Below are 55,930 nucleotides of genomic sequence, written 5' to 3' on the forward strand. Positions count from 1 at the left end.
CGCCGGCCGATCCCGCCGGTCGAGGTGGTGGCGTGATCGTTTTCGACCTGCGCTGCGGGCAGGGCCATGTGTTCGAGGCGTGGTTCGCCTCCAGCACCGCCTATGACGAGCAGCGTGTCGCGAAGCTGATCCACTGCCCGATGTGCGACGACGCCGATGTCGCCAAGGCGGTGATGGCCCCGAACATCGCCGCTAAGGGCGGGGGCGAGCGGCCCTCGCCGCAGGCGGTGAAGGCGGCGCTGACGATGCTTGCCGAGGCGCAGCGCAAGGCGCTGTCGGGCAGCGAATGGGTCGGGCGCGGTTTTGCCGACCGCGCGCGGGCGATGCACAGCGGCGCGGCGGACGTGGCCCCGATCCACGGACAGGCGACCCGTGCCGAAGCAAAGGCGCTGGTCGAGGAAGGCGTGCCGATCGCGCCGCTGCCCCTCCCGGTCGTGCCGCCCGAACAGGCGAACTGACGCCGGGCCGTTGCGTCGGCGGATCGGGGGCGATAGAGCGTCGAACGATCGGCCGCGTAGCTCAGCTGGACAGAGCGCCGCTTTCCTAAAGCGGGCGTCGGGGGTTCGAGTCCCTCCGTGGCCACCAGATTTCCAAGGTCAGATCCAGCTACCCTGAAGCAAGCGTCATCCCAGCGAAGGCTGGGGTCCATATACGCCGACGCCGGTGATCGAATTGCACCCGCTGCGTCTATAGGTTCCCGCCTGCGCGGGAACGACGAAAAGCCGTGGCGTTAGCCGCATATCGATCCGATCCAGGACCGATCGACATTCAGCCAGGCGGCGGCTCCTGCATCTCCCCTCCCTGACAAGGGAGGGGCCGGGGGTGGGTCGGCCCGCGAGGAAACGCAAGCGCTCCACAACCGGACTACCCACCCCCAACCCAGTTTCGGGTGAACAGTGCCCCACACTGTTCAGGTCATGCCGGGGGCATGACCGACCCGAAACTCTTGTCAGGGAGGGGAGCAGATTGGGAAGGCATTTCGCTGAATATCGATCCGGCCTAACTGCCACAGTCCCAGCGACCGCCCTGATATACGCTCTCGCCATTGTCGGCGGTGCGCATGGTCAGGCTCGCCGGCCGGCTTTGGGTCGAATCGCTCGTCTGGACCGGATCGCCGGGCTGCGGCGTGAGGATGAACGACACGCCGTCACCCGCCGCGATGCCGCCGAGTGCGATCGCCTCGCGCCCCGGCGTGGCGGCGGCGATGCGGCGCAGGCGGTTGCCGTATTTGACCAGCCCGTCGCCCTCGTCGCGCAGGTGGAGCAGAATCGCGCCCGATCCGGCGTCGCGATAATCGCATCCGCTGCCGAGCAACTGCCTGTCCTGAAAATCGGCGCGCACCATCGGCTGGAGGTCGGGCGCGGGGTGGGGGTCGGGCTCCTCGGGAACGCCGGGCAGCACGCTCGGTAGCGGGCGGGGCGAGGGCGTGACGCCGCCGCCCGACCCCGCCGGCACCGCCGCCGTCACCGCCTCGTTCGCCTCGCGCGGCGGATCGGCCGAACAGGCGGCGAGCAGCAAGGCGGCAAGCAGGGGCATGCGGATCATCATCGTATCGAAACGTCTCGCCGCACGACGACGTTCCGCCCCTATCCGCGCCCGATCAGCGCCAGCACTTCCTTGCGGCTGCGTTCGTCGTCACGGAATACGCCCATCATCCGGCTGGTCGTCATGGTGACGCCGGGCGTGCGCACCCCGCGCGCGGTCATGCAGCCGTGCGTCGCCTCGATCACCACCGCGACGCCGCGTGGTTTCAGCCCGTTCCAGATACAGTCGGCGACCTGCGCCGTCAGCCGCTCCTGCACCTGCAACCGCCGGGCATAGCCGTGCAGCACCCGCGCCAGCTTGGAAATGCCGACGACATGGTCGCGCGGCAGATAGGCGATATGCGCCTTGCCGGTGATCGGCGCCATGTGGTGTTCGCAGTGCGACTGGAACGGAATGTCGCGCAGCAGCACGATCTCGTCATAGCCGCCGACTTCCTCGAACACGCGCGCCAGATGCCGCGCCGGGTCCTCGCCATAGCCCTGGGTATATTCCTTCCATGCCCGCGCCACGCGCTGCGGCGTGTCGAGCAGCCCCTCGCGCGTCGGGTCCTCGCCGGTCCAGCGGATGAGCGTGCGGATCGCTTCAGCCACATCGTCCGGCACGGGAAGCTTCGGCGCGGGCGCGACCGGATCGCCGTCGCGCATGTCGTCTGTCGCGTCACCCATCTTCGATTCCATTCCCGATCTTCTGCCACGCAGGGTTCAGCGCGTCGGCGCTCTGTATACGGGCAAGTGTGGCTTCCATACCCGTTCAAGGAGAGAAAGTGCATGCACCACCGCCTTCCCCGTTGACGGGCGATGGTTGCTACGTCACCAAATACAAATAATTCGACCGGTATCAATCGGCGGTTAGCAGGAGGGGATGCCATGACCAAGTTCGACCTGTTGGGGGCGACCGCGCTGTCGGTGTGCATCGCCGCCGCCCCGGTCCACGCGCAGACGACCGAAACCCCGGTCGCGCCCGCCACGGTTGCCGCCCCGGCGGCGCAGCCGGACTCGGAGGAAGGGTGGGGCAACGACATCATCGTCACCGCCAACCGCCGTGCCGAACCGATCCAGGACGTGCCGATCGCGGTGACGGCGGTGAACGCGCAGTTGCTCGACGACGCCGGGGTGCGCGACATTCGCGGCCTCGAACAGCTCGCCCCCTCGCTCCAGACCACGACCGGCCAGTCGTCGGCGGTGTCGACCTCGCTGTCGATCCGCGGCGTCGGCACGGCGGGCGACAATCCGGGGTTCGAACCGGCGGTCGGCGTGTTCATCGACGGCGTGTTCCGCTCGCGCGCGGGGATCGCCATCGCCGAACTCCCCGAAGTCGAACGGATCGAGGTGCTGCGCGGGCCGCAGGGCACGCTGTTCGGCCGCAACACCTCGGCAGGCGCGCTGTCGGTGTTCACCGCGCAGCCCAAGTTCGATCTGGGCGGCTATGTCGAGGGCGAATACGGCAATTTCAACGCCTATGAGATCAAGGGTGCGCTGACCGGCCCGGTCGCCGAAAGCCTCGCGCTGCGCGTCGACGGCGGCTATCGCAAGCGCGACGGCTATATCGACGATGTCAATTCCGACCGGTCGTTCAACGACATCAACCGCTGGTACGTGCGCGGACAGGCGCTCTACGACACCTCGACCTTCAGCTTCCGGCTGATCGGCGATTATTACAAGACCGACGAACAATGCTGCGGCGTCGTCAGCGGCACGCGCGGCAGCACGGCGGCGGCGATTCAGGCGATCGGGGCGGGGCAGGGGCGCACCGGCATCTACACCGGATCGCCGTCCGAGCGGCGGATGGCGGCATCGCCCGGCCGCGATTATGGCGAGGCGGTGCGCGACTGGGGCGTGTCGGGTGAGATCAACGCCGATGTCGGCGATTTCAAGCTGACGTCGATCAGCGCGTATCGCGACTTCCGCGTGCTGCGCAATCAGGACATCGACTATTCGGGGATCGATCGCGCCTACCGCGAGGGCTATCGCTCGGCGCTGCGCGACATCACGCAGGAAGTCCGGTTTCAGGGCCAGTTGTTCGACGGCAAGGTCGATTTCCTCGTCGGCGCCTTCTACCTCAACGAAAAGCTGCAACTGCGCGACACGGTGCGGCTGGGTAGCGACGCCAACCGCTATGTCGACACGCTGCTGGCCGGCGCGCTCGCGGCACCGCCCGCGTCGGGCGGGATCGGGCGGCAGGCGCAATTCTACGGCAGCTTCAACGTGCCGACCTTTACCCAGCTCGTCACCGCGCTGCGCGGCGGGCCGGCGCTGCCCGCCGGCACCGTGCCGCTGTTCGGCCAGTTGCTCTATGCGCAGAGCGCCGCGCTGCAACAGGCGGCCCCGCCGGGATCGGCGCTGTTCAACTATCTCAACACCCCGCTGACCCCGAACCAGCCGGGGCAAGGCAACAACAACGACGAATTCCAGGTCGATACCAACGCCTTTGCGCTGTTCACCCACAATATCATCAACGTCAGCGACAAATTGTCGGTGACGCTCGGCCTGCGCTACAATTACGAGCGCAAGGAGCTGGCGGCGTCGATCAACAGCAATCCGGCGGCGTGCAACTTCTTCCTCGGCACCGATGCCAACGCCGTCACCTATCGCAACCTGATCCGGCAGGCGAGCCCGGCGCTGTTCCAGAACCTGTTCCTGCTGAGCTGCAACCCGGCGATCAGCAGCGAATTCAACGGCAACTACACCCATGACCGCAGCGAAAGCCGCCTGACCGGCACCGCCAAGCTCGCCTATAAATTCACCGCCGACGTGCTGGGCTATGCCAGCTATGATCGCGGCTTCAAGTCGGGCGGCTATAATCTCGACCAGGCGAGCTTCAATACGCGGGTGCTGGGCGGCGACGGCGCGCAGGCGACCGATCTGGAATTCGGCGCGGAGACGGTCGACAGCTACGAACTGGGGCTGAAAACCAGCCTGTCACGGCAATTCTCGTTCAACGCCGCGCTGTTCTATCAGAAGTTCAAGGGGCTCCAGTCGCTGATCTTCGCGGGCAACAGCTTCGTCGTGCAGAACGTGCCCAAATCGACCGCCAAGGGTATCGAGCTGGAATCGGTGATCCAGCCGATCCGCGCGCTCAATTTCCGGCTGGGCTATACGCTGCTCGACGCCGCCTATGACGCGAGCAACGACTTCACCGGCACCCCGCTCCAGAACCAGAACGGCCGCCAGTTCCTGAACCAGCCGCGCAACGTCTTCACCGTCGCCGCGACATGGACCCCGCGCCTGACCAGCACACTCAACGCGCTGTTCCATGTCGACATGCGCTACAACAGCGACGTGTCGATCGTGCGCGACGGGACGGGGACGACGACGGTCGGCAACGATGCCTATCCGCTGCTCAACGGCAAGATCGGTGTCGCGACCGACGACCGCCGGATCTCGGCGGAATTCTTCGTCGAGAATATTACCAACCAATATTATAACATTTCCGGTTTCGCGATTCCCGAGCAGACCGGAACCTATGGCGTCTATCCGGCGATGCCGCGTTTCTATGGCGTGCGCGCCCGCTTCGGGTTTTAAAACCCGTCGGACGTAGCGTCATTCAGGGTTCGTTTCGACCGGTCGTGGCAATTCCCCCGCGACAACCGCATCGGAACATTGCATAACCGCCAACCTGCCGCGCCCTGACCGGCGCGGCCCTGTAGGGGGATTAGGAGATTATCATGGCCAAGGAACCCAAGACGACCGGTACGACCGGCGCTGCCAAGGGCGGAATTGCAAAGCCGGTGACGCCTTCGGCGGACCTCGCGAAGATCACCGGATCGGACCCGTTGCCCCGCAGCGAAGTCGTGAGCAAGATGTGGGAATACATCAAGAAGCACGATCTGCAGGATCCCAAGGACAAGCGCCAGATCCTCGCCGACGAGACGCTGGAAAAGCTGTTCGGTAAGAAGTCGTGCAGCATGTTCGAAATGAACAAGCTGCTCAGCGCGCATATGAAGTAAGCTGGTCGAGGGCATCCGCTCTCTTTCGGTTTTATCGACGCCGCTTCGGGGACAGGCCCCGGGGCGGCGTCGTTCGTTTCGGTGCATCGCGCCGGACCGATTGCCCGCGCCCCGGTCGTGCCGATCGCCACCGCTTCGGAGAGGATATCCATGAACGAGAATTGCACCGCCGATCGCCCGAGCTTCGTCACCCATCTCGAATGTTCGCTGACCGGCGAGCGCTACCCCGCCGACCAGCTCCACGGCCTGTCGCGCGCCGGGCGGCCGCTGCTCGTACGCTATGATCTGGACGCGGTCGGCCGTGCATTGTCGCGCGACACGCTGGCCGCGCGGCCGACCGATCTGTGGCGCTGGCGCGAACTGCTGCCGGTGCGGGATTCCGGCAATATCGTCACTCTCGGCGAGATCGAGACACCGCTGATCGAACTCGCCGCCGAACCCGGCCGGCCGATCGTCAAGGACGAGGGGCGGCTGCCGACCGGCTCGTTCAAGGCGCGCGGGCTGGTGATGGCGGTGGCGATGGCGAAGGCACTGGGCGTGAAGCGCATCGCCATGCCGACCAACGGCAACGCCGGCGCGGCGCTCGCCGCCTATGCCGCGCGCGCCGGCATCGCCACGACCATCTTCTGCCCGGCCGACACCCCCGAGATCAACGTGCGCGAGATCGCGATGCAGGGCGGTGATGTGTGGCGGGTCGATGGCCTGATCGACGATTGCGGCGCGATCGTCGGGAAGGGCGCGGCCGAGGGGCTGTGGTTCGACTTCTCGACGCTGAAAGAGCCGTACCGGATCGAGGGCAAGAAGACGATGGGCCTCGAACTCGCCGCGCAGCTCGGCTGGACGTTGCCCGATGCGATCTTCTATCCGACCGGCGGCGGCACCGGGTTGATCGGTATGTGGAAGGCGTTCGACGAGCTGGAGGCGCTGGGCTGGATCGGATCGCAGCGGCCGCGGATGTATGCGGTGCAGGCGTCGGGCTGCGCGCCGATCGTCAAGGCGTATGACGACGGCGTCGAACATGCCGATCGCTGGGAGGACGCCCACACCGTCGCCGCCGGCATCCGCGTGCCGCGCGCGGTTGGCGACTTCCTGATCCTGCGCGCGGTCCGCGCGAGCGGCGGCCGCGCGCTGGCGGTCGACGACGACGCGATCCTGCAAGCGGTCGATGATGTCGCGCGGGGCGACGGGCTGCTGCTATGTCCCGAAGGCGGCGCGACGCTGGCGGCGTATCGCGGCGCGCTGGCCGACGGGCTGGTCGGTATCGAGGAACGCGCGGTGCTGTTCAACTGCGCCACCGGCCTCAAATATCCGATGCCGCCCGCCGAGCAGTTCCTGTCGAAAGACGCGCCGATCGATTTCGATCGCTGGCGGTAGAGGGCGTTCAGCAGCGCTGCCCTCTCCCCTGAATAGGGGAGAGGGATACCGCAGCTTGCCAGCTCGCTGGCTAGCGCAGGTTGGGTGAGGGGCGAAGCGAGCCGAAGGCTCGCGCGCTCGCTTGCGCGAGCGCCGACCCCTCTCCCAGCTCCGACTAGGCCTTTGCTTGTGCAAAGACCAAGTCTGCGCATCCCTCTCCCCTTGTCAGGGGGAGAGGGAGCAGTAGCGTTACCGCCCCGCCGCGTTCGCCGCGCTCAACGCCGCGCGGACCGTCGCGGTGGCCACGTCGCCGTCGATGCCGACGCCGAACACCCGCCGCCCGTCGGGCAGGGTGCATTCGAGATAGGCCGCCGCCTGCGCATCCGCGCCATGGCCGATCGCATGTTCGCTGTAATCGACCACGTCCATGTCGACGCCGCCGTCCTCGCGCAGCGCCGCAAGCAGCCCCGAGAGCAACCCGTTGCCCTTGCCAGAGATCGCGCGCTCCTCACCGTCCAGCCGGACGCGGCCGACGAAGGTGCGTGGCGGCCCGCCGCCCGGCGCATGCGTTTCGGCATAGTCGATCAGCGCATAGCGTTCGGACCCGTGCGGCAGATAGGCCCCGGCGAACGCGGTCCAGATGTCGGCGGCGTTCAGTTCGCGACCCAGATCGTCAGCCATCTGCTGGACGTGGCGGCTGAAATCGGCCTGCAACCGCTTGGGCAGTTTTAGCCCCTTGTCCTGTTCGAGCACCCACGCGACGCCGCCCTTGCCCGACTGCGAATTAACGCGGATCACCGCTTCGTAGCTGCGGCCCAGGTCGGCGGGATCGATCGGCAGATAGGGGACTTCCCACAGCCCGTCGTTACGCAGCGCCTGCGTCGCCATGCCCTTCTTGATCGCATCCTGATGGCTGCCCGAAAAGGCTGTGAACACCAGGTCGCCGGCATAGGGTGTGCGCGGATGGACCGGCAGGCTGGTGCAGTAATTGACCGTGTTGACCACCTCGTCGATGTCCGACAGGTCGAGCTTCGGGTCGACGCCCTGCGTGTACAGGTTCAGCGCGACGGTCACGAGGTCGCAGTTGCCGGTCCGCTCGCCATTGCCGAGCAGGCAACCCTCGACCCGGTCGGCCCCGGCCATCAGCCCCAGTTCGGCCGCCGCCACCCCGGTCCCACGATCGTTATGCGTGTGCAGCGAGATCACCACGCTGTCGCGGTTGGGCACGTTGCGGCAGAACCATTCGATCTGGTCGGCATAGATATTGGGCGTCGCCGCCTCGACGGTCGCCGGCAAGTTCAGGATCAGCGGCCGGTCCGGCGTTGGCTGCAACACCTCCATTACCGCCGCGCAGACCTCGACCGAGAAATCGGGTTCGGCGGTCGAGAAGGTTTCCGGGCTGTATTCGAAGCGCCAGTCGGTGTTCGGACGCTTGCCGGCCTCGTCGCGCAGCACCTTCGCGCCGGCGACGGCGATGGCTTTCACCTCGGGGCGTTCCATGCCGAACACGATCCGCCGCCACGCCGGGCTGACCGCATTGTAGAGGTGGACGATCGCCTGCTTGGCACCATCGAGGCTCTCGAAGCTGCGCTCGATCAGGTCGCGGCGCGACTGGGTCAGCACCTGCACCCACACGTCGTCGGGGATGCGATCCTGCTTCACCAGCCCGGAAATAAAATCGAACTCGGTCGCGCCGGCCGACGGGAAACCGACCTCGATCTCCTTCAGCCCGACCTTGAGCAACAGGTCGAAGAAGCGGTTCTTCTTCTCAGCGCCCATCGGATCGATCAGCGCCTGATTGCCGTCGCGCAGGTCGGTCGACAGCCAGCGCGGCGCGCGGGTGATGGTGCGCGACGGCCATTGCCGGTCCGGCAGGGCGATGGTGGGGAAAGGGCGGTATTTGGTCGAAGGATCGCGCAACATGGTGTCTTCAGCCTGTCAGGGGCGCATCGCTCATGGGTGCGCCGGTATCTGCCATTGGGGTTCGATACTCCCTCAGGGAAGGCGCACGCCGGTGCGTTCCTCCCCTAAGGGCGGCTAAGTCGAAGAAGGCGGAGCGTCTGCCCGATCATGGCGGTGATGTGGCGGCTCGGCGCGCGATTGTCCAGCGCGATCGGCGCCAAGGTGCGGAAACCGGCCAAAGGTGCCGCACCCAACGTGCGCGGCACCTTCGACCGGTTGGTCAGGCTGGCGACCTGAGGGGGCCGGGGGAGCGGCAACGCTTCCCCCGGCAATGCTTATGCGCCGACGAACGCGGCGTTGATCGTCAGGTCGACCTTGTCCGACACGGCGGGCACGGCATAGCCCAGACCGAACTGGCTGCGCAGGATGCTGCCGGTCGCGGTGAAGCCGACATTGGCCTTCTTGTTCATCGGGTTCTGGCCCGCGCCCATGAAGCGGACGGTGAGCTGCACCGGCTTGGTCTGGTCCTTGATCGTCAGATTGCCGGTCATCATCCAGTGGTCGCCCATCGGCTGGATGCGGGTCGAGACGAACTTTGCGGTCGGATAGGTCGCCACGTCGAAGAAATCCTTCGACTTCAGATGGCCGGCGAACTGCGGGCTGGTGACGGTGAGCGTGTCGGCGACGTTGAAGTCGATGCTGACCTTGCTGGCCGCCGGGTTCTTCGGATCGATCGTCGCGCTGCCGCCGGTCGCGCCGAACAGCCCGTCGAGCATGGTGAAGCCCATGTGGTTGACCTTCCACGCGACCTGCGTGTGCGCGGTGTCGACGGTGTAGGTGCCGGCGGTGACGCGCGACTTGTCGGGCGCGCCGGGCATCTGTGCGACGGTGGGAGCGGCGACCGCGAACAACGTCGCGGCAAGGATCAGGGGGGTGCGCATGGGAAAAGCTCTCCGGTTCGAAGGCGAAAGGATATGCCGCCCTTGTCGGGGGCAGGGGCCTTCGGGTCAAATACCGGATGCGAAACGATCGGTTTCGGAGTTGGTGCCGTGGTGGAAAGGGTCGGTACGGTGGCAGGCGCAGTAGATGCGCAGACCTCGTCATTCCGGCGGAGGCCGGAATCCATTGTGTCGGGTGGTATCGATCGATCCGCAACCGTGCCGCGTCCATGGGTCCCGGCCTCCGCCGGGACGACGGGTAGACCATCCGTCTTTCCCGCGCAGGCGGGAACCCATATCCGCAGCGTTCGCGCTGGAGCCGCAACGGTAGCGTCTATCGCTTCCCGCCTTCGCGGGAAGGACGGGCGCGCATGTGGCCCGCCCACCCGTCGGTCGCGGCAAAGCCGCGCCCCGAAGGGCGGGCTTTGTCGCGCCGGCCGGTCGAAGAATTTGACGGTGTAGCGTTGCCGCTGCGCCGATCAATTCTTCGACTGATCCACCAGCTTGTTCGCCCCGATCCACGGCATCATCGCGCGCAGTTCGGCACCGGTCTTCTCGATCGGATGCGCCGCCGCCTGCTTGCGCGCCGCCTTCAGCTCGGGCTGGCCGGCGCGGTTGTCGAGCACGAAGTTCTTCACGAAGCGGCCCGACTGGATGTCGGCCAGCACGCGCTTCATTTCCTTCTTCGTCTCGTCGGTGATGATGCGCGGACCGGTCACGATGTCGCCGTACTCGGCGGTGTTCGAGATCGAATAGCGCATGTTGGCGATGCCGCCCTCATACAGCAGGTCGACGATCAGCTTGGTTTCGTGGAGGCACTCGAAATACGCCATCTCGGGGGCATAGCCCGCCTCGACCAGCGTCTCGAACCCGGCCTGGATCAGATGGGTGACGCCGCCGCACAGCACGGCCTGCTCGCCGAACAGGTCGGTTTCGCATTCCTCGCGGAAGTTCGTCTCGATGATGCCCGAGCGACCGCCGCCGACGCCGCTGGCATAGGCGAGCGCGATGTCGTGCGCGTTGCCGCTCGCGTCCTGATGGATCGCGACGAGGCAGGGCACGCCGCCGCCCTTCACATATTCGCTGCGCACGGTGTGGCCCGGGCCCTTGGGCGCGATCATGATGACGTCGACGTCGCTACGCGGCTCGATCAGCCCGAAATGGACGTTCAGGCCATGCGCGAAGGCGAGCGCCGCGCCGGGCTTCAGGTTCGCGTGAATATCGTCGGCATAGATCGCCGCCTGATGCTCGTCGGGCGCGAGGATCATCAGGATGTCGGCCCAGCCGGCGGCTTCGGCATTCGGCATCACCGTGAAGCCGGCGCCTTCGGCCTTGGCGGCGCTGGCCGAACCGGGGCGCAGCGCAATGGCGACGTTCTTCACGCCCGAATCGCGCAAATTCTGCGCATGGGCATGGCCCTGCGAGCCATAGCCGAGGATCGCGATCTTCTTGTCCGAGATCAGGTTCAGATCGGCGTCGCGATCGTAATAGACACGCATGATGATTTCCCTTTGCAGATGATGGCGTCGTCCGGTTCGGCGACGCGAATAGACTTCAGGCGGCCTCTCGTCCGCGGGCGATGGCGGCGATGCCGGTGCGGGCGACCTCGACCAGCCCGACCTGCGCCATCAATTCGGTGAACTTGTCGATCTTTTCGATCGATCCCGTCACCTCGAACACGAAGCTCGATACCGTCGCGTCGACCACGCGCGCGCGGTAGACTTCGGCGAGGCGCAGCGCCTCGATCCGGTGCTCGCCGGTGCCGACGACCTTGACCAGCGCCAGCTCGCGCTCGACATGCGCGCCCTGCACCGTCAGGTCGATGACTTTGTGGACCGGCACCAGCCGGTCGAGCTGGGCGATGATCTGTTCCATCACCGGCGGCGATGCGCTGGTGACGATGGTGATCCGGCTGACCGCCTTGTCGGCGGTGATCTCCGACACGGTCAGGCTCTCGATATTATAGCCACGGCCGGAGAACAGCCCGGCGATGCGCGCGAGGATGCCGGGTTCGTTGTCGACGAGCACGGCCAGCGTGTGCCGTTCGGTCTGTTCGGTCTTGATGTGCATGTTCGTCCCTGTTCCTCGGGCCTGGCCCGAGCGCAGCGTTCCGCCGGTGAGCGGCAAATCCCCCGGGTCGTCGGCCAAGCGGCGGCTGGCTTACACCAGCGCCTTGGCCTCGTCGTCCATCTCGCCCGACACTTCGTTGGCCTGCAGGATCATGTCGGTATGCGCCGCGCCCGACGGGATCATCGGGAAGCAGTTGGCGAGTTTCGCGACCATGCAGTCGACCATCACCGGACCGTCATGGTCGAGCATCGCCTGAATCCCCGCGTCCAACTGGTCCGGCCGCTCGATGCGGATGCCCTTCCAGCCATACGCTTCGGCCAGCTTCACGAAATCGGGCAGCGAGTCCGAATAGCTGTTCGAATAGCGCGACGAATAGGTCAGCTCCTGCCACTGGCGGACCATGCCCATATATTCGTTGTTCAGGATGAACACCTTCACCGGCAGGCGGTACTGCGTCGCCGTCGCCAGTTCCTGAATGTTCATCTGGATCGACGCCTCGCCCGCGATGTCGATGCACAGCGCCCCCGGATTGCCGAGTTGCGCGCCGATCGCGGCGGGCAGGCCATAGCCCATCGTGCCGAGACCACCGCTGGTCAGCCACTTGTTCGGCGCCTCGAACCCGAAATGCTGCGCGGCCCACATCTGGTGCTGGCCCACCTCGGTCGACACGATCGGCGCGCGGTGCTTGGTCGCCTCGTACAGCGCACGGACGGCGCGCTGCGGCATGATTTCCTTGGCATTTTCGGGGAAGTCGAGGCAGCGCTTGGCGCGCCAGCCGTCGATCTTGCTCCACCACGACGACAGGTCGGGCTTGGGATGCTGGCGTGCCTTCCACACCCGCACCATGTCCTCCATCGCATGGCCGGCATCGGCGATGATGCCCAGATCGGCGCGGACGATCTTGTTCACGCTCGACCGGTCGATGTCGATATGGACCTTGCGGCTGCGCGGGGAAAAGGCATCGAGCCGCCCCGTCACCCGGTCGTCGAAGCGCGCGCCGATGGCGACGACCAGATCGGCCTCGTTCATCACCATATTGGCTTCATAGGTGCCGTGCATGCCGAGCATGCCGAGCCACTGCGGGCTGGAGGCGGGCAGCGCGCCCAGCCCCATCAGCGTCGACGTGACCGGCGCACCGGTGATCCGCGCCAGTTCGCGCAGCAGTTGCGACGCCGCCGGCCCCGAATTGATGATGCCGCCGCCGGTGTAGAACACCGGACGCTCGGCCGCCGCCAGCATGTCGACGACCTGCTCGATCTGCGCACGATCGGCCTTCACCTTGGGGCGATAGGTCTTGTGCTGGATCGGGCCGGGCTTGGTATAGCGCGCGGTCGCGACCTGCACGTCCTTCGGAATGTCGACCACGACCGGGCCGGGGCGGCCGGCGGTGGCGATATGGAACGCCTCGTGGATGATATGGCCGAGCTTGCCCGGGTCCTTCACCAGATAATTATGCTTGCAGCAATGGCGCGTGATGCCGACGGTGTCGGCTTCCTGAAACGCATCGGTGCCGATCAGCGCGGTCGGCACCTGTCCGGTGATGACCACCATCGGGATCGAATCGAGCAGCGCGTCGGTGATGCCGGTGATCGCGTTGGTCGCACCGGGGCCGGAGGTGACGAGCACCACGCCGGGCTTGCCGGTCGAGCGGGCATAGCCTTCCGCCGCATGCGTCGCCGCCTGTTCGTGACGCACGAGGATATGCTTGATCCGGCTATGTTCGAACAGCGCGTCATAGATCGGCAGCACCGCGCCGCCGGGATAGCCAAAGACGACCTCTACGCCGAGGTCGACCAGCGCTTCGACCAATATGTCGGCTCCGCTTTTCTCGGGCATGGGACGGCTCCTTCACTCAACACGATTTCGCAGGCGCGATAACAGATTTGGAGTGGCGTCGCTAGTCGCATGAAACGTGCGTGTCAACCATCAATTGCGTAATATAATGTCGAACTTTGCAGACAATGCGCATGTTTCGGTTTCGCCGATGCGAAGCCAGTCGCCCGGCGGCTGATTGCGGAACCAGGTGTATTGCCGCTTGGCATATTGCCGCGTCGCTGCCTGCGCCCGCTCCAGCGCCGCGTCGCGGGTCAGCTCGCCGCTCAGCCAGCCCGCCACCTCGGCCACGCCGATCGCCCGGCGGACGGGCGCATCCGCGCCGATGTCGTCGCGGGCGAGCAGCGTCGCCACTTCGTCGCGCGCGCCATGGTCGAACATCTGCGCCAGTCGCCGGTCGCACCGCTGCGCCAGCCACGTGCGGTCGGGCAGCAGCAGCATCGCCCGCACGTCGACGTCCGAGCCGATCCCGCCGCTCCGGTCGCGCTGCCACTCGGCAAGGCTCCGCCCGGTCGAGCGCACCACCTCCAGCGCGCGCGCCACCCGCGTCGTATCGCTGGCCAGCAGCCGCGCGGCGGCGGCCGGATCGGCCTGGGCCAGCGCGGCATGCGCCTCGGCGACCGGCAGCGCACGCACCGCCGCGCGTACCGCCGGGTCGATCTCGGGCACCGGCGCGATCCCGTCGAGCAGTGTGCGCAGATACAATCCGGTCCCGCCGACCAGCACCGGCAACCTGCCCGCCGCCAGTACCTCGCGCACCACCGCCGCCGCGTCGCGCGCCCATGCCGCGGCGGAATAGGCGTCGGCCCCGTCGACATGGCCGAACAGCCGATGCGGCGCGCTCGCCGCTTCCTCAGGGGAGGGGCGGGCCGACAGCACGCGCAGGTCGCGGTACACCTGCGCGCTGTCGGCGTTGACGACCACGCCGTCATGGGCCTGCGCCACCGCGATCGCCAGCGCGGACTTGCCGCTGGCGGTCGGGCCTGCGATGAGCGCCACCCTCGGACGGTCAGGAGAATTCGCCATGTTCATCGCCACGCTGATAGCAGCCGAATCGATCGCCGAGCGCGATATTTCCGATGCGGTGGCCCGCATGGACGACCTCTGTGGAGTCTCCGAGTGGCGCTGGGTCGAAGAAGGCCGCGTTGCCGACATTTATTTCAAGGAGGACCCGGCCTGGGCCGATGGCGTTCTGTCGCCGTGGTTCGACCGGACCGACGTCGCGATCCAGCCTGCCGCCAATCGCGAAAAGAAACTCCTCATCGCCGACATGGATTCGACGATGATTACCGTCGAGTGCATCGACGAATTGGCCGATTACGCCGGGATCAAGCCGCAGATCGCCGACGTCACCGAACGCGCGATGCGCGGCGAACTCGATTTCGCCTCGGCGCTCGACGCCCGCGTCGCGTTATTGGAGGGGCTGGAGGAAGCCGCGATCCAGCGCTGCCTCGACGAACGGGTCAAGCTGATGCCCGGCGCGAAGACGCTCATCCAGACGATGCGTGCGCGCGGGGCCACGACGATCCTCGTCTCGGGTGGCTTCACCCGCTTTGCCGAGCCGGTCGGCCATGCGCTGGGCTTTCACCGCATGATCGCCAACCGCCTGCTGATCGAGGACGGCCGCCTGACCGGCAAGGTGCGCAAACCGATCGTCGATGCGACCACCAAGGAAGTGACGCTGCTTGCCGCGATCGACGAACTGGGCATCGATCCGGCCGCCACGCTGGCCGTCGGCGACGGCGCCAACGACCTGCCGATGATCCGCCGCGCGGGATTGGGCGTGGCCTATCACGCCAAGCCGATCGTCGCCGCCGAAGCGGCGGTGCGCATCGACCACAACGACCTCACCGCGCTGCTCCACATCCAGGGCATCCCGCGCGGCGAGTGGGTCGAGGGCTAAGGCAGCCGAACTCCCCTCCCTGACAAGAGTTTCGGGTCGGTCATGCCCCCGGCATGACCTGAACAGTGCGGGGCACTGTTCACCCGAAACTGGGCTGGGGGTGGGTAGGCTCGTGGCAGGCGCTGTCGTACCCTCGCAGGCCGACCCACCCCCGACCCCTCCCTTGTTAGGGAGGGGAGGAGCTAAACCCGCCCGTTCCGACCCCAATCGCCCGACACCAGCCCCATGAAGATCAGCGCTTCACCGCCACACACGTCGTCGGCCGGATCGCGCCACACGCCCGCGTCGCTTCCGCGCTCGAAGCAAACGGGCCGATCTGCAATTTGGTAATCCCGCCCGCCGCCTCGAAATAGGGCTGGCGACCGGCGAACTTGCCCGACACCTGCGACCACAGCCCGCGCGCGTTGCCGGCATCGCGGAACGCGCCGAGCTGCACCCGCCAGCCACCGTCGCGCACCGCTGCGGCCGGGGCAGGGGCGGCGGGCTTCGGGCGCGGCGCGGGAGTCGCTTCCGCCACCCGCGTCGGGGCGGGGCGGGGCGTGACCACGCGCGGCGGGACCGGACGCGCCGTCGCCGTGCGCACCGGCTGCGTCGGCAGGCGCCCGGCGCCCGCTTCCAGATCGCGCGCCATCGTCAGCGCCGCCTGCCGGTCGGGCAGCGGCACGTACCGGTCCATCTCGGCCAGCGTCGATGCCGCCTGCGGCAGCCCGGCCGACGACGCGCGCGTCATCAGTGCATAGGCGCGCCGCCAGTCCTTGGGCACCGAATCGCCGTTGAACAACATCGTGCCCAGCACGAACTGGCTGCGCGGCTCGCCGCGCGTCGCCGATTTCTCCAGCCACTGTACCGCATCGGCGCGCTTGCCGTTCTGGAACAGGATCAGGCCGTAATTGTCCTGCGCCTGCGGATGGCCCTGCTGCGCCGCCTTGGCATACCATTGTTCGGCCTGCGCCAGATCGAGCGGTACGCCGCGGCCCAGCTTGTACGCCTGCGCCAGATTGAACTGCGCATCGGCATCGCCGCCGATCGCCGGCTGGCGCCATTCGCGCACCGCCGTGGCCCAGTCGCCGCGCGACCATGCGTCGACCCCGGCCTTCACATCGGCGATCGCCGGTGCCGCCAGCACCGCCGCACCCATCGCCAGCCACCCGTGTACGCGCATCGAAATCCCCCTTGCGATCGGGGCGACCGTACCAGCGGTTCACCATGTTCCGCAAAGCCTTTCCGGTGGATGGCCCGCCCGCGTTAACGCCTTTTTATCCCGCCGCTGCGACAACGGCGCTGAACGGACACAGGGATACGACAGCGGCATGCGCGTTCTGGCGGTGGCATCGCAAAAAGGCGGATCGGGCAAGACGACCTTGTCCGGCCACCTTGCCGTGCAGGCCGAACGGGCCGGCTGCGGGCCGGTCGTGATGATCGACATCGATCCGCAGGGGTCGCTGGCCGACTGGTGGAACGAACGCACCACCGATCTGCCCGCCTTCGCCCAGACATTGGTCGCGCGCCTCGCCGCCGATCTCGAAACCTTGCGCGCGCACGGCTTCAAGCTGGCGGTGATCGACACCCCGCCGGCGATCACCATGGCGATCCAGAGCGTGATCGCCGTCGCCGAACTGATCGTCGTGCCGACCCGCCCCAGCCCGCACGACCTGCGCGCGGTGGGGGCTACCGTCGACCTGTGCGGTCGCGCCGGCAAGCCGCTGGTATTCGTCGTCAACGCCGCGACGCCGGGCACCCGCGTCACCACCGAAGCGACGATGGCCTTGTCGCAGCACGGCACGGTCGCCCCGGTCATCGTCCATCACCGCGTCGATTTCGCCTCGTCGATGATCGACGGCCGCACCGTCATGGAACTCGACCCCGATTCGAAATCGAGCGCCGAGATCGCGCAACTGTGGACCTATCTCCACGACCGGCTGGAAAAGAATTTCCGCCGCACGGTGTTCGCCGTGCCGGCCGCGCCCGCCGGTGCGCTCGGCTTCGGCCGGCGGGGCATGGGGCAGGGCTGATGGCACCGATCGATCGCCCCGCACCGCTCGTGCCCGGCCTGCTCGCCCGCAGGGGCGAGGCGCGCCCGGCGATGCGCCCTGCCGGCATCGCCGGCATGCTGGTGGAGGACGACGACCTCGGCTGGAACGATTTCGGCCAGAGTCCCGACCCGCGCGCCGAATTGCCCGCCGTGCTGCAACAGCGCGCGCAACTCCAGCAATTGACGCTCGGCAGCGATGCCGTGCCGGTCGCCCCGCCCGAAGGGGAAGTGGCGGCGCTCACCCTGACGCTCGACCCTGACCGGCTGTGGCGTCTCCGCCTCGCCGCCGCCGCGCGCGGCCTGTCGGTCGAGGCGTGGCTGGTCGATGCGATCGACCGGCTCCTGCCGCCGCCCTCCGACCTCTCGTCCACTCCCGTTTCCGATGCTCCGAAGGTGCAGCCATGACCAACCGCCTGTTCGTCTCGATCGGCCTTGCCACCGCCATGCTCGGCGGCTCGCTCGGCATCGTCGCCATGGGCACCGGTGCGGTCGCCGCCGGCGGGGATGCCGCCGCGCCGCGCCTCGCTGCCAAGGCTGCCGCGATGCTGGGCAAGGACAAGGGGGTGCAAGCGGTCGGCTTCGCCGAACAGGCGGTGGCGCTCGCCCCGCGCGACGCGAGCTACCGCGCGCTGCTCGGCCGCGCCTATCTCCAGGCCGGGCGCTTCGCCTCGGCGACGCAGGCGTTCAGCGACGTGCTGGCGCTCGACCCCGCCGACGGCCGCGCCGCGCTGAACCTCGCGCTGGCGCAGACCGCGACCGGCGACTGGGTCGGCGCGCGCGGCACGCTCACCGCCCATGCCGAACGGATCGGGCCCGCCGACCGGGGCCTTGCCCTCGCGCTCGCCGGCGATCCGGCCGGCGGCATCGCGCTGCTGGCCCAGGCCGCGCGCGATCCCGCCGCCACCGCCACCGTCCGCCAGAATCTCGCGCTCGCGCTCGCGCTCGACGGCCGCTGGATCGAGGCGCGCTCGGTCGCCTCGGTCGACATGGCCCCGGCGCTGGTCGACCAGCGGCTGGTCGAATGGGCCGCCTTCGCCCGCCCCGGCAACGCCGCGCAGCAGGTCGCGGCGCTGCTGAAAGTCACCCCCGTCGAGGATCGCGGCCAGCCGGTGCAACTGGCGCTCGTCGCACCCGCCGATCCGGTGGCGGTCGCCGCCGCCGACGCACCGCTCGTCGCGGTCGCGGCGGTCGATCCGGCACCGGTCGAATCTGTCCAGACCATTCCCCCTGCGCCGGTTCAGGTCGCGACGGTCGAGGTCCCCCGCCCGGCGATCAGCTTCGCCCCGCGCCGCGAGATCGTGCAGGCACTCCCCACCGCCTACGCCAAGCTCGCCCCCGCCGCCCCGGCCCGGGTGCAGACCGCCGCCGCCCCGGCCCGTATCCAGACGGCTTCCGCCCCTGCGAGGGGTAATTATTACGTCCAGCTCGGCGCCTATGAGAACGCCGCCGTCGCCCGCGACGCATGGGCGCGGATCAGCCGCCATGTGCCCCGCCTCGCCGGCCACGCGCCGCAGGGGATGCGCGCGACGATCCGGGGCAATGCCTATTACCGGCTATCGGTCGGCGGCCTCGCCCGCGCCGATGCCACCGGCTTGTGCGGCACGCTGCGTGCATCTGGCAGTCGCTGCTTCGTCCGCACCCATGCCGGCGAGCAACTCGCCGTCTGGGCGCGCGGCGGCAACCAAGTCGCCGCGCGCTAAATCCCTTTCCCGAGCCTCTCCCAGGAGGAGGCGGCGCGTTCCCTCACAGGAACGCGCCGCCCTTTATCACCCGCAGTACGCGGCCCTGCACCGGCAGCCCGTCGAACGGGGTATTGCCCGCCTTGCCGGCGAAGCCATCGGCGCGGACCTGCCACGGCGCATCGGCATCGATGACGATCAGATCGGCCGGCGCCCCTTGCGCCAGCGTACCCGACTCCAGCCCGAGCAACTTCGCCGGGTTCTGGGCAAGCAAGGCGAACAGCCGCTCGATCGTCACCACCCCGTCGCGCACCAGCCCCAGCCCCAGCGCCAGCAGCGTCTCCGCACCCGCCATGCCCGGCTCGCTGTCGGCGAACGGCAGGCGCTTGGCCTCCGGGCCGCGCGGATCGTGCCCCGAACACAGCACGTCGATCGTCCCGTCGGACAGCGCGGCGCGCGCCGCCTGCCGGTCGCTCTCGTCGCGTAGCGGCGGCGAGAGATGCGCGAAGGTACGGAAATCGCTCATCGAAATATCGGAGAGATAGAGGTGCGCCGGGGTGATCCCGCACGTCACCGCCACCCCCCGGCGCTTGGCGGTGCGGATCAGATCGAACCCGGCCGCCGTCGTCACCTGCCGGAAATGCAGCCTTGCGCCGGTTTCCTCGGCGAGCGCCACGTCGCGCGCGATCGCCAGCGCTTCGGCAAGGGCAGGGGCGGCGGGCAGCCCCAGCCGCGTCGCCGTCTCGCCCGCCGTCGCCACCGCGTCACCCGTCAGGCCACCGTCCTCGGCATGGGCGATCACGGTGAGGCCACAGTCGCGGGCATAGGCCAGCACCTTGCGCATCACCCCGCTGTCGGCGATCCAGCGCCGGCCGGTTGCCACCGCGCTCGCCCCCGCCTCGGCATTGATCGCCATTTCGGCAAGGTCGCTGCCGCGTAACCCTTGTGTCGCCGCCGCGATCGGATGGATCCACAGATCGGGCTTGCCCATATGCGCCGACCTCGCGACCACGCCCGGTTCGTCGAGGACCGGCGTCTGGTCGGGCATCAGCCCGACGCGCGCGATCCCGCCCGCGCGGCACGCCGCCGGGTCGCTGGCGAACACGCCCAGATCGACGATCGCCGGCGCGATCATCTTGCCGCCCAGATCGATCGTCTCGCCAGCAGCGACGGTGTCCGGGCCGCCGATCACCTCGCCCGCGACATGCAGCGGCGCGTCGCTCACCCCGCCCGCCGGACAGACGCGGATGCCGTTCACGAAGCTGACGTTCATGCCCAGCCCTCCACGCCACGGCTGCGCCGGGTCAGCACGTCGAGACACGCCATCCGCACCGCGACTCCCATCTCGACCTGTTCGGTGATCGCCGATACCTGCGGGTCGTCGGCGACGTCGCTGGTGATCTCGATTCCCCGGTTCATCGGCCCGGGGTGCATCACCAGCGCGCCCGGCTCGGCACGTTTCAGCCGCTCGCGGGTCAGGCCATAGCGCAGATGATATTCGCGGGTGGACGGGATGAAGCCGCCGTTCATCCGCTCGTTCTGCAACCGCAGCATCATCACCACGTCCGCCCCCTCCAGCGCCGCGTCGAAATCGGTGAACGGCGTCACGCCCATCCGCTCGATCGCGGCGGGCAGCAGCGTGGCCGGAGCGACGACGCGCACCTCGGCCGCCAGCGTGGTGAGCGCGAGGATGTTCGATCGCGCGACCCGGCTGTGCAGGATGTCGCCGCAGATCACGACCCGCTTGTGCGCGATCCCGCCCAGCCGCCGCCGGATGGTCAGCGCGTCGAGCAGCGCCTGCGTCGGGTGCTCATGCCATCCGTCACCCGCGTTCAGCACCGGACAGTCGACCTTGTCGGCGATCAACTGCACCGCGCCCGACGAAGAATGGCGGATGACGATGACGTCGGCGCGCATCGCGTTGAGCGTCACCGCCGTATCGATCAGCGTCTCGCCCTTCTTCACGCTCGACTGGCCGGCGTGCATGTTGACCACGTCGGCGCCCAGCCGCTTGCCGGCGATCTCGAACGACAGCAACGTGCGCGTGCTGTTCTCGAAGAACGCATTGATCTGGGTGATGCCGCCCAGCCGCCGGTCGCCGGAGGCGCGGCTGCGGTTCGCGTCGATCCATTGTTCCGCCTCGTCGAGCAGGAACAGGATTTCGTGCGGTTGCAGCCCCTCGATCCCGGTCAGGTGGCGATGCGGAAAGACGGCGCCGCCATCGATCATGGCGGCGGGGCGGTGGTCGGATGCGCGCATGACCGGGGCGGTTAGGCCGCTTGGGTTCCCCGCGCAAGCCGAACCCAGCCGCGCCCCTCATGCCCGAAGCAAAAAGCGTCCGGGTGCAGAATCTCGGCGAGGATCTCCGCCGATTCGACCAGCCGGGGGCCGGGGCGGTTGAAGAAATGATGCCCGTCGGCGACGAACACCCGATCCTCGCGCACCGCCTTCAGGTCCTGCCAGCCCGGCCGCTGCGTCAGCGGCGACAGGTCGCCCAGCGTCTGCGGAATCTGGAACCCGCACGGCATCATCACGATGACATCGGGGTCGGCGGCGACCAGCGCGTCCCATTCCGCCCAGGGCGAATGCTGCCCGGCCTTGGCGAACAGACTGATACCGCCCGCCGCCTCGATCAGTTCGGGCACCCAGTTGCCCGCCACCATCAGCGGGTCGATCCACTCGACCGCCGCCACCGTGGGCCGGGTCGGCTGCGCGGCGGCGGTCGCGGTGATCGCCGCCAGTCGCGCCTTCAGTCCGGCGACGACCGGCCCGGCGCGCTCGGGGACGCCCAGCGCCTGCGCCACCCGCCCGAAATCGCCCCACACATCGCTCAGATCGTCGGGGGCGAGCGACACCAGCACCGGATCATTGCCCTGCCAGTCGGTCAGCGCGCCGATCAGGTCGTCGGGCGTCACCGCGCAGACCGCGCATTGCGACTGGGTCAGCACCACCTGCGGTTGCAGCGCGCGCAACGCCGCCGCATCGACCTCGTAGCACGACAGCCCGGCGGTCACGATCGCCTGCACCCGGTCGTCGATCAACCGCGAGGGCAGCCCCTTCTCTATCTTCGTCGCCGTCAGCCGGGGCAGGGCGGTCATCTCGGGCGGGAAGTCGCACTCATGGCTCCGCCCGACCAGATCGGGACCGAACCCCAGCGCGACCGCGATCTCGGTGGCGCTGGGCAGGAGCGAGACGATACGGGCCATGGGGTTTCCTGATACGCTGCGAAGAAATCGAAACGACGATTAGGCGGCGGCAGGGCGAACCGCAAACTCTCCCCTCCCTGGAAGGGAGGGGCCGGGGGTGGGTAGGTTCGGGGCGGGTGCTGCCGTTCCCTCGCAACCCGATCCACCCCCAACCCCTCCCTTGTCAGGGAGGGGAGCCACATCACCCCAACCACCACCACCCGATCGCCCCGAACAGCACCAGCGCCGCCCAGCCGCCCTTGGCGGTCAGCAGATAGAACATGCCGACCAGCCCGACCCCGGCAAGGATGCCGCGCAACGCCTCGTCATCGGCGATCCACGGCAGGATCAGCGCCCCGCCGATCAGGTTGCCCGCCGCATTGGCCGCGATCCACAGATAGGACAGCCCCGCGCCGATCGATCCGAGCAATGGCAGCTTGATCGTCGCATAGCCGCGCATCTTGCCCGGAAACAGGTCGGCCGCCAGATGCAGCCCGATGCCGAAGCCCAGCCCGGCCGCCACGCCCCATGTCCGCGGATCGAGCAGCGCGACCAGCATCGGGATCACCCCGTGCAGCAAGGCGCTGCGATGGTTGAGGTTGAGCGGCGTATCGAGATCGGGCAGCCGCGTGCCCGACGCCGCCGCCGTCACCACGGTCGCCACCACCACCCATGGCGCATGGCCACCGGTGAACGCCAATATTACGCTGAGCAAAAGAAACAGGGAAGGCGCCACCGCCGCCCCCTAACCGCATGTACTCGTTATGTCCACCGTCCCGAGGAAATTTCCTTTACGCCAGCGGCACGCTGACCAGCGCGTCGATCGCGCCTTGCAGGATGTAGGCGGCGGCCAGCTTGTCGACCCGCTCGGCACGCTTGGCGCGGCTCAGGTCCTCGGCGATCATCTGCCGCTCGACCGCGACCGTCGACCAGCGTTCGTCCCACAGAAAGATGGGGAGGGCCAGATCATCCAGATTGCGCGCGAACGCCCGCACCGATTGCGTGCGGGGGCTGTCGCTGCCGTCCATGTTGAGCGGCAGGCCGATCACGATGCCAAGCACCGATTGCTGGCGGATCAGCGTCTGCAACTGCGCCTTGTCCGCGCTGAACTTGGTCCGGTTGACCAGCACGGCCGGGCTGGCGAAGCTCCACCCGGCATCGCACAGCGCGGTCCCGATCGTCTTGGTGCCCACATCCAGCCCGATCAGCCGCCCGCCTTCGGGCAGCGCCTCGCGATATATCGTCCGGTCCTCGGTAATCATCGCGCCGCCTCCCACGTCGCCAGCCGCCGCAGCGCATCGGCGCGGACGTTCGCCCAGAACAGGCTGTAGTCATATACATGCCAGTTGTTGCCCGGCAGCACATAGGGGCCAAGGTCGGGCAACTCGCTCCCGATCGACAATATGCCGCGCCCCTCGCACCGGGCCGGCACCAGCCCCGGCGTCAGCACCGCGCTCGTCAGCGCCGCGTCTGGCACCAGCGTGCCGAGATTGGCGCTGGCCGGGGCGGCGGCATCGGGCGTGCCGGTCAGCGGATTGGTACACACCATCGGCGTCGCCGCGCGCGACCGGCCGTCGAACCCGGTCGTCGCGTCATAGGTGTCGAAGATCAGCGACGGATCGGCCGGATCGGCGAAGCTCTGCCACGACAACAGGCACCCGGCCTGCTCCGCTCCCTGACATTCGGGCAGCCCCAGCGCCGCCAGATCGGTGACGCGCGACACCGGCCACCCGACGACATAGGCCGCGACGATGCGCCGGGCGATCGGCGTCCCCGCCACCTTCTCGCGCAGCAGCCGCGTCAGGTGCAGCGCCCCCTGGCTATGCCCGGCGAGGATGATCGGCCGTTTCGGATCGGCCTCGGCCACGAACCGGTCGAACGCCGCCGCCACGTCGCGATAGGCGAGGTCGAGCGCCTGCGTCGCCGCACCCTCGCTGGTCAGGAACGCGCCGAACGTCGCCTGACGATAGCGCGGCGCCCACACCCGCCCGGCGGCGGCGAATGCGCTGGCCTGTCCACGCAGGAACACCTGTGCCCGCCCGTTGGTCTCGCCATCGTCGAGCGCGGCGTTCCACCGGTCGGTCCCGACGAACGAGGTCGGATGGATGAAGAAGATCTCGGCATTGCCCGGCGCAGTCCGCGCGACCCCCGGCGGCAGCCAGTCGACCGGCGTGTTGGTCAACCCCGGCCGCGCGAACCACATCCCGCGTTTGGCATAGGCATCGCCCGCCACCGCCGGCGCGCCCTGAAACGCGACGCCGGGCACCATCGCCCGTCGCAACAGCGCCACCCCGAACAGGCGATAGGCAAACGCCGCCACGATCGCCAGCACGATCAGCGTCGCCACGACATACAGGAACTTGCGCGCCAACCGGCTCTCCTCGGGATTCCGCGCCCTAGGTGCGCGAAAGGGTGGATCAGTGCAACGCCCCCCGCCGTCATTCCGGCGAAGGCCGGAATCCACGGACACGCAACGCTCGCGCTTCCATCGATACGGTCCGTATCCATGGATTCCGGACTTCGCCGGAATGACGAGCGGCGTGCAACCCTTGTCCCCACCGCCCACATTCTCTAGGCGGGTAGGCGCAAGCGCCCGTCGGGCGCCCCCGGGAACCCCAATGCTGCTCGCGATCGACGCCGGCAATACGAACGTGGTCTGCGCGCTGGTCGACGGCGACACCATCGTCGCGCGCTGGCGCATCGCCACCGATCCAAGGCGCACCGCCGATGAATATGCCGTCTGGCTCAGCCAGTTGCTGGCGCTCGACGGGCGCGACCGGTCGTGCATCGACGGCGTCATCATCGGCACCGTCGTGCCCCGCGCGCTCCACAATCTCGAAGTGCTGGCGTCCAAATATTTCGGCGTGACCGCGCTGGTCGCCGGACGCGGCACCGCCGATTACGGCATCGCGCTCGACGTCGACGAACCCCATGCGGTGGGTGCCGACCGCGCGCTCAACGCCATCGCCGCGCATGCGGCGCACCCCGGCGACCTGATCGTCGTTGATTTCGGCACGGCGGCCACCTTCGACGTCGTCGATTATACCGGCGCGTACAAGGGCGGGATCATCGCGCCGGGCATCAACCTGTCGCTCGACGCGCTGGTGACGGCCGCCGCGAAGCTGCCGCGCATCGCCATCGAGGCCCCGGCGACCACCTCGGTCATCGGACGCAATACGGTGGACCAGATGCACATCGGTATCTATTGGGGCTATATCGCGATGATCGAGGGGCTGGTCGCGCGCATGAAGGCCGAGATCGGCCGACCCGTGCGCGTGATCGCTACCGGCGGCCTCGCCATCCTGTTCGAAAAACACACGCAGGTCTTCGATGCGATCGAACAGGACCTGACCATCACGGGACTGGCGATGCTGTGGCGCCGAACCCATATGTCCCCAGCAAACAGCGACTGAAACCAAGACCCTCGCGAATAGGCGCGAGTTTAGAAAGAGACTTAGTGACCCCAAAGAAAGAACTGCTCTTCGTCGCGCTCGGCGGATCGGGCGAGATCGGCATGAACGTCAACCTGTACGGCACTGCCGGCAAATGGCTGATGGTCGATTGCGGCGTGACCTTCGCCGACCCGGCCTACCCCGGCATCGACGTGATGCTCCCCGATCTTCAATTCATCGAAGAACGCGGCGACCAGCTCACCGGCATCGTCATCACCCACGGGCATGAGGACCATATCGGCGCGCTGCCGTATCTCGCCGCCGATCTCGGCGTGCCGATCTACGCCACGCCGTTCACCGCCGGCCTCATCCGCGGCAAGCTGGACGAGGAAGGCATTTCCGACCGCGTGAAACTGAAGATCGTGCAACTGGGCGGCGACGTGAAGGTCGGTCCGTTCGGCGTGCGCTTCGTGCCGATGGCGCATTCGATCCCCGAGGCGACCGCGCTCGTCATCGATACCCCGCATGGCAAGATCTTCCATTCGGGCGACTGGAAGCTCGACCGCGAACCGATGGTTGCCACCCCGGCGACCCCGGAGGAACTGACCGCGATCGGCGACGAGGGCATTCTTGCGCTGGTGTGCGATTCGACCAACGTCTTCAACAACGAAGCCTCGGGCTCCGAAGCCGATGTCCGCCAGGGCCTGTTCGAGCAGGTATCCTCGGCCAAGGGCCGCCGGGTGATGGTGACGAGCTTCGCCTCTAACGCCGCGCGGCTCCACACGCTGGGGCAGGTCGCGCGCGACACCAACCGCAAGATCTGCGTCGCGGGCCGTTCGCTCGACCGCATCCTGAAGGTCGCCAAGGCCACCGGCTATCTCAAGGACTTCCCGCAGCCGGTCGACTACGACACCGCGATGCGCCTGCCGCGCGATCAGGTCCTCATCATCGCCACCGGCGGGCAGGGCGAACAGCGCGCGGCACTCGCCCGCGTCGCCAACCGCGAACACCAGTTGTCGCTCGAAGCGGGCGACCGGGTGATCTTCTCGTCCAAGCAGATTCCGGGCAACGAAGTCGCGATCGGCCGCATCCAGAATCAGCTCGCCGCCGCCGGCATCGAGATGATTACCGATCGTCAGGCGCACGTCCACGTCTCGGGCCATCCGGGCCGCCCCGAACTGGCCAAGCTCTATAAATGGATCCGGCCGAAGGTGCTGGTGCCGGTGCATGGCGAGATGCGCCACCTGATGGAACATGCCCGCTACGGTCTGTCGCAGGGGGTCGGCCAGACGCTGGTCCAGACCAACGGCGACATCGTACGGCTTGCGCCGGGCAATGCGACCAAGATCGGCAAGGCCGTGGTCGGTCGCCTCGCGCTCGACGGCGACGTGATCCTGCCGGCCGAGGGCAGCACGATCAACGAACGGCGCAAGCTCGCCGCGTTCGGCCATATGTCGGTCGCGGTCGCGGTCGACCGGCGCGGGCAACTGGTCGGCGATCCGCAAATCCGCGTGCAGGGCGTGCCGGTCGAGGAAGACCGCGAACCCTTCCTCGAGGAAGCAGTCGATGCGGCGGCCGAGGCGGTGAACGCCAAGAGCCGTGAACGCGGCAAGCTTCCGGAAGCGATCCGGCTGGCCGTCCGCCGCGTGGCGACGCGCTGGACCGGCAAGAAGCCGGTGGTCGACGTCCTCATCATCAACGCCTGAGGACGGGGAGGGGCGGGCGCATGGCATGGCAGTCGGCGCTCGCCATCTGGATGCTGTTCTGGGTGCTGGCGATGTTCCTCGTCCTGCCCTTCGGCATCCGCACCACCCACGAAGCCGGCGAGCCCCCCGTCGCGGGCCAGGCCGACAGCGCCCCCGCCGGCTTCCGCCTCCGCCCGATCCTGTGGCGCACGACCATCGTGTCGCTGGTGCTGTTCGGCGCGTTCTACCTGAACTACGTCTACGGCTGGGTCACGTCCGACATGCTGGACTATTATAACGGGTGAGGGGGGCGGCGGTGCATTCGACCGTCAGCAAATATTGGCGTATAGCCGTCGCGCTTGCGCCCAGCATCGTGCTCGGCGCGGTAATGCGGTCGTGGTTACAGGCATTCGGATACAGCCGGCTGGAATCGCTCGTTATCCGGTGCGCTGCTGGCGTGGCCATAGCGATAGTCCTCTTGTGGTTGATGGACCGCCTACTGCCCGGGTCGAGGAATAATCTGGAATAATATCCGCTCGACCGAACTGGATCACCTTCACCGAACCACATACGCCTTCTGTACGATGCCCACCGGCTCCCGATACGTCCGGAACCCCATCGCCTCGTAATAGCGCAGACCGGACGCATTATCCGCCGCGATACAGGCGTCGATTGTCTCCAGCCCCGCCTGTTCCGCCGCCTCGCGGCTGGAACGGAACAGCGCGCTGCCGACGCCCTGCCGGTGCGCACGCGGGCTGATGTGCGTACCGATGATGCCCCATCCTGCGGGCACGTCGTACCGGTTGCCGCCTTCTGCGCGGAGCAGCGACTGGAAGCCGACGACCTCGCCGGCAGTGTCGATCGCCACCGTGCAACGGATGCTGGCGGGGTTTGCCAGATACTGCCGGATCACGAATGCCTCGTCGCTGGGGCGTTCGCGGCCGGTATGCTCGATGATCTCGCGCAGCACCCGGCACAGGGCGGCGGCATCGCTGGTTGATGCCAGGCGCGTATCCATGGTCTTCCTCCCGATCGACCATCGCAGTCCGATGGTTCGACTGTCCTACACGCCCCGCAGGTGACAGAATATTATGATCCCGCTCTTTCCGATCGTACACCCCGCCCGAACTGCAGGCTGCGCCGGCCGGTGTAAGAAACCTGCGACAAGTCATTGATTCTGGGTAAACGCAGTACCGCCGAAACGACGCTATTGTGTAAACTTTGTAAACTTTGCCGCCTATCCGGCCACCCACCGCGCCGCCAGCATCGCCAGCAACAGATCGGCGTACTCCCAACCATCTGCCCGCGCCGCGATCGCCGACAGGCAATCCTGATCGTCGCGCCCCGGTCGCCCCGGACCGGTCATGTTGGGCTTCATGTTGAGGTCGAACAGGTGAAAGTTTCCACCGGCATCTGCCCGGCAATCGATGCGGATCGCGCTGCGCGACCCGACCATCGCCGCCGCCGCCTCGCACGCCGCGACCATCGCCACCACCGCCGGCTCGTCCATCCGCGCTGCAGCAATCGCCGCGCTGTTCGCGCTCACCGGCACGTCGCCATTATACGGCGCGACGCCACCGCGCTGATCGAACCGCAGCACCGGGCGCAGCGCATGCTGCCCCCCGGCGACCCGCCCGTCGGGCTGGGGGGCCTCCGCCGGCAGGACGGTGATCGTCATCTCCTCGCCCGGCAGATAGGCCTCGACCATCAGCATGTCGCCGAACGTCGCCGCCGCGAGCAACGCCCCGGCCGCCGCCACCAGTCCGGGCAGATCCACAACCAGCGTCACTCCCTGGCTGCCGCGCCCGCGCACCGGCTTGACGATCAATGGAAACGCCATCCCCCGCGTCACGATCGCCCCGGCAACGCCATCCAGCGCGACCACCCCCGGCCGGGCGCTGCCGCTCAACAGGAACGATCCCGCCACCGGCAGCCCGGCGTCGCTCAGCATGCGGTTGGTGGCGAACTTGTCGTCGAACCGCTGCATCGCCGCCGGTTCCTGCCCGACGATGCCGACCGGCGCCCGCACCCACTCCAGCGGATGCCCGGCGAACAACACAGTGTTCGCCCAGATCGTGTCCGCGCCTGCCGCAATCGCCGCCGCGATACCCGCAGCGGTATCGGGAAACACCCAGTCGAGCGCCACCGCCGGATCGGGAGCCGCGACCGGCGTCGCCACCGCCACGCCGCGCCCCCGCAGCGCGACGGCGATGTCGGCCCCGCCGTCCGAATAGCCGCCGGGCTTGGCATCCTTGCGCAACCCGTCGATCACCGGCGGCGGCAGCGCTTGGTACAGGATCGCGACGCAACGCTGGGTCACAAGGGGCACCTCCGCTTCGGAACGGTGCCCGCCTACCCCTCGGGCGTTATCTGTCAATCAGTTACGCAACCGCTCGATCGCCTGCGCCAGCACGACGTACAGCTTGCCCATGTCCGACGACAGCAACGTCACCCCCATCGACGATCCGTCGCGCAAACTCAGCACCTGCCGCAGCATCGCCTCGAAATCATGGATGTAGCGGTTCACCTGATCGCTGAACCCCTCGTCGCCGTCGTACAGCAGCGCGATGTCACGCGCCTCCGCCCCCTCGACCAGCCGCACCGCCCGCCGCGTGAACACGCCCCGGTCGCCCTTCAGATACGCGGCCCATGCCGTGTCCGACACATCGGTGGACAGCGACTTGGCGATGTCGATCGACGCCGAATTCATCGCCTCGATCAACGTCGTTACCCGGCGCGAGAATTGCTCGCTGTCGGCCACTTCACGCTCGGCGCGCGCGGCGGCCATCCGGGTTTCCAGCTCCTCGCCGGTTTCGGTGATCTTGACCATCTGTCGCGACAATCGCTCGCCCGCCTCGATCGCCGAGGCGACCGCCTGATTGGCGATCGACGACAGTTCCGCCACCTGATTGGTGACGGCGCGGTCGACCGCATTGGCCAGCGCGCGCGTCCCCTGCGCCTCCAGATCGCGGGCGACGTCGGGCAGCACCTTGGCCAGCGTCTGCCGCGCCTTGGCGCTGGCACTCTCGGCGGTATCGCGGATGCGCAGCATCGCTTCGGACAGCCGGGGTGCGGCATCCTCGGCGAAGCGCACGGTGGTCGCGATCGTTTCGTCGGCGATCTCGCGAACCTCGGAAATCCGGTCCTTGCCCAGATCGAGCGTGTCGAGCAGCTTCTGCTGCACGCTCGTCAGTGTCTCGCGCTGCATGTCGACCACGCCGGCGATCGCCTCGATCGCCTCGTGCGTGCTCTCGGCTGCCGTGACCAGTGCCAGCAGCTCGGGCTTGGCCCGCGCCACGATGTCGCGGCTGGCCGTGACCCGCGTGTCGAGCCGGTCGAGCGCGCCGGGCAGCGTCTCGTCCATCTCGCGCGCGGCGGCATCCAGCGCGGTCAGCACTTCCTCGGCGGTCCTGACCACGCGGCGCGCGGTTTCGTCGTTGCCGTCCAGTGCCTCGGTCAGCGCATCGGCGACCTGGCTCAGCACCTCGATCGATCCCGCGACCGCCTGCACCCGCTCGACGCCGCTGACGCGCAGCGCATCGAACTTTTCATCGAACCCGGTCAGCCCGTCGTCGAGCATCGCCAGCAGCGCCTCGCCATCGCGGCGTCGTTCGGCCAGCCGCGCCTCGATCGTGCCGGCGATCGACTGGATCCGCTCGATCCCGTCATGGCGCATCGTCTCGAACCGGCCGTCGAACGCATCCAGCCCTTCGCCCAGCGTCGCCAGCATCGACTCGCTGTCGCGTCGCCGTTCGGCCAGTCGTTCGTCGATCGCGTTGGACAATGCCTGTACCCGTGCGATGCCCTGCGCCTCGATCGCCGCGAACTGCGCGTCGAAGCTTTCCAGTCCTTGTCCCAGCGTCGCGAACATCGCCTCGCCATCGCGCTGGCGCTCGGCCAGCCGTTCGGCAATCGCGTCGGAAGCCGCCTGCGCGCGGGCGATACCGTGCGACTGGACCGCCGCGAACTGCGCGTCGAAGCTTTCGAGTCCCTGACCCAGCGCCGCGAACATCGCGTCGCCATCACGCTGCCGTTCGGCCAGCCGCTCGCCGATCGCGTCGGATGCCGCCTGCGCGCGGGCGATCCCGTGCGACTGGACCGCCGCGAACTGCGCGTCGAACGTCTCTAGCCCCTGACCCAGCGTCTCGAACATCGCCTCGCCGTCCCGCCGTCGTTCGGCCAGCCGCTCGCCGATCGCGTCGGACACTGCCTGCGCGCGGGCAATGCCATGCGACTGGACCGCCGCGAACTGCGCGTCGAACGCCTCCAGCCCCTGACCCAGCGTCTCGAACATCGCCTCGCCGTCACGTCGCCGTTCGGCCAGCCGCTCGCCGATCGCGTCGGACACTGCCTGTGCGCGGGCGATGCCCTGCGTTTCGACGGCGGCGAACCGCTCGTCGAACGCGCCGAGGCCGGTCTGCAACGTCGCCAGCAGCGCCTCGCTGTCGCGTCGCCGCTCGTCGATATGCCCGGCCAGCGTGCGGATCGCCCCGTCGATCTGGCCCATGCGCTCGGCGAGCTGGTCGGCCCCCTCGCGCCCGGCGCGCTCGATCGCCGCGCCATTGGCCTCGATCATCGCGATCGTCGCATCGCCCTGCGCGGTGATCGCCTTGCGCGATTCGTCGATCGCATTGGCCGCACGGTCGAGCACCTCGTCAATCGCGCCCGACATGGTGCCGATGACCGATTCGAGCCGCGTACCGGCACTCTCGCTGGTGGCTTCCATCCGCGCGATATGCGCCGCCAGCCGCTGCGCTGCGCCGCCCGCGACCTCGTCGGCGTCGCGGCCGCGTTGCGCCACCGCCGCCAGCGCGGCGTCGAGCGCGGCGATCCGTTCGCTGGCGGCAAGGCCGGTCGCCTCCAGCCGCTGCGAGATCGATTCGGTTTCGGCATGCGCGCGCGGCAGCGTGTCGAGCAACGTGCCCAGCCGATGTTCGGCATGCGTCGCCGCGAGGGTCAGCGCCTCGGTCGTCATGTCGATCGCCGCGACCTGCTCGGCGATGCCGGCACGGACGCCGCGCAGCCGGTCGGTCGCGCCTTCGCCCAGCATCATCAACTGCCCGGTATGCTCGGCCAGTTCGCCGCGTGATTCGGCGATGCTGCGCCGGACGGTCGCCACGACCTGTTCCAGCGCCAGCGCCTCGCTCCGCATCGCCTGCGCGGTGGCGGTGAAGCGGCGCGCCTCCGATCGGCTGCCCTGGCGCAGCAACAGCCACACGATCCCGATCAGCAGCGGCGGCACGCACAGCGCGGCGACGAACGACGAGAGTTCGACCGGCTGCAACCGCCCGAGCGTCGCCCCGGCCCACACCAGCATGCCGCCGACCCATGCGATGACCGCGACCATCGCCAGCGTCGGCGCGATCCATTCGCGCGGCATGGGTTCAGGCTCCAGCGGCGCTTCGGCCAGCCAGTGCGGTGCTTCGTCCTGCTCGACGAACCTGTCGTCGTCGGCGTCGTGGTGCGAGTGTTCCCGCAGCCCGCTAATCGTGCCCCCGTTCATATGCAGGCGCTTATCATGATCGATCGGGGCAGGACAGATGCCGTAACGTTCGCTTAACCTTCGGCGCTTACGCTTTTCGCATGGTCTATGATCCCGGGGCGATCGACGCGACACTGGCGGCAGCGGTGGGGGACGAACCCTCGCTGATCGCCGAATTGCGCGGTGCGTTTCTGGACAGCACCCACCGCGCGCTCGCCGCGCTGGAGGCGGCCGGCGCCGACGAATGGGCCAATGCCGCCTTTCGTTTGAAGGGCTTGGCCGCCAGTTTCGGGGCGGTGCAGTTGATGACGCTCGCCGGGGAAGCCGCCGGCCATCCGCCGGGGGACGCCGCGATGCTGCGCCGCCTCAACCGCGCCGTCGCCCAGCTCTGAGCTTCGCTACCGCGTGTACAGCCGCCAGTGCGACCCCGACACCGCCGTCGGGTCGCCCCGCGCGATCTCGCGATAACGTCGGCCACACAGGATGACCGCATCGGGAAAGGCGGCATCGCCATCGCGCTCGACGAATCGATATGGCGCGGCGGGGCAGGGGGCGTTGACGATCTCCAGGGGATAGCGCCGCTGCCGCGCCGCGACGGACAGGATCGCCGAGGATCGCGGATACTCGATCGACACCATCGTGCCCGTGGGGCTTCGCGCCGCCAACGCATCGAGCGCGCGTCCCGGATCGCCACGCAGATTGCCCGCCAGTTGCCGGTCGCGCACCGCCGCGCCGACGACGAAGCTCACCCCGATCGCGATCGTGACCGCCCGCCACTCCCGCCCGGCGGCCCAGCCCCGCGGCAAGGCGATCGCCGCCCACAGCAGCAACGGCGGCAACGCCACGACATAATAGCGCGCCGTGCCGCTGTTCGGCAGTCCGAGCAGCGCGACCGCCAGTGGCAGCAGCCCGGCAGCGATTACCGCCAGCAGGCCGATCCGGTCCGCCACGATCCGCCCGAACCCGGCGAGCAGCAGGACTATGGCGGACAGCCCCAGCGTCCAGCCGAAAAGCTGGTCCAGCCCGCTTGCCCAGCGCGCCCAGTCATGCGCCTCGCGACTGCCGAACCGGAACCCCGCCGGGTCCGCCCGCGCCGCCGACCACGCCAGCGCCGCGAACAGCCCCACGGCGACCACCGCCGGCGCGAACAGGCGAACCAGCTCGCCGGCCGTCGTCCGCAGGCCGGCGGACCGCAGCCGAACGATCGCCACCCACAACCCCAGCGATGCGAGCGCGAACACCATCGTCGCCTGCGCCATGCACCCGAGCAGGGCAGCGAGGGCGAGCGCCGTCGCCGGCAACGGTGCGCTGGGCTTCGCCAGCCAGCGATCGACGACATGGATCGCGCATCCCCATGCGAACAGCATCGGCGCATAGCCCCGCGCTTCCGAACCATAGGCGACGAGGAAGGGGGCGAAGGCGAAACCGATCGCCGCGAGAATCGCACTCGCGCCGCCACGCCGCCCGGCAATCACCGCCGCCAATGGGATCAGCGCGGTTCCCGCCGCGATCGACAGCGCGCGCTGCACCAACGGCGCTGCGCCGGGACCGACCCATTGCAGCCACAAGCTGTTCAGATGATGGTTGTTGTCGTGGTTGATCGACAGGAACACGCCCGCCGGGGTCGCGACCTCGTGCGCGAACACCGCCGACCATGCCTCGTCGAGCCACAATGCCCCGTGCGCCGCGACACAGCGCAGCACCAGTCCGCCCAGCGTGATCGCAACGACGGCAAGGACCGTCGGGTCGTGCCATCGTCTGGCCATTTCGTCTGCCCCCGCACGCCCGCCTGTTCCCACTGGCTCCTAGCCGGTGGGCGGAACAGGGGGAAGCGGCGCGTCAGCGGGCATAGGCGTCGATCAGCGACCCGACATAATCGGGATGGGCGCTGCTCAACCCGGCGGCGGGGCTGGGGCCATAGATGAAGCCATGGGTCGGATATTCCGAACTGCCCAGCCCCTGCGTATCGCGATACCACACCTTCACCCGCGTCCAGTCGCCATTGCGTGATACGTCGAACACGGTGACGTCCTGCTCCACGCCGCCGCGCACGCCGTTGATCCGCGACCAGTTGGCATGGGTGACCATCGCGACGCGCGGATCGACCACCCGGCTGATGACGAGAACATGGCCCAGCGGCAGGCGCGACGTCTTGGCGAAGGCGAGCACCGCGCCGACCTTCGGCTGCTGACCGCGCGGATAGCGGCCCGCCGCCTGATCCCACCATGTCCACGCATCGCCGTAAATCTGCACCCCCGACGCGGCACGGGCGAAGGGCACGCATTGCCCGACGTAGTTGAGCAGCGACCTGGCTTCCAGCGGGATGCTGGCGGCACCGGCGAAGGCAAGGAGCAGGGCGCCCCGGATAAGCGAACCAACCATGGCCGTAATGCTGCGCCAGGGAAGATGGCTATCGGGTGTGCGATTTTGGTTAAGAACCGCTTGCCGAACGATGCCGCGCCGAACCGCCCGGGATGAGCGATGAAACGTGGGTCAGCCGCGCAGCGCGCGGCGCGCATCGGCGCGCGCGTCGAGCAGCGCCCACAGACCCCGGTGCTGGGCGAGCAGTTGCTGCATGCCAAAGGTCATCGCGCGGACCATCGGCGCTTCGCCGTCGATCGCCTCGATCATCCGTACGGTCTCGAAGCAGGTCGGCAGGTCGAGCGGGGCGGGGGCGATGTCGAGCCGCGCCGCCGCCATGTCGAGCGGTCGACGGATCGCCGGCCAGTCGAGCACCAGCGCGATTGCCGCGCCCAGCGCGCAGCCGGGCCGGACCGATGCCCCGAGCAGGTCGATCGCATGACGCTGCGCGGTCATCGCCGCTTCGGCGGCGGCCTGCCCCGGCGTGCCCGGCGGCGGCCCGGCGGCGGCGGCGAGCCGGATTAGATAGGCACGTTCACCGGCAAAGGCGGCGGCGGCGGTTCGCAGCCATGGGCGGATATGCGGATCGTCGATGCCGTTCATCGCCTGGTCGACGAGCCCAGGATGTCGGGCATGGAGCGCGCCCAGTTGATGCAGCGCATCGGCCAGATCGTGGAGCGGGCGATCGTTCAGCGCGAGCCGGGCAAGGTAGGCATGGGCGGCGCTACCGTCGTGTTCGACGATGCGGGCAAGGCCAATCCCCGGACCGGGCGCCACCCTATCGCTTGCCGCCCCCGTCACTGCCGCGTCCCCCGTGCTGCCACGGGTGTTCCCCGCAGCCACGGTAATGACGGCGAAGCATGACGCAAACGTCCAGAGACACGGTTAGCGAGTCGTTAACCGTCGCCCCGGCAAGTCCTTGCCGGGGCGAAACGGCCTTATTGGTCGAGAAACGACCGCATCTTGCGGCTGCGGCTCGGGTGCTTGAGCTTGCGCAGCGCCTTCGCCTCGATCTGGCGGATGCGTTCGCGGGTCACGCTGAACTGCTGGCCCACTTCCTCCAGCGTATGATCGGTGTTCATGCCGATGCCGAAGCGCATGCGCAGCACCCGCTCCTCGCGCGGCGTGAGCGAGGCCAGCACCCGCGTCACGGTTTCCTTCAGGTTGGCCTGAATCGCCGCATCAACGGGGATGATCGCGTTCTTGTCCTCGATGAAGTCACCGAGGTGCGAATCTTCCTCGTCGCCGATCGGCGTTTCGAGGCTGATCGGCTCCTTGGCGATCTTCATCACCTTGCGCACCTTCTCCAGCGGCATCGAGAGGCGCTCGGCCATCTCTTCCGGGGTCGGTTCGCGGCCCTGTTCGTGCAGGAACTGGCGGCTGGTGCGCACCAGCTTGTTGATCGTCTCGATCATATGCACCGGGATACGGATGGTGCGCGCCTGATCAGCGATCGAGCGGGTGATCGCCTGCCGGATCCACCACGTCGCATAGGTGCTGAACTTGTAGCCGCGACGGTATTCGAACTTGTCGACCGCCTTCATCAGCCCGATGTTGCCTTCCTGGATCAGATCAAGGAACTGCAACCCGCGATTGGTGTATTTCTTGGCGATCGAGATGACGAGGCGTAGATTGGCCTCGACCATTTCCTTCTTGGCGATCCGCGCCTCGCGCTCGCCCTTCTGCACCATGTTGACGATGCGGCGGAACTCGCCCAGCGCCATGCCGGTCTGCTGCGCGATCTCGGCGATCTCGGTGCGGATGCGATCGGCGGCGGCGGATTCATTCTCGACGAACGCCTTCCACTTCTTGTCGAGCTTCGCGACCGAAGCCAGCCACTGCTCGTCCAGCTCATGATCGACATAGCTGTCGAGGAACGCCTTGCGCGGCACCTTGTGACGCTCGGCGAGGCGCAGCATCTGCCCGCCCAGCGCGGTCAGGCGACGGTTATAGGCATAGAGCTGGTCGACGAGATATTCGATCTTCGCCTGATGGAACTGCACGCTCTCGACCTCGGCGGTCAGTTCCTCGCGCAGCTTCTGATACTTCCGCTCCTCGGCGGTGGTGAGGCCATCGCCGGTCGCCATCGCGTCGAGACGCTGCGACTGCATCTTCGAGAATTTCTTGAAGATCGCGGTGATGTTGGCGAACTTCTCCAGCGCCTGGGGCTTGAGCTGTTCTTCCATCTGCGCGAGGCTGAGGGTGTTGTCCTCGTCATCGTCGTCGCTCGGACGCGGGGTGCGGCGCTCGCCGTCCTCGTCCTCGTCGGCCGATGCCTCCTCGGGCTCTTCCTCTTCCTTGAAGGTGGGCCCCGCGTTCTTCGACGAAATCTCGCCGTTGTCGTCGGCATCCTCGTCGTCCGACAGCGATTCTGGCGCCGGGTCCTTCGAGAGCATCGCGTCGAGATCGAGAATCTCGCGGAGCTGCATCGTGCCTTCGTTGAGCGCGGTCGACCAGCCGATGATCGCGTTGAAGGTGATCGGCGATTCGCACAGGCCGAAGATCATCGTGTCGCGACCGGCCTCGATCCGCTTGGCGATGGCAATCTCGCCCTCGCGGCTGAGCAGTTCGACCGCGCCCATCTCGCGCAGGTACATTCGCACCGGATCATCGGTGCGGTCGACGGTTTCCTTCTTCTTAACCGGCTCGTACGCGGCGGCGGCATCGTCCTGATCGGTCGTTGCCTCTTCGTCGCTCTCTTCGTCCTGCTTGGCGCGTTCGTCGGTTTCGCCGTCCTCGCCCGCGTCCTCGTTCTCGACGACGTTGACGCCCATGTCGTTCAGCGCCGACATGATGTCCTCGATCTGCTCCGAGGTCATCTGATCCTGCGGCAGCATTTCGTTGAGCTGGTCGACGGTGATGTAGCCGCGCTTCTTGGCGCGGGCGACCAGCTTCTTGATCGACCCTTCGTTCAGGTCGATCAGCGGCGCGTCGCCCGTTTCGATCGTGTCGTCGCCGCCACCATTCGCCTTGGCCATCAATAACCCTCAAAGAAAATCAAGCGGCACCGGAAACCCGCACCGTATTTTACCCGTCGTCTTCGTCCGCCGCCGCGCGATTTGCAAGTCGCGAGCACGCCTTCGGCGGCGTTCGTCGGATCGTCGGGCTTCGCTAAGCCGGCGATATGGGAGTAGCGCCGCCCCGGATCAAGCGGCCTCGTCCAGCTCGTCCATCCAGTCGCGAATCCGCGCCTGCACTGCCGCATGGTCGGACCGCGCCTGCTGATAATCGGCGAAGGTCCGCTCGGTCGTGTCATGACGGCAACGTTCGCGCGCAGCATTTTCTGCGCGGTGCGAGGCGTGTTCCTCGACCAATATGTGGATCACGCGCAGCAGATCGGTCTGCGCCACCGCCGGATCGATCCCGCGCTGCCAGAAGCTGAACGCGAGATCGGTTTCCTTGTTGCGGCGCGCGATGTCGACCAGTTGGCGGTCGATGGCGACAGTATCGGCGAGCAGGCTCTCGCACAGATCGTCGCGATAGATCGCGAGGTCGATCAGGTGATCGCGCCAGCGCCGGAGCGTCCCGTTGACGATCGGCAGTTGCGCGATCAGCTCGCAATGCTGGGTCAGCACCGCGACATGCTGCATCAACCCCATCAGGACCGCGCGCTGGAACGCGAAGACCAGATCGACCCGCTGCACCTCGGCCGCAGCCGCCATGTCGGTGGCGACAATCCGCAGCCGCCGGTCCTTGGCCCCGAACAGCGCAAAGAACTGGTCCTTGAACGTGCGGAAATATTCGCGGCGGATGCCTTCGTGGCCGATCGTCCCGGCAAGTCGCGCCAGTTCATGCTCGAACGCGGCGCGCTCGTCGGGGCCGGCGTTCGCCGGCAGGCTGGCCAACTCCATCCGCCACAGGAAGTCCGAGAGCGATTCGCGGGTGGCAATCAGGTCCTCGAACGCCTGGGCACCTTCGGCCCGTACCAGATCGTCGGGGTCCATGCCGTTCGGGATGGTGACGATCGCAATGCTCTTGCCCGGCGTCAGCAGCGGCAGCGCGCGCTCGGCGGCGCGGCGCGCGGCCTTGATCCCCGCCGCGTCGCCGTCGAAGCACAGGATCGGGCAGTCGGCCATCCGCCACAGCCGTTCGAGCTGATGCTCGGTCAGCGCGGTGCCGAGCGGGGCGACGACCTCGTCGAACCCGGCCTGCGCCAGCGCGATGACGTCCATATAACCCTCGACCGCGATCACGCGCTTCGCCCGCCTCGCGGCCGCCTGCGCCCGGTCGATGTTGTAGAGCGTGCGCCCCTTGTCGAAGAGCGGCGTCTCGGGCGAGTTCAGATATTTGGGTTCGCCATCGCCCAGGATACGCCCGCCGAACGCGACCGTGCGACCCCGCGCATCGCGAATCGGGATCATGAGGCGACCCCGGAACCGGTCGTACGGCTCTTTCCCCTCGACCGAGATCAGCATGCCCGATTCGACCAGCATCGGATCGCCGTAGGAAGCCAGCGCGGCCTTGAGCTTGCCCCGCGAATCCGGCGCATAGCCGATCCCGAACGTCCGCGCCGTCTCGGGCCGGATGTCGCGTTTGGCGAGCGCATCGCGGGCGATGCCGCCTTCGTCGGTCAGGCGGTCGGCGAACCATGTCTGCGCGTCGGCCATCAGCTCGTGCAGGCCCTTGGCCCGCTCGGCTGCCCTAGCCGACTGCGCGTCCTGCGCGGGCATCTCCATGCCGGCGGCGGCGACCAGTTCCTTCACCGCATCGATGAAGGGCAGGCCGCGCTGGTCGGTCATCCAGCGGATCGCATCGCCATGCGCCCCGCAGCCGAAACAATGATAGAAGCCCTTGTCGTCGTTGACCCAGAAGCTCGGCGTCTTCTCGGTATGGAACGGGCAGCACGCCTTGTGCTCGTTGCCCGAGCGCTGGAGCTTGACCGACTTCGCCACCAGCGCCGACAGCGTGGTGCGTGCCCGAAGTTCGTCGAGAAATTGGGGCGAAAGAGTCATGTGCTACCTATGCCGCATGCGTGCGGCATGCGGCAACCATCCTGTTTCACTTTGTGGTTCTGACTTTACGCCAGCGCCGACTTCACCGCCGCGCTGGCCTTGCTCATGTCGAGCTGCGATCCGTGACGCGCCTTCAACTCGGCCATTACCCGGCCCATGTCCTTCATGCCGGTGGCGCCCAGATCGGCCTTGATGACCTCGATCGCCGCCGCCGTCGCTGCCGCGTCCATCTGCGCGGGCAGGAAGCGTTCGATCACCGCGACTTCGCGCCCCTCGGCGGCGGCGAGTTCGGGGCGGTTGCCCTGTTCGTACATCTCGATCGATTCCCGGCGCTGCTTGACCATCTTTTGCAGCACCTCGACGACCAGCGTGTCGTCGTCGGCGGGGGCGCCGCCAGTGCGCGCCTCGATGTCGCGGTTCTTGATCGCCGACTGGATCAGGCGGATCGTGCCGGTCGTCTCCTTGTCGCCGCCCTTCATGGCGGTGACGAGCGCGTCCTTGATGGTATCGCGAATCATGGGGTGTCCGATATGGTTCGTTGCGGTCAAGCGGACGCCCTTAGCCGCAATCGATCCGCGATCACAGGATTGACGGCGGGCCGCCATGCCACTAGCCGCCACGGCTTAGCGACATCATCAGACAAACCCAGGAGTGCCCGCCTATCATGGCCGACGCCAAGCCATTCGCCATGCCCGAAGGAGCGACCGGAGTATTGGTCCTCGCGACCGGCGATGTCCTGTGGGGACGTGGGTTCGGGGCCGAAGGCGCGGCGGTCGGCGAGGTGTGCTTCCACACCGCGATGACCGGCTATCAGGAGATCATGACCGATCCGTCGTTCGCCGGACAGGTCATCACCTTCACCTTTCCGCACATCGGCAACACCGGCACCAACGTCGACGATGTCGAGGCGAACGATCCCCACGCGCTGGGCATGATCGTGCGCGAGGACGTGACCGCGCCGTCGAACTTCCGCGCGACCGAGCATCTGGCGGCGTGGATGGCGCGGCACAACCGCATCGGCCTGTCGGGCATCGACACGCGGGCGCTGACCCGTCGCATCCGTCAGGCCGGCGCGCCGAACGGCGTCATCGCCCATTCGGCCACCGGTGACTTCGACATCCCGGCGCTGCTGGAACAGGCACGCGGCTGGCCGGGGCTGGAAGGGATGGACCTTGCCAAGACCGTGTCGTGCGAGACGCATTACGGCTGGCAGGGCGGTGCTTGGCATCTCGGCAAGGGCTATGACGACAGCACCATGCCGGCGAACGCCGAACCGGTGGCGGATACCCGCCGCCCGCATGTCGTGGCGATCGATTACGGCAGCAAGCGCAACATCTTCCGCAACCTCGTTCATGCCGGTGCCGAAGTCACCGTGCTGCCTGCCACCGCGACCTATGACGAGGTGATGGCGGCGAATCCCGACGGCATCTTCCTGTCGAACGGTCCAGGCGATCCCGCCGCGACCGGCACCTATGCCGTGCCGGTGATCCGCCAGTTGCTTGACACCGGCAAGCCGCTGTTCGGCATCTGCCTCGGCCACCAGTTGCTCGGGCTGGCATTGGGCGCGACGACGACCAAGATGCACCAGGGCCATCGCGGCGCGAACCATCCGGTCAAGCGCCTGTCCGACGGCGCGGTCGAGATCACCAGCATGAACCACGGCTTCGCGGTCGAGCGCGACAGTCTACCCGAAGGCGTGCGCGAGACGCATGTGTCGCTGTTCGACGGGTCGAACGCCGGGCTGGAACTGGCCGATGGTCGCGCGTTCTCGGTCCAGTACCACCCCGAGGCATCGCCGGGGCCGCAGGACAGCTTCTATCTGTTCGAGCGGTTCGTGGGGATGATGGGCGAGCGGACGGTCGGGAACGGTTGATGGCAACAGTCCGTAATTTCGAGGTTGACCCGCTTCGTGTGGTTAAGCCGCAAGAAGAAGTTAGCGCTGTAGTTCGCCTCGTCGAATGCGACGGCAAAAAAATGATTCAGATCGATACTTTCGGTCGTGCTTCGCGCGAGTTTCCAGGCAAGCTGTCGCAAACGATACGCCTTGATGAAGCCGCTTTCCGTAAACTAGTCGCTCTTGGGGACGGCCACTTCTAATGCCCAAACGCACCGACATTTCGTCCATCCTCGTCATCGGCGCGGGGCCGATCGTCATCGGCCAGGCTTGCGAGTTCGATTATTCGGGCGTGCAGGCGATCAAGGCGTTGAAGGAGGAGGGCTATCGCATCGTCCTCGTCAACTCCAACCCCGCGACGATCATGACCGATCCCGATCTGGCCGACGCGACCTATGTCGAGCCGATCACGCCGGCGGTGGTCGCCAAGATCATCGATAAGGAGCGCCCCGATGCGGTGCTGCCGACGATGGGTGGGCAGACTGCGCTCAACACTGCGCTGGCGCTGGCCAACGATGGCACGCTTGAAAAATTCGGCGTGACGATGATCGGTGCCGATGCCGAGGCGATCGACAAGGCCGAGGATCGCCAGAAGTTCAAGGTGGCGATGGAGAAGATCGGGCTGGAATCGGCCCGCAGCCACATCGCCCATACCGAGGCGGAGGCGCTCGCCGGCCTCGACCATGTCGGCCTACCCGCGATCATCCGCCCGTCGTTCACGCTGGGCGGCACCGGCGGCGGCGTGGCGTACAACCGCGACGAGTTCCTCAAGATCGTGCGCGAAGGCCTCGATGCCTCGCCGACCACCGAGGTGCTGATCGAGGAATCGCTGCTCGGCTGGAAGGAATATGAGATGGAAGTCGTGCGCGACCGCGCCGACAACGCCATCATCGTCTGCTCGATCGAGAATATCGATCCGATGGGCGTCCACACCGGCGATTCGATCACCGTCGCGCCCGCGCTGACGCTGACCGACAAGGAATATCAGATCATGCGCAACGCATCGATCGCGGTGTTGCGCGAAATCGGCGTGGAAACCGGCGGTTCCAACGTGCAGTTCGCGGTCAATCCGAAGGACGGCCGCCTGATCGTCATCGAGATGAACCCGCGCGTGTCGCGCTCGTCGGCGCTGGCGTCGAAGGCGACCGGCTTCCCGATCGCCAAGGTCGCGGCCAAGCTGGCGGTCGGCTATACGCTCGACGAGATCACCAACGACATCACCGGCGCGACCCCGGCGTCGTTCGAGCCGACGATCGATTATGTCGTCACCAAGATTCCGCGCTTCGCCTTTGAAAAGTTCAAGGGGTCGCAGGCGGTGCTGTCGACCGCGATGAAGTCGGTCGGCGAAGTGATGGCGATCGGCCGCAACATCCATGAATCGCTGCAAAAGGCGCTGCGTGGCCTCGAAACCGGACTGTCGGGCTTCAACGGCGTCGAACGGCTGATCGGTGCGCCCAAGGCGGAGATCGAGGCGGCGCTGGCGATCGCTTCGCCCGACCGGCTGCTGGTGGCGGCGCAGGCGCTGCGCGAAGGATTCACGGTCGCCGAAATCCACGCCATCGCCAAGTACGATCCGTGGTTCCTCGAACGCATCGCCGAGATCGTCGCCGCCGAAACTGAAGTCTGCACCAATGGCTTGCCGCAGGATGCCGCAGGCATGCGCCGGCTGAAGTCGATGGGGTTCAGCGACAAGCGTCTTGCGTGGCTGGCGCTGCAATCGGCCAATCTGCGCGGCATGGAACGCGGTATCGCCCGTGGGTCGGGCCTGATCCACGAGGTCGTCAAGATGATGACCGGCGGCGTGACCGAGGAAGAGGTGCGCCAGCATCGCCACAAGCTGGGCGTGCGGCCGGTGTTCAAGCGGATCGACACCTGCGCCGCCGAGTTCGAGGCGAAGACGCCGTACATGTATTCGACCTATGAGGCACCGACGTTCGGCGAGCCCGAGGACGAAAGCCAGCCGTCGGACCGCCGCAAGATCGTGATCCTGGGTGGCGGGCCGAACCGGATCGGGCAGGGGATCGAGTTCGATTACTGCTGCTGCCACGCCTGTTTCGCGCTCAGCGATGCGGGCTATGAGACCATCATGGTCAACTGCAACCCGGAGACGGTGTCGACCGATTACGACACGTCGGACCGGCTGTATTTCGAGCCGCTGACCGCCGAGGACGTGCTGGAGATCCTGCATGTCGAGGCATCGAAAGGCGAACTGGTCGGGGTGATCGTGCAGTTCGGCGGGCAGACGCCGCTGAACCTCGCCCGCGCGCTGGAGGCCGCCGGCATCCCGATTCTGGGCACCACCCCCGATTCGATCGATCTGGCCGAGGACCGCGAGCGGTTCGCCGGTCTGGTCACGCGGCTGGGGCTCCTCCAGCCGGCCAACGGCCTCGCGCGCAGCCGGGACGAGGCGGCGACGATCGCCGAGCGGATCGGCTATCCGGTGCTGATGCGCCCCAGCTATGTGCTGGGCGGCCGGGCGATGGAGATTGTCGATTCGCTCCAGCAGCTCGACGATTACATCCAGACCGCGGTGCAGGTGTCGGGCGACTCACCCGTCCTGATCGACCAGTATCTGCGCGACGCGATCGAGGTCGATGTCGATGCGGTGGCGGACGGCGACGACGTGGTCGTGGCCGGTGTGCTCCAGCATATCGAGGAAGCCGGCGTCCATTCGGGCGACAGCGCATGCTCGATGCCGCCCTATTCGCTGTCGGCTGAGATCATCGCCGAGATCGAGCGGCAGACGGTGGCGCTGGCCAAGGCGTTGAACGTCAAGGGCCTGATGAACATCCAGTTCGCGGTGAAGGACGGCAACGTCTATCTGATCGAGGTCAATCCGCGCGCCAGCCGCACGGTGCCGTTCGTCGCCAAGGCGATCGGCACCCCGGTCGCCAAGATCGCCGCGCGGGTGATGGCGGGCGAGAAGCTGTCCGCATTGCCGGTGATCGACCGCCACATCGATCATGTCGCGGTCAAGGAAGCGGTGTTCCCATGGGGCCGCTTCCCCGGGGTCGATCCGGTGCTGAGCCCGGAGATGAAGTCGACTGGCGAAGTGATGGGCATCGACCTGGATTTCGCCACTGCCTTCGCCAAGGCGCAGATGGGCGCTAGCATCGTGCTGCCCCGCACCGGCACGGTATTCGTATCGGTCAAGGACGGCGACAAGCCGGTGATCCTGCCCGGCGTCGAGTTGCTGGTACGGATGGGGTTCGCGATCGTCGCGACCGGCGGCACCGCCGATTATCTGGAAGCGCAAGGCGTGCCGGTCGAGCGGGTCAACAAGGTGGCGCAGGGTCGGCCGCATATCGTCGACCGCATCTTCGACGGCGACATCGCGATGATCTTCAACACCACCGAGGGGTGGCAGTCGTTGAAGGATTCCGAATCGATCCGTGCATCGGCCCAGTCGCAGAAGGTGCCGTATTTCACCACGGCCCCGGCAAGCGTCGCGGTGGCACGCGCGATCGAGGCATTGGCGAGCCGGTCCCTTGAAGTGCGCCCGCTCCAGTCCTATTATTCGCAATCGCACAACTGATCCCCGGCAAGCGACGAGAGATTGCGTGCGGGCGGGCCGGCAACGGCCCGTTCGTGCGAACGGGGTACATGACGGAAAAGGGACGCGCGCGCGATGGCGACGGTCGATAAGATGCCGATGTTGCAGGAGGGCTATGACCGCCTGACGGTTCACCTGAAGCAGTTGAAGGTGGAGCGACCGCAGATCATCGACGCGATCGAGGAAGCGCGCGCCCATGGCGATCTGTCCGAAAACGCCGAATATCACGCCGCCAAGGAACGGCAGGGCCAGATCGAGGCGTCGATCGCCGACATCGAGGACAAGCTGACCCGGGCGCAGGTGATCGACCCGCGCGACCTGTCGGGCGACAAGGTGGTGTTCGGCGCGACCGTGACGATGACCGACGAGGACGACAAGCCGGTCCGCTACCAGATCGTCGGCCAGACCGAGGCGGATGCCAAGTCGGGCCGCATCTCGTACAACTCGCCGCTCGGCCGCGCGCTCATCGGGCGCAAGGTCGATGACGAGGTGGAGGTGACGGTGCCGTCGGGCGATCGTTATTATCTGATCTCGAAAATCGAGTTCATCTAACCTCGGTGTTCGAGCGGCGCCCGACCCGCACGGTCTGGACGATCGTCGCGATCGTCGCGCTGGCGGGTGCACTGTTGATCGTGACCGGCCGGATCGACTGGGCGGCGGTGATCGGCGGTTTCATTCCGGCGCGGATCGGGATCGATCCGGCGCTGGTCGCCGGGCTGCCGCTGGCGCCGGTGTGGATTACGCCGCTGAGCGCGACGCTGATCCACGATGGCTGGGCGCATCTCGGCTTCAATCTGTTTTCGGTGTTGGTCGTGGCAACGCCGACGCAGCGTGCCGTCGGTACGCGCGGGTTGGTGGTGTTGTGGCTGGTCGGTGCCTATGCCGCCGCTGCGGCGCAATGGGCGGTCGACCCGGGATCGACGGTGCCGGCGATCGGGGCGAGCGGGGCGATCTCGGCGCTCATCGGCGCCTATGCGCTGTTGTTCGGGCAGGGCAAGGCAAAGGCGATCGGGCCGGTGCCCGCGCACGTCGTCCACGCGCTGTGGCTGGGGGCCGGCTGGACGATGCTGAACCTGCTGATCGGCTGGGCCAGTGCGCAGGGCGGCGCGCCGATCGGCTGGGCCGCGCATATCGGCGGGTTCGTCGCCGGCATGGTCTTGCTCCGCCCGCTGCTGAAATGGCGCTGGCGGGCGAGAGACGTGGTCGGCGGCTGATCCCCGGCGGCGTCGCCGGGGACCGTACCAGTCAGGCCGAGGGCAGTTCGGGTTCGAGCAGGCGGTGGAGATGGACCACCACATATTTCATCTCGGCATCGTCGACCGTGCGCTGCGCGGCGGCGCGCCATGCCTTTTCGGCACTGGCATAGTCGCCGAACACGCCGACGACGTCGATCGCCTTGAGATCGGCGAAGTCGAGCGTGCGCGGATCGCTGACACGACCGCCGAAGACGAGGTGGAGTTTGCTCATGGTCATCTCGCAACTGCAAAAAGGAAACGCCCCATCCGCATAGCGGACGGGGCGTAGCCTTCAACCCATAAGTTGGGACGGGATCAGCCCTTGACGGCTGCCTTGCCGCTCTCGGTCGCGGCCTGGACGACATTGCCGAACGCCGAGCGGAGCTGTTCCTTCGCGCCGTCCTTGCTGGGCAGCGCAGCGGCAAGCTGTTCCTTGCCGACGTCGCGCGCGGTGGCGGCAGCGGCGGTCGCGGCGGCGGACAGGCGCTTGCCGAGCGGGCCGAGCACCTTGGCTTCCTGCGCCGACTTCGGGATCAGCGCACCGGCGAGCGCGCCGAGTGCGAGGCCGCCGGCCAGCACGGCCAGCGGGTTGGCGTCGATACCGTCCGACGCGCGCTGCGCGGCATCATGCGCGGCGTCGCTCGTGACGTGCGCGGCGTGCGACGCCTTGTCCTTGACCGTGTCGGCGGTCGTGGCGGCCTTTTCCTTCAGCGTGTCGATGGTCGATTGGGTCGAATGATCGGTCATGGTGCGGTTCCTTGTACGGGAGCAGGCAGGACGGGGGGACGGGGCTTCGGCTTGCGGAACAGCCGCCGCAGCCGCTTGCGGGCGAGGAAGGCGACGAGCGTCGTGGCGATACCGGCGGCGACCGCCGGACGTTCGCGGACGATCGCCACGCCTTCCTCCGCCCGGTCGCGCAGATCGTCGGCAACGCCGCCGGCGATCGTCGCCGGGGCCAGCCGGTGTTTCGCTTCGGCAAAACTGGCTTTCAGCCTGGCACGCTTGACGAGAACGTCGGCGCGGGCGGCGGCCAGCGAAGGCGTGGTCATAGCTCGTCTCCCAGTGGCGCGGTGACGCGGCGAACCCGGCCCATCGCCATCCGCGCCATCAGCGCCGCGACCAGCAGCGCGACGACGACGACGATCAGCGTCGCCCAGCCCGGCCCGACGAGCGTCGCCAGCGTCAGGATCAGCCCGACCAGCAACGCGGTGAGCGCCGCCAGCGCAACCAGCGCCGCGCCGACTCCCAGGCCGGCGGCGATGCCGGCCTGCGCACCGCGCGTCGTCGCCACGCTTTTCCACAGCGTGAACTCCGCCTGAGCATAGGCCTTGCCGTCGCTGACGACCCGGCTGATGACGGTGCCGAGACCCTCGTCCCCCATCTTCGGATCAGACCTTGCTGATCGGGTCGATGGGGGTGGCCGGCGTGTCGACGCCCGCCTTCACGATGCGGGCAAGCACGAAGCCGAGCGCGGCGGCGGTGCCGATCGCGATGGCGGGGCTCTTGCGCACGAAGTCGCGCGCGTCCTCCAGCAGTTCGTCGACTTCCTTGCCGCGCAGATTGTCGGAAAAGCCCGAGATCGCCTGTGCCGCCGAACGGGCATATTGGCCGTACTGCTCGCCCAGCTTCTCGTCGACGGTGCCGGCGGCATCGTCCATCATCTTCGAGAATTCGTCGAGCGCGCTGGTCGCGCGCAGCTTGCCCTCATCGGCGAGGCCGCGTGCCTTTTCGGTGGCCTTGGCCGACAACTTGCCGGCTTCGTCCTTCAACGTCGTCTTGGTGCCGCTGGCAGTCGCGCCGATGTCCGACGACAGCGGTTCGACCGAGGCCGGCGTGAAGGTCGTCGGCGTGACGGCAGGTGCCGCCAGATCGGCGTTGAATTCGACAGCGGTGTCGTTGGTCGTCGGCGTGTCCGTGGTGCCCGGAGTCCGATTAAAGTCGGTCATAACGAATCCTTTCATCGTTTCGCCACCAAAACCATGCGGATAGCCCTAGGGTTCCACGCAGCCTCGCAGGATTTGCCGAGCGGCGGTGCAGCCGATAGAGAGCGCCGCGACAGAGCCCGAACCCGACCATAAAAGGAGTCGTTACGTGACCGCAATCATTCAGGTCCATGGCCGCCAGATCCTCGACAGCCGCGGCAACCCGACCGTCGAGGTCGATGTGCTGCTGGAGGATGGCAGCTTCGGCCGCGCGGCGGTCCCTTCGGGCGCGTCGACCGGGGCGCACGAAGCGGTCGAGAAGCGCGACGGCGACAAGTCGGTCTATCTGGGCAAGGGCGTGCTGGCGGCGATCGAGGCGGTCAACGGCGACATCGCCGAAGCGGTGCTGGGCATGGATGCCGAGGACCAGAGCGACATCGACACCGCGATGATTCAGCTCGACGGCACCGAGAACAAGGGCCGGCTGGGCGCAAACGCGATCCTCGGCGTCAGCCTTGCGGTCGCCAAGGCGGCGGCGGATGCCCGCGGATTGCCGCTGTATCGCTATGTCGGCGGCGTCTCGGCGCATCTGCTGCCCGTGCCGATGATGAACATCATCAACGGCGGCGAGCATGCCGACAACCCGATCGATTTCCAGGAATTCATGGTGATGCCGGTCGGTGCCGACAGCATCGCTGAGGCGGTGCGCTGCGGGTCGGAAATCTTCCACACGCTCAAGAAGGGTCTGTCGGAAAAGGGCCTGTCGACCTCGGTCGGTGACGAGGGCGGCTTCGCGCCGGCGCTCAACAGCACGATCGATGCGCTCGACTTCATCATGGCAAGCATCGAGCGTGCCGGCTACAAGCCGGGCGAGGACGTGATGCTGGCGCTCGACTGCGCGGCGACCGAGTTCTTCAAGAACGGCCGCTACGAGATGGTCGGCGAGGGCAAGTCGCTGTCGCCGCACGAAATGGCCGATTATCTGGCGGACCTCGCCGCGCGCTATCCGATCCTGTCGATCGAGGACGGCATGGGCGAGGATGATTTCGAGGGCTGGAAGGCGCTGACCGACAAGATCGGCGACAAGGTCCAGTTGGTCGGCGATGACCTGTTCGTGACCAACCCGAAGCGCCTCGCGATGGGCCTGGAGCAGGGCCTCGCCAACTCGCTGCTGGTGAAGGTCAACCAGATCGGTACGCTTAGCGAAACGCTGGAGGCGGTGAACCTCGCCCACCGCAACCGCTACACCGCCGTCATGTCGCACCGTTCGGGCGAAACCGAGGATTCGACGATCGCCGACCTCGCGGTCGCGACCAACTGCGGCCAGATCAAGACCGGCTCGCTCGCCCGCTCGGACCGGCTCGCCAAGTACAACCAGCTCATCCGTATCGAGGAAGAACTGGCCGGCGCGGCGCGCTATGCGGGGCGTTCGATCCTGCGCTGAGCGACGTTCGATTTGTGGCAGGAAGGGGGCACCGGTTTCGACCGGTGCCCTTTTTCATGGGCGACGGCCCGACATCGCTTTGTATCCGATTCGGGATTGCGGCGGTAGTATCGGGCAGTAGGCATGATGCCATGCGCATGCTTCCCTTCGCCGTCGCCGCAACATTGGCTGGTCTGCTGGCCGCCGTCCCGCCAGCGGCACGCGCGGCGGAGCGATGCAGCTTGCCCGACGGCTGGGCCGACGTGGTGCGGCGCGATCCGCGCTATGTCGTGTTCGGAGAGATACACGGGACCCGGCAGTCACCGGCGTTCATCGGCAATCTCGCCTGTGCCCTTGCAGCGCGCGGTGAGCGGGTTCTGGTCGCGGTGGAACTGGGATCACCCTATGACGCCGCGTTCCAGGCCGCTTGGCGGTTGCCGCCGACACGGTTTCCCGCAGCCTTGCTGAAGGATGGCTGGGCCGGCCGGAACGACGGGATTGGCAGTGTTGCGATGCGCGACATGCTGGTCCGGCTCCACGCGCTCAAAAGCGCTGGCAGGCCGATCGCCCTGGTCGCGTTCAACGGTGCGCGCAATGCGGCGCAACAGGCGAAGTTCGCCGACCAGCCGGGGCAGGGGCCCCATGAGGCGGCGCAGGCCGAGAACATCCGCAACGCCGCCGTCGCCGGACGCTACGACCGCGTGCTGGTGCTGGCCGGGAACCTGCATGCGCGCAAGCAACCGATCGAGCGCGGGGCGGTGATCTTTCGGCCGATGGCGATGCAGCTCGCACCTGCAAGCGAGGTCGTCTCGCTGAACATGGCGAGTGCCGGCGGATCGACATGGACTTGCGAATTGCGAGCCGGTGTCAAGTTCGAACCCGGCAAGCCGATACCGAAAGACGCGATCGAATGTGCTGGCCACCCGGTCCGGAGCGATGCGGTGATCGAACGCACGCCTTTCGTGACGCTCCAATCATTGCCGGGGACGCAGCGCGATCCGGCCTATGACGGCAGCTTCTGGCTGGGCGCGGTCAGCGCGTCGCCGCCCGCACTTCCCGAACGCTGACCACGTCGGTCGAGGTCGCTCGGTCCCCGGAACAGCGCGAGCCGCGTTCGGGGCACTGCACCGGTCAGAACAACCGTCCGCCGTCGGGTACGCGGCGGTCCGGCGCAAACAGGACGACCGCGCCGTTCTCATCCGGGAAACCCAGCGTCAGCACTTCGGAGACGAACTTGCCGATCTGACGCGGCGGGAAGTTGACGACCGCCGCGACCTGCCGTCCGACCAACCCCTCGCAGTCGTAATGCTCGGTGATCTGCGCGCTTGACCGCTTCACCCCGATCACCGGACCGAAATCGATCGACAGCTTGATCGCGGGCTTGCGCGCTTGCGGATAGGGTTCGGCGGCGACGATCGTGCCGACGCGGATGTCGATTTTCAGGAACGTGTCGAAATCGGTCGGATCGGTCAGCGTCGCGGGATCGTGCAGCAGGTGCATGGCGTGTCTTTCAGGCAGCCGGCGCCGCTTGCGCGCGCCGGTGGGATGGCCGAAACAGGCCCCATGCCGCGTTCCTCGCCCCTTCGCCAGATGCTTGCCCGTGCGGGATGGCCCGCGCTCGTCATCCTCGTCATCGGCTTCTTCGCCTATCATGCCATCCTCGGGCCGAACGGCGTCCTTGCCTACCGCGACTATCAGCGCAAACTGGCGCAGCGATCGCTGCAATATGCCTGTCTGGACAAGGTGCGCGCGGAAATGCGCAACCGGGTGGAACTGCTCGACCCGCGCCACGCCGATCCCGACATGGTCGACGAACTGGTACGGCGGAAGCTGAACGTCGCCCACCCCGACGAATTCATCGTACCCATCGGCAAGGAACAGGCGGCGCGCACCCGTTGCGGAATCCGTATCGATGAATGAATCCGGTACGGATTGCCGGCGGTTCGGTTGCGCATGGTCGCAAATCGGGCCATAGGCGCGGCTCCAACCCATCCTTTCAGGAACGAGGCATCCGAACCGTGGCAAAAGCACCGGCGCAAGGCCGCACCAGCGAACCCGTCAGTCCCAATCGCGAACGGCCGGGGGAGCCAAAGCGGTACGAAGCGTCGAAGGAAGAACTGCTCGCCTTCTACAAGGAAATGCTGCTGATCCGGCGTTTCGAGGAGAAGGCCGGCCAGTTGTACGGCCTTGGCCTGATCGGTGGCTTCTGCCACCTCTACATCGGGCAGGAAGCCGTTGCCGTCGGCCTGCAGTCGGCGCTTGAAGTCGGCAAGGATTCGGTCATCACCGGCTACCGCGATCATGGTCACATGCTCGCCTATGGCATCGATCCCAAGGTCATCATGGCCGAGCTGACCGGGCGCGAAGCCGGCATCAGCCGCGGCAAGGGCGGGTCGATGCACATGTTCTCGACCGAGCATAAATTCTACGGCGGCCACGGCATCGTCGGCGCGCAGGTGTCGCTCGGCGCGGGGCTCGCGTTCGGGCACAAGTACGCCGACGATGGTGGCGTCTGCATGGCCTATTTCGGCGATGGCGCGGCGAACCAGGGCCAGGTGTACGAATCGTTCAACATGGCCGAGCTGTGGAAGCTTCCGATCATCTTCGTGATCGAGAACAACCAGTATGCCATGGGCACCAGCGTCAATCGCGCGTCGGCCGAGGACCAGCTCTACAAGCGTGGCGAAAGCTTCCGCATTCCGGGCATCCAGGTCGATGGCATGGACGTGCTGGCGTGCCGCGGCGCGGCCGAAACCGCACTGGAATGGGTGCGCGCGGGCAAGGGTCCGGTCATCCTCGAGATGAAGACCTATCGCTATCGCGGCCATTCGATGTCCGATCCGGCCAAATATCGCAGCCGCGACGAAGTGCAGGCAATGCGCGACAATTCGGACCCGATCGAGGGGCTGAAGCGCGAGCTGGCCGCCGCCGGCGTCGAGGAAGCCGAACTGAAGACGATCGAGGCCGACATCCGCAAGCGGGTGGCGGAAGCCGCCGACTTCGCCGAAAGCGCGCCGGAACCGAACCCGGAAGAACTGTACACCGACGTCCTGGTGGAGAGCTACTGAGATGCCGATCGAACTGAAGATGCCAGCATTGTCGCCGACGATGGAAGAGGGCACGCTGGCCAAGTGGCTGGTCAAGGAAGGCGATACCGTCAAGTCCGGCGACATCATGGCCGAGATCGAAACCGACAAGGCGACGATGGAATTCGAGGCGGTCGACGAAGGCACGATCGCGCAGATCCTGATCGCCGAGGGCACCGATAACGTGAAGGTCGGCGCGGTCATCGCGATCCTCGCCGCCGAGGGCGAGGACGTCGACGCGGCGAAGTCGTCAGGCGGTGGCGAGGCGCGCTCGGGCGAGGCGGTCGCCGCCGAACCCAAGGCCGAAACGAAGAACGACGACAAGGCCCCGCCCGCGCCCGAAGGCACGACGGAGCAGCACGCCGAGACCGGCGCGCGCCAGTTGTTCGACGCCGCCGATCAGGAAGGCGAAATCGCGCCCGAGATCCCGGAAGGGACCGAGATGGTCAAGACCACGGTCCGCGACGCGCTGCGCGACGCGATGGCCGAGGAAATGCGGGCCGACGACCGCGTGTTCGTGATGGGCGAGGAAGTCGCCGAATATCAGGGCGCGTACAAGGTCACGCAGGGGCTGCTCGCCGAATTCGGCCCGCGCCGCGTCATCGACACGCCGATCACCGAATACGGCTTCGCCGGCATCGGCACCGGCGCGGCGATGGGTGGTCTGCGTCCGGTCATCGAGTTCATGACCTTTAACTTCGCCATGCAGGCGATCGATCACATCATCAATTCGGCGGCCAAGACCAACTATATGTCGGGCGGGCAGATGCGTTGCCCGATCGTGTTCCGCGGTCCCAACGGCGCGGCCAGCCGCGTCGGTGCGCAGCACAGCCAGAATTATGCGCCGTGGTACGCATCGGTTCCCGGACTGATCGTGATCGCGCCCTATGACGCGGCCGATGCGAAGGGGCTGCTCAAGGCCGCGATCCGCTCGACCGATCCGGTCGTGTTCCTCGAGAACGAGCTGATGTACGGCCGCTCGTTCGACGTGCCCAAGCTCGACGATTTCGTGCTGCCGATCGGCAAGGCGCGGATCATGAAGCCCGGCAAGGACGTGACGATCGTCAGCTATTCGATCGGCGTCGGCCTTGCGCTCGAAGCCGCCGAGAAGCTGGCGGGCGAGGGCATCGACGCGGAGGTCATCGATCTGCGCACGCTGCGTCCGCTCGATACCAAGACGGTGCTGAAGTCGCTCAAGAAGACCAATCGCATCGTCGTGGTCGAGGAAGGCTGGCCGACCTGTTCGATCGCGGCGGAAATCGCCGCCGTCGTGATGGAAGAGGGCTTCGACGACCTCGACGCCCCGGTGCTGCGCGTCGCCAACGAGGACGTGCCGCTGCCCTATGCCGCCAATCTCGAAAAGCTGGCGCTCATCACCAGCGACAAGGTGGTCGCGGCGGTGAAGAAGGTGACGTACCGCTAAGGCGGTCGATCCCGCCGATCCGAAAGGCCCCCCGGTCACGACGACCGGGGGGCCTTTTTCATGTCGCGGAATAGAGGTCGCAGAAATATTGCCGCGCGGGCGGCGATGGATTGTAGATCTGCGAGAAGTCGCGCCGGTCGCGCACGACATAGGACGCGGTGTAGCGGATTCGCGCCGCCTTGGCCCCGCCCGGCAGCCATGCGGCGACGACGACGGGTTTATAGTCATAGACGATTTCGATGACCATCACGCCCGATCCGACCGGCGAGTTCACCTTCGACCCCGTCTCACCCATGCCGGTCGGCTGGCTCACCCCCCCGTTCCACCAGTTGGTGCCGGTGCCGTCGTCACGATCCATCGTGCCGAGGGTGCGGTCGTAGGTCGAATCATAGCCGGCACCGCCCTTCATCCCCAAGCAGCGTTGCCAGTGAAGATATTGCACCCCGGCCACCGCCTGTTCCAGACTGGAGATGGTGATCCGCCCGCGCTGGGTGAGTTCCAGCCGCTTGCCCTGTTCGGCGGCGGCGATCAGCACGTCGTTGATGTCGATCTCGCGCAACTGCTTGGTATTGTCGTTGTTGAGCGAGCCGACGCGCGAGGCGTTGTCGGCGAGGTTCAGCGCGATCTGGCTGACGCGCAGGTTGGTGATCGCCAGATTCGCCGTTTCGGTGGCATAGAGGCCGATGCCAAGGACCAGCGGCAGCCCGAAGGCGAATTCGAGCAGCGCGACACCACGCGAGTCGCGTCGCAGCCGCATACCCCGTTCGTGCCAGCGCGAAAGCGAAACGGCGAGCGTCATGGCAGGCAGACCTTAGGGATCGTGAACGTCGTCTGGTTCTTGTATGGCTGGTTCTTGAGCAGCGTGGTCGCGCTGACTTCCATCGTCTGCGAGAAGCCGAGCAGCCTCGCTACCGGGAACGGCCGGGTATAGACGACGCGCATCGTATAGCGGGCGATGTCGTCCGCGCCGCCCTGACCGGTGCGCGACGGATCGGTGTCGCGCACGCCATTGCCGTTGACGTCGTCGAAACATTCCTTTGAATCGAGCGTGCCGTTGCCGTTCTTGTCATAGATCGGCTCGGGCTTGATAAGCGCGTAGGACGCGAAATAATCGCGCTTCGGATAGAATTTGGCGT

The 55,930-nt window shown here is 67.3% G+C and carries 56 protein-coding genes and 1 tRNA gene (2 of these 57 only partly in view); 25 read left to right on the forward strand and 32 right to left on the reverse strand.

Features of this window, described 5'->3' with window-relative positions:
* From LRA89_RS10635 to LRA89_RS10645, 3 genes are all read left to right on the forward strand, one after another.
* Positions 1–36: the 3' portion of a carbon-nitrogen hydrolase family protein gene (locus tag LRA89_RS10635; protein WP_056497721.1), read on the forward strand. Its footprint begins 789 nt before the window's first position; only the last 36 of its 825 coding nucleotides appear in the window; its start codon lies off the left edge, out of view; its stop codon occupies positions 34–36.
* On the forward strand, positions 33–458 hold the full coding sequence (locus LRA89_RS10640) for a DUF1178 family protein (protein ID WP_055760039.1): 426 nt from the start codon (positions 33–35) through the stop codon (positions 456–458). The genes LRA89_RS10635 and LRA89_RS10640 overlap by 4 nt, the downstream gene beginning before the upstream one ends.
* Positions 459–508: 50 nt before the next feature.
* Positions 509–585, forward strand: a tRNA-Arg gene (locus tag LRA89_RS10645).
* A gap of 414 nt (positions 586–999) precedes the next feature.
* On the opposite strand, the gene LRA89_RS10650 is transcribed toward LRA89_RS10645, so the two are convergent.
* Together LRA89_RS10650 and folE are read right to left on the reverse strand one after the other, a co-directional pair.
* Entirely contained in the window at positions 1,000–1,545 is a 546-nt protein-coding gene (locus tag LRA89_RS10650; RefSeq protein ID WP_230770125.1) for a hypothetical protein, read from the reverse strand.
* Between the two features lie 41 nt (positions 1,546–1,586).
* Positions 1,587–2,210 (reverse strand): GTP cyclohydrolase I FolE, encoded by a 624-nt coding sequence (folE, locus tag LRA89_RS10655; RefSeq protein ID WP_230770126.1) that lies wholly within the window; start codon positions 2,208–2,210, stop codon positions 1,587–1,589.
* 201 nt (positions 2,211–2,411) lie between these two features.
* Between folE and LRA89_RS10660 the strand changes: the two genes are divergently transcribed.
* The 3 genes from LRA89_RS10660 (at position 2,412) to LRA89_RS10670 (ending at position 6,865) form a co-directional block, all read left to right on the forward strand.
* Entirely contained in the window at positions 2,412–5,066 is a 2,655-nt protein-coding gene (locus tag LRA89_RS10660) for a TonB-dependent receptor (RefSeq protein ID WP_230770127.1), read from the forward strand.
* A 143-nt stretch (positions 5,067–5,209) separates the two neighbouring features.
* A complete protein-coding gene (locus LRA89_RS10665) occupies positions 5,210–5,491 on the forward strand; it encodes an SWIB/MDM2 domain-containing protein (RefSeq protein ID WP_055760049.1) in 282 nt (93 codons plus the stop codon).
* Between the two features lie 150 nt (positions 5,492–5,641).
* A complete protein-coding gene (locus LRA89_RS10670; protein ID WP_230770129.1) occupies positions 5,642–6,865 on the forward strand; it encodes a threonine synthase in 1,224 nt (407 codons plus the stop codon).
* 228 nt (positions 6,866–7,093) lie between these two features.
* Here LRA89_RS10670 and leuA read toward each other — a convergent pair whose 3' ends face one another.
* Positions 7,094–8,767 (reverse strand): 2-isopropylmalate synthase, encoded by a 1,674-nt coding sequence (gene leuA, locus LRA89_RS10675; RefSeq protein WP_230770131.1) that lies wholly within the window; start codon positions 8,765–8,767, stop codon positions 7,094–7,096.
* 147 nt (positions 8,768–8,914) lie between these two features.
* Between leuA and LRA89_RS20500 the strand changes: the two genes are divergently transcribed.
* Positions 8,915–9,043: a hypothetical protein gene (locus tag LRA89_RS20500; protein ID WP_268795714.1), complete on the forward strand. Its 129-nt coding sequence runs from the start codon at positions 8,915–8,917 to the stop codon at positions 9,041–9,043.
* A 38-nt stretch (positions 9,044–9,081) separates the two neighbouring features.
* Here the strand turns inward: LRA89_RS20500 and LRA89_RS10680 are convergent, their stop codons facing one another.
* From LRA89_RS10680 to miaA, 5 genes are all read right to left on the reverse strand, one after another.
* On the reverse strand, positions 9,082–9,687 hold the full coding sequence (locus LRA89_RS10680) for a YceI family protein (RefSeq protein ID WP_230770132.1): 606 nt from the start codon (positions 9,685–9,687) through the stop codon (positions 9,082–9,084).
* 476 nt (positions 9,688–10,163) lie between these two features.
* Complete coding sequence (gene ilvC, locus LRA89_RS10685; protein WP_055760059.1) at positions 10,164–11,183, reverse strand: ketol-acid reductoisomerase; 1,020 nt, start codon at positions 11,181–11,183, stop codon at positions 10,164–10,166.
* Positions 11,184–11,238: 55 nt separating this feature from the next.
* Complete coding sequence (gene ilvN / locus LRA89_RS10690) at positions 11,239–11,754, reverse strand: acetolactate synthase small subunit (RefSeq protein ID WP_055760063.1); 516 nt, start codon at positions 11,752–11,754, stop codon at positions 11,239–11,241.
* A gap of 90 nt (positions 11,755–11,844) precedes the next feature.
* Positions 11,845–13,590, reverse strand: a complete 1,746-nt coding sequence (locus LRA89_RS10695) for an acetolactate synthase 3 large subunit (protein ID WP_230770133.1) — start codon at positions 13,588–13,590, stop codon at positions 11,845–11,847.
* Between the two features lie 90 nt (positions 13,591–13,680).
* On the reverse strand, positions 13,681–14,613 hold the full coding sequence (miaA, locus tag LRA89_RS10700) for a tRNA (adenosine(37)-N6)-dimethylallyltransferase MiaA (RefSeq protein WP_230770134.1): 933 nt from the start codon (positions 14,611–14,613) through the stop codon (positions 13,681–13,683).
* On the opposite strand from miaA, the gene serB reads away from it, so the two are divergent.
* The gene (gene serB, locus LRA89_RS10705; RefSeq protein ID WP_230770135.1) at positions 14,612–15,490 is read left to right on the forward strand and encodes a phosphoserine phosphatase SerB; all 879 of its coding nucleotides are present in this window, start codon (positions 14,612–14,614) and stop codon (positions 15,488–15,490) included. The two genes, miaA and serB, sit on opposite strands and share 2 nt — an antisense overlap.
* A 232-nt stretch (positions 15,491–15,722) precedes the next feature.
* Here serB and LRA89_RS10710 read toward each other — a convergent pair whose 3' ends face one another.
* Positions 15,723–16,652, reverse strand: coding sequence for an SPOR domain-containing protein (locus LRA89_RS10710; protein WP_230770137.1), 930 nt, complete (start codon positions 16,650–16,652; stop codon positions 15,723–15,725).
* A gap of 148 nt (positions 16,653–16,800) precedes the next feature.
* On the opposite strand from LRA89_RS10710, the gene LRA89_RS10715 reads away from it, so the two are divergent.
* The 3 genes from LRA89_RS10715 to LRA89_RS10725 are packed head-to-tail and all read left to right on the forward strand — an operon-like array spanning position 16,801 to position 19,222.
* Positions 16,801–17,502, forward strand: a complete 702-nt coding sequence (locus tag LRA89_RS10715; protein ID WP_055760084.1) for an AAA family ATPase — start codon at positions 16,801–16,803, stop codon at positions 17,500–17,502.
* Entirely contained in the window at positions 17,502–17,927 is a 426-nt protein-coding gene (locus LRA89_RS10720) for a hypothetical protein (RefSeq protein WP_230770138.1), read from the forward strand. Before LRA89_RS10715 ends, LRA89_RS10720 begins: the two co-directional genes overlap by 1 nt.
* Positions 17,924–19,222, forward strand: a complete 1,299-nt coding sequence (locus LRA89_RS10725; RefSeq protein ID WP_230770139.1) for an SPOR domain-containing protein — start codon at positions 17,924–17,926, stop codon at positions 19,220–19,222. The genes LRA89_RS10720 and LRA89_RS10725 overlap by 4 nt, the downstream gene beginning before the upstream one ends.
* 43 nt (positions 19,223–19,265) lie before the next feature.
* Here LRA89_RS10725 and LRA89_RS10730 read toward each other — a convergent pair whose 3' ends face one another.
* From LRA89_RS10730 to LRA89_RS10755, 6 genes are all read right to left on the reverse strand, one after another.
* The gene (locus tag LRA89_RS10730; protein ID WP_230770140.1) at positions 19,266–20,474 is read right to left on the reverse strand and encodes a dihydroorotase; all 1,209 of its coding nucleotides are present in this window, start codon (positions 20,472–20,474) and stop codon (positions 19,266–19,268) included.
* Positions 20,471–21,460 carry an aspartate carbamoyltransferase catalytic subunit gene (locus LRA89_RS10735; protein ID WP_230770141.1) on the reverse strand — a complete coding sequence of 330 codons (990 nt, stop codon included), beginning with the start codon at positions 21,458–21,460 and terminating at the stop codon, positions 20,471–20,473. Before LRA89_RS10735 ends, LRA89_RS10730 begins: the two co-directional genes overlap by 4 nt.
* Positions 21,461–21,471: 11 nt before the next feature.
* Positions 21,472–22,407 (reverse strand): cobalamin-binding protein, encoded by a 936-nt coding sequence (locus LRA89_RS10740; RefSeq protein WP_230770143.1) that lies wholly within the window; start codon positions 22,405–22,407, stop codon positions 21,472–21,474.
* A gap of 181 nt (positions 22,408–22,588) precedes the next feature.
* Positions 22,589–23,122, reverse strand: a complete 534-nt coding sequence (locus LRA89_RS10745; protein ID WP_230770144.1) for a hypothetical protein — start codon at positions 23,120–23,122, stop codon at positions 22,589–22,591.
* A 55-nt stretch (positions 23,123–23,177) separates the two neighbouring features.
* Complete coding sequence (ruvX, locus tag LRA89_RS10750; RefSeq protein ID WP_230770145.1) at positions 23,178–23,648, reverse strand: Holliday junction resolvase RuvX; 471 nt, start codon at positions 23,646–23,648, stop codon at positions 23,178–23,180.
* Positions 23,645–24,757: a DUF3089 domain-containing protein gene (locus LRA89_RS10755; RefSeq protein ID WP_230770146.1), complete on the reverse strand. Its 1,113-nt coding sequence runs from the start codon at positions 24,755–24,757 to the stop codon at positions 23,645–23,647. The genes ruvX and LRA89_RS10755 overlap by 4 nt, the downstream gene beginning before the upstream one ends.
* A gap of 247 nt (positions 24,758–25,004) precedes the next feature.
* Here LRA89_RS10755 and LRA89_RS10760 point away from each other — a divergent pair, with 247 nt between their 5' ends.
* The 3 genes from LRA89_RS10760 to LRA89_RS10770 are packed head-to-tail and all read left to right on the forward strand — an operon-like array spanning position 25,005 to position 27,768.
* A complete protein-coding gene (locus tag LRA89_RS10760) occupies positions 25,005–25,799 on the forward strand; it encodes a type III pantothenate kinase (protein ID WP_056497675.1) in 795 nt (264 codons plus the stop codon).
* 44 nt (positions 25,800–25,843) lie between these two features.
* Positions 25,844–27,484 carry a ribonuclease J gene (locus tag LRA89_RS10765; RefSeq protein ID WP_055760111.1) on the forward strand — a complete coding sequence of 547 codons (1,641 nt, stop codon included), beginning with the start codon at positions 25,844–25,846 and terminating at the stop codon, positions 27,482–27,484.
* A 20-nt stretch (positions 27,485–27,504) separates the two neighbouring features.
* Complete coding sequence (locus LRA89_RS10770; protein WP_055760114.1) at positions 27,505–27,768, forward strand: DUF1467 family protein; 264 nt, start codon at positions 27,505–27,507, stop codon at positions 27,766–27,768.
* Positions 27,769–28,019: 251 nt separating this feature from the next.
* Here LRA89_RS10770 and LRA89_RS10775 read toward each other — a convergent pair whose 3' ends face one another.
* The 3 genes from LRA89_RS10775 to LRA89_RS10785 all read right to left on the reverse strand — a co-directional run bounded on the left by LRA89_RS10775 (position 28,020) and on the right by LRA89_RS10785 (position 32,966).
* A complete protein-coding gene (locus LRA89_RS10775) occupies positions 28,020–28,481 on the reverse strand; it encodes a GNAT family N-acetyltransferase (RefSeq protein WP_230770147.1) in 462 nt (153 codons plus the stop codon).
* A gap of 219 nt (positions 28,482–28,700) precedes the next feature.
* Positions 28,701–29,792, reverse strand: coding sequence for a biotin carboxylase (locus tag LRA89_RS10780; protein ID WP_230770148.1), 1,092 nt, complete (start codon positions 29,790–29,792; stop codon positions 28,701–28,703).
* A gap of 48 nt (positions 29,793–29,840) precedes the next feature.
* On the reverse strand, positions 29,841–32,966 hold the full coding sequence (locus LRA89_RS10785) for a hypothetical protein (RefSeq protein ID WP_230770149.1): 3,126 nt from the start codon (positions 32,964–32,966) through the stop codon (positions 29,841–29,843).
* An 80-nt stretch (positions 32,967–33,046) separates the two neighbouring features.
* On the opposite strand from LRA89_RS10785, the gene LRA89_RS10790 reads away from it, so the two are divergent.
* Complete coding sequence (locus tag LRA89_RS10790; RefSeq protein ID WP_055760123.1) at positions 33,047–33,337, forward strand: hypothetical protein; 291 nt, start codon at positions 33,047–33,049, stop codon at positions 33,335–33,337.
* Between the two features lie 6 nt (positions 33,338–33,343).
* Here the strand turns inward: LRA89_RS10790 and LRA89_RS10795 are convergent, their stop codons facing one another.
* From LRA89_RS10795 to LRA89_RS10820, 6 genes are all read right to left on the reverse strand, one after another.
* A complete protein-coding gene (locus LRA89_RS10795) occupies positions 33,344–34,711 on the reverse strand; it encodes a hypothetical protein (protein WP_230770150.1) in 1,368 nt (455 codons plus the stop codon).
* A gap of 73 nt (positions 34,712–34,784) precedes the next feature.
* Positions 34,785–35,327 (reverse strand): CHAP domain-containing protein, encoded by a 543-nt coding sequence (locus tag LRA89_RS10800; protein ID WP_055760129.1) that lies wholly within the window; start codon positions 35,325–35,327, stop codon positions 34,785–34,787.
* 111 nt (positions 35,328–35,438) lie between these two features.
* The gene (locus tag LRA89_RS10805; protein ID WP_230770151.1) at positions 35,439–36,083 is read right to left on the reverse strand and encodes a DUF6975 family protein; all 645 of its coding nucleotides are present in this window, start codon (positions 36,081–36,083) and stop codon (positions 35,439–35,441) included.
* 161 nt (positions 36,084–36,244) lie between these two features.
* A complete protein-coding gene (gene rpoD, locus LRA89_RS10810; protein ID WP_055760135.1) occupies positions 36,245–38,284 on the reverse strand; it encodes an RNA polymerase sigma factor RpoD in 2,040 nt (679 codons plus the stop codon).
* 168 nt (positions 38,285–38,452) lie between these two features.
* Positions 38,453–40,258: a DNA primase gene (gene dnaG, locus LRA89_RS10815; RefSeq protein WP_230770152.1), complete on the reverse strand. Its 1,806-nt coding sequence runs from the start codon at positions 40,256–40,258 to the stop codon at positions 38,453–38,455.
* Between the two features lie 65 nt (positions 40,259–40,323).
* Complete coding sequence (locus tag LRA89_RS10820; protein WP_230770153.1) at positions 40,324–40,776, reverse strand: GatB/YqeY domain-containing protein; 453 nt, start codon at positions 40,774–40,776, stop codon at positions 40,324–40,326.
* Between the two features lie 146 nt (positions 40,777–40,922).
* On the opposite strand from LRA89_RS10820, the gene carA reads away from it, so the two are divergent.
* The 5 genes from carA (at position 40,923) to LRA89_RS10845 (ending at position 46,919) form a co-directional block, all read left to right on the forward strand.
* The gene (gene carA, locus LRA89_RS10825) at positions 40,923–42,131 is read left to right on the forward strand and encodes a glutamine-hydrolyzing carbamoyl-phosphate synthase small subunit (protein WP_230770154.1); all 1,209 of its coding nucleotides are present in this window, start codon (positions 40,923–40,925) and stop codon (positions 42,129–42,131) included.
* Positions 42,131–42,355 carry a hypothetical protein gene (locus LRA89_RS10830; protein ID WP_230770155.1) on the forward strand — a complete coding sequence of 75 codons (225 nt, stop codon included), beginning with the start codon at positions 42,131–42,133 and terminating at the stop codon, positions 42,353–42,355. Before carA ends, LRA89_RS10830 begins: the two co-directional genes overlap by 1 nt.
* The gene (gene carB / locus LRA89_RS10835) at positions 42,355–45,687 is read left to right on the forward strand and encodes a carbamoyl-phosphate synthase large subunit (RefSeq protein WP_230770156.1); all 3,333 of its coding nucleotides are present in this window, start codon (positions 42,355–42,357) and stop codon (positions 45,685–45,687) included. Before LRA89_RS10830 ends, carB begins: the two co-directional genes overlap by 1 nt.
* A 93-nt stretch (positions 45,688–45,780) precedes the next feature.
* Positions 45,781–46,257, forward strand: coding sequence for a transcription elongation factor GreA (gene greA, locus LRA89_RS10840; RefSeq protein WP_055760147.1), 477 nt, complete (start codon positions 45,781–45,783; stop codon positions 46,255–46,257).
* Positions 46,258–46,262: 5 nt separating this feature from the next.
* On the forward strand, positions 46,263–46,919 hold the full coding sequence (locus LRA89_RS10845; protein WP_230770157.1) for a rhomboid family intramembrane serine protease: 657 nt from the start codon (positions 46,263–46,265) through the stop codon (positions 46,917–46,919).
* Between the two features lie 31 nt (positions 46,920–46,950).
* Here LRA89_RS10845 and LRA89_RS10850 read toward each other — a convergent pair whose 3' ends face one another.
* From LRA89_RS10850 to LRA89_RS10870, 5 genes are all read right to left on the reverse strand, one after another.
* Entirely contained in the window at positions 46,951–47,172 is a 222-nt protein-coding gene (locus LRA89_RS10850) for a DUF4170 domain-containing protein (protein WP_055760580.1), read from the reverse strand.
* Between the two features lie 83 nt (positions 47,173–47,255).
* Complete coding sequence (locus LRA89_RS10855; protein ID WP_230770158.1) at positions 47,256–47,687, reverse strand: hypothetical protein; 432 nt, start codon at positions 47,685–47,687, stop codon at positions 47,256–47,258.
* Complete coding sequence (locus LRA89_RS10860; protein WP_230770159.1) at positions 47,684–47,989, reverse strand: hypothetical protein; 306 nt, start codon at positions 47,987–47,989, stop codon at positions 47,684–47,686. The genes LRA89_RS10855 and LRA89_RS10860 overlap by 4 nt, the downstream gene beginning before the upstream one ends.
* A complete protein-coding gene (locus LRA89_RS10865) occupies positions 47,986–48,321 on the reverse strand; it encodes a phage holin family protein (protein WP_055760156.1) in 336 nt (111 codons plus the stop codon). Before LRA89_RS10865 ends, LRA89_RS10860 begins: the two co-directional genes overlap by 4 nt.
* Before the next feature lie 7 nt (positions 48,322–48,328).
* Positions 48,329–48,886 carry a hypothetical protein gene (locus LRA89_RS10870; protein ID WP_230770160.1) on the reverse strand — a complete coding sequence of 186 codons (558 nt, stop codon included), beginning with the start codon at positions 48,884–48,886 and terminating at the stop codon, positions 48,329–48,331.
* A gap of 145 nt (positions 48,887–49,031) precedes the next feature.
* Between LRA89_RS10870 and eno the strand changes: the two genes are divergently transcribed.
* Together eno and LRA89_RS10880 are read left to right on the forward strand one after the other, a co-directional pair.
* Positions 49,032–50,306, forward strand: a complete 1,275-nt coding sequence (eno, locus tag LRA89_RS10875; RefSeq protein WP_055760159.1) for a phosphopyruvate hydratase — start codon at positions 49,032–49,034, stop codon at positions 50,304–50,306.
* A 131-nt stretch (positions 50,307–50,437) separates the two neighbouring features.
* Complete coding sequence (locus LRA89_RS10880; RefSeq protein WP_055760162.1) at positions 50,438–51,352, forward strand: hypothetical protein; 915 nt, start codon at positions 50,438–50,440, stop codon at positions 51,350–51,352.
* 64 nt (positions 51,353–51,416) lie between these two features.
* On the opposite strand, the gene LRA89_RS10885 is transcribed toward LRA89_RS10880, so the two are convergent.
* Positions 51,417–51,785, reverse strand: a complete 369-nt coding sequence (locus LRA89_RS10885; RefSeq protein WP_230770161.1) for a tRNA-binding protein — start codon at positions 51,783–51,785, stop codon at positions 51,417–51,419.
* A gap of 63 nt (positions 51,786–51,848) precedes the next feature.
* Here LRA89_RS10885 and LRA89_RS10890 point away from each other — a divergent pair, with 63 nt between their 5' ends.
* The 3 genes from LRA89_RS10890 (at position 51,849) to LRA89_RS10900 (ending at position 54,794) form a co-directional block, all read left to right on the forward strand.
* The gene (locus LRA89_RS10890) at positions 51,849–52,205 is read left to right on the forward strand and encodes an FtsB family cell division protein (protein ID WP_055760587.1); all 357 of its coding nucleotides are present in this window, start codon (positions 51,849–51,851) and stop codon (positions 52,203–52,205) included.
* A gap of 98 nt (positions 52,206–52,303) precedes the next feature.
* Positions 52,304–53,353, forward strand: a complete 1,050-nt coding sequence (gene pdhA / locus LRA89_RS10895; protein WP_055760168.1) for a pyruvate dehydrogenase (acetyl-transferring) E1 component subunit alpha — start codon at positions 52,304–52,306, stop codon at positions 53,351–53,353.
* Between the two features lies 1 nt (position 53,354).
* On the forward strand, positions 53,355–54,794 hold the full coding sequence (locus LRA89_RS10900; protein WP_230770162.1) for a pyruvate dehydrogenase complex E1 component subunit beta: 1,440 nt from the start codon (positions 53,355–53,357) through the stop codon (positions 54,792–54,794).
* A gap of 58 nt (positions 54,795–54,852) precedes the next feature.
* On the opposite strand, the gene LRA89_RS10905 is transcribed toward LRA89_RS10900, so the two are convergent.
* Both LRA89_RS10905 and LRA89_RS10910 read right to left on the reverse strand, forming a co-directional pair.
* A complete protein-coding gene (locus LRA89_RS10905; RefSeq protein WP_230770163.1) occupies positions 54,853–55,593 on the reverse strand; it encodes a TadE/TadG family type IV pilus assembly protein in 741 nt (246 codons plus the stop codon).
* Positions 55,590–55,930 carry the 3' portion of a TadE/TadG family type IV pilus assembly protein gene (locus tag LRA89_RS10910; RefSeq protein WP_055760173.1) on the reverse strand. The gene runs 250 nt beyond the window's last position, so the window shows 341 of its 591 coding nt (coding positions 251–591); its start codon lies off the right edge, out of view; the stop codon is at positions 55,590–55,592. The genes LRA89_RS10905 and LRA89_RS10910 overlap by 4 nt, the downstream gene beginning before the upstream one ends.

The sequence above is a fragment of the Sphingomonas sp. Leaf4 genome (genome assembly GCF_920939515.1).
In the GTDB taxonomy this organism is placed as follows: Bacteria; Pseudomonadota; Alphaproteobacteria; order Sphingomonadales; family Sphingomonadaceae; genus Sphingomonas.

Excerpts from the sequence above, each read along its gene's own strand:
- LRA89_RS10785 (WP_230770149.1), bottom strand. The coding sequence starts at position 32,966 with ATGAACGGGGGCACGATTAGCGGGCTGCGGGAACACTCGCACCACGAC.
- LRA89_RS10855 (WP_230770158.1), bottom strand. The coding sequence starts at position 47,687 with ATGACCGATCATTCGACCCAATCGACCATCGACACGCTGAAGGAAAAG.
- LRA89_RS10850 (WP_055760580.1), bottom strand. The coding sequence starts at position 47,172 with ATGAGCAAACTCCACCTCGTCTTCGGCGGTCGTGTCAGCGATCCGCGC.
- LRA89_RS10695 (WP_230770133.1), bottom strand. The coding sequence starts at position 13,590 with ATGCCCGAGAAAAGCGGAGCCGACATATTGGTCGAAGCGCTGGTCGAC.
- LRA89_RS10650 (WP_230770125.1), bottom strand. The coding sequence starts at position 1,545 with ATGATCCGCATGCCCCTGCTTGCCGCCTTGCTGCTCGCCGCCTGTTCG.
- LRA89_RS10720 (WP_230770138.1), top strand. The coding sequence starts at position 17,502 with ATGGCACCGATCGATCGCCCCGCACCGCTCGTGCCCGGCCTGCTCGCC.
- LRA89_RS10865 (WP_055760156.1), bottom strand. The coding sequence starts at position 48,321 with ATGGGGGACGAGGGTCTCGGCACCGTCATCAGCCGGGTCGTCAGCGAC.
- LRA89_RS10665 (WP_055760049.1), top strand. The coding sequence starts at position 5,210 with ATGGCCAAGGAACCCAAGACGACCGGTACGACCGGCGCTGCCAAGGGC.
- LRA89_RS10760 (WP_056497675.1), top strand. The coding sequence starts at position 25,005 with ATGCTGCTCGCGATCGACGCCGGCAATACGAACGTGGTCTGCGCGCTG.
- folE (WP_230770126.1), bottom strand. The coding sequence starts at position 2,210 with ATGGGTGACGCGACAGACGACATGCGCGACGGCGATCCGGTCGCGCCC.
- LRA89_RS10800 (WP_055760129.1), bottom strand. The coding sequence starts at position 35,327 with ATGGTTGGTTCGCTTATCCGGGGCGCCCTGCTCCTTGCCTTCGCCGGT.
- LRA89_RS10870 (WP_230770160.1), bottom strand. The coding sequence starts at position 48,886 with ATGACCGACTTTAATCGGACTCCGGGCACCACGGACACGCCGACGACC.
- LRA89_RS20500 (WP_268795714.1), top strand. The coding sequence starts at position 8,915 with ATGGCGGTGATGTGGCGGCTCGGCGCGCGATTGTCCAGCGCGATCGGC.
- LRA89_RS10830 (WP_230770155.1), top strand. The coding sequence starts at position 42,131 with ATGGCAACAGTCCGTAATTTCGAGGTTGACCCGCTTCGTGTGGTTAAG.
- LRA89_RS10740 (WP_230770143.1), bottom strand. The coding sequence starts at position 22,407 with ATGGCCCGTATCGTCTCGCTCCTGCCCAGCGCCACCGAGATCGCGGTC.
- LRA89_RS10790 (WP_055760123.1), top strand. The coding sequence starts at position 33,047 with ATGGTCTATGATCCCGGGGCGATCGACGCGACACTGGCGGCAGCGGTG.
- LRA89_RS10725 (WP_230770139.1), top strand. The coding sequence starts at position 17,924 with ATGACCAACCGCCTGTTCGTCTCGATCGGCCTTGCCACCGCCATGCTC.
- LRA89_RS10670 (WP_230770129.1), top strand. The coding sequence starts at position 5,642 with ATGAACGAGAATTGCACCGCCGATCGCCCGAGCTTCGTCACCCATCTC.
- LRA89_RS10900 (WP_230770162.1), top strand. The coding sequence starts at position 53,355 with ATGCCGATCGAACTGAAGATGCCAGCATTGTCGCCGACGATGGAAGAG.
- LRA89_RS10660 (WP_230770127.1), top strand. The coding sequence starts at position 2,412 with ATGACCAAGTTCGACCTGTTGGGGGCGACCGCGCTGTCGGTGTGCATC.
- rpoD (WP_055760135.1), bottom strand. The coding sequence starts at position 38,284 with ATGGCCAAGGCGAATGGTGGCGGCGACGACACGATCGAAACGGGCGAC.
- LRA89_RS10880 (WP_055760162.1), top strand. The coding sequence starts at position 50,438 with ATGCGCATGCTTCCCTTCGCCGTCGCCGCAACATTGGCTGGTCTGCTG.
- LRA89_RS10680 (WP_230770132.1), bottom strand. The coding sequence starts at position 9,687 with ATGCGCACCCCCCTGATCCTTGCCGCGACGTTGTTCGCGGTCGCCGCT.
- LRA89_RS10890 (WP_055760587.1), top strand. The coding sequence starts at position 51,849 with ATGCCGCGTTCCTCGCCCCTTCGCCAGATGCTTGCCCGTGCGGGATGG.
- ilvN (WP_055760063.1), bottom strand. The coding sequence starts at position 11,754 with ATGCACATCAAGACCGAACAGACCGAACGGCACACGCTGGCCGTGCTC.
- LRA89_RS10795 (WP_230770150.1), bottom strand. The coding sequence starts at position 34,711 with ATGGCCAGACGATGGCACGACCCGACGGTCCTTGCCGTCGTTGCGATC.
- LRA89_RS10730 (WP_230770140.1), bottom strand. The coding sequence starts at position 20,474 with ATGAACGTCAGCTTCGTGAACGGCATCCGCGTCTGTCCGGCGGGCGGG.
- LRA89_RS10770 (WP_055760114.1), top strand. The coding sequence starts at position 27,505 with ATGGCATGGCAGTCGGCGCTCGCCATCTGGATGCTGTTCTGGGTGCTG.
- leuA (WP_230770131.1), bottom strand. The coding sequence starts at position 8,767 with ATGTTGCGCGATCCTTCGACCAAATACCGCCCTTTCCCCACCATCGCC.
- LRA89_RS10710 (WP_230770137.1), bottom strand. The coding sequence starts at position 16,652 with ATGCGCGTACACGGGTGGCTGGCGATGGGTGCGGCGGTGCTGGCGGCA.
- LRA89_RS10905 (WP_230770163.1), bottom strand. The coding sequence starts at position 55,593 with ATGACGCTCGCCGTTTCGCTTTCGCGCTGGCACGAACGGGGTATGCGG.
- LRA89_RS10885 (WP_230770161.1), bottom strand. The coding sequence starts at position 51,785 with ATGCACCTGCTGCACGATCCCGCGACGCTGACCGATCCGACCGATTTC.
- LRA89_RS10715 (WP_055760084.1), top strand. The coding sequence starts at position 16,801 with ATGCGCGTTCTGGCGGTGGCATCGCAAAAAGGCGGATCGGGCAAGACG.
- carB (WP_230770156.1), top strand. The coding sequence starts at position 42,355 with ATGCCCAAACGCACCGACATTTCGTCCATCCTCGTCATCGGCGCGGGG.
- serB (WP_230770135.1), top strand. The coding sequence starts at position 14,612 with ATGTTCATCGCCACGCTGATAGCAGCCGAATCGATCGCCGAGCGCGAT.
- carA (WP_230770154.1), top strand. The coding sequence starts at position 40,923 with ATGGCCGACGCCAAGCCATTCGCCATGCCCGAAGGAGCGACCGGAGTA.
- LRA89_RS10860 (WP_230770159.1), bottom strand. The coding sequence starts at position 47,989 with ATGACCACGCCTTCGCTGGCCGCCGCCCGCGCCGACGTTCTCGTCAAG.
- LRA89_RS10820 (WP_230770153.1), bottom strand. The coding sequence starts at position 40,776 with ATGATTCGCGATACCATCAAGGACGCGCTCGTCACCGCCATGAAGGGC.
- ilvC (WP_055760059.1), bottom strand. The coding sequence starts at position 11,183 with ATGCGTGTCTATTACGATCGCGACGCCGATCTGAACCTGATCTCGGAC.
- dnaG (WP_230770152.1), bottom strand. The coding sequence starts at position 40,258 with ATGACTCTTTCGCCCCAATTTCTCGACGAACTTCGGGCACGCACCACG.
- miaA (WP_230770134.1), bottom strand. The coding sequence starts at position 14,613 with ATGGCGAATTCTCCTGACCGTCCGAGGGTGGCGCTCATCGCAGGCCCG.
- ruvX (WP_230770145.1), bottom strand. The coding sequence starts at position 23,648 with ATGATTACCGAGGACCGGACGATATATCGCGAGGCGCTGCCCGAAGGC.
- LRA89_RS10735 (WP_230770141.1), bottom strand. The coding sequence starts at position 21,460 with ATGCGCGCATCCGACCACCGCCCCGCCGCCATGATCGATGGCGGCGCC.
- LRA89_RS10775 (WP_230770147.1), bottom strand. The coding sequence starts at position 28,481 with ATGGATACGCGCCTGGCATCAACCAGCGATGCCGCCGCCCTGTGCCGG.
- greA (WP_055760147.1), top strand. The coding sequence starts at position 45,781 with ATGGCGACGGTCGATAAGATGCCGATGTTGCAGGAGGGCTATGACCGC.